General features: G+C 72.3%; 47 protein-coding genes and 1 tRNA gene (1 of these 48 running past the window's edge). 18 read left to right on the top strand and 30 right to left on the bottom strand.

Annotated features, from left to right (window positions below; translation table 11 throughout):
- Positions 1 to 545 carry the 5' portion of a metalloregulator ArsR/SmtB family transcription factor gene (locus tag K7G61_RS21130; RefSeq protein ID WP_225848486.1) on the bottom strand. Its footprint begins 343 nt before the window's first position, so only the first 545 of its 888 coding nucleotides appear in the window; it begins with the start codon at positions 543 to 545; its stop codon lies beyond the left edge, outside the window.
- 206 nt (positions 546 to 751) lie between these two features.
- On the opposite strand from K7G61_RS21130, the gene K7G61_RS21125 reads away from it, so the two are divergent.
- The 3 genes from K7G61_RS21125 to K7G61_RS21115 all read left to right on the top strand — a co-directional run bounded on the left by K7G61_RS21125 (position 752) and on the right by K7G61_RS21115 (position 3736).
- Positions 752 to 1687, top strand: coding sequence for an ABC transporter ATP-binding protein (locus K7G61_RS21125; protein WP_225848485.1), 936 nt, complete (start codon positions 752 to 754; stop codon positions 1685 to 1687).
- A complete protein-coding gene (locus K7G61_RS21120) occupies positions 1684 to 2511 on the top strand; it encodes an ABC transporter permease (protein WP_374204195.1) in 828 nt (275 codons plus the stop codon). The genes K7G61_RS21125 and K7G61_RS21120 overlap by 4 nt, the downstream gene beginning before the upstream one ends.
- A 112-nt stretch (positions 2512 to 2623) precedes the next feature.
- Entirely contained in the window at positions 2624 to 3736 is a 1113-nt protein-coding gene (locus tag K7G61_RS21115) for a heme A synthase (protein WP_225848484.1), read from the top strand.
- Between the two features lie 137 nt (positions 3737 to 3873).
- Here the strand turns inward: K7G61_RS21115 and K7G61_RS21110 are convergent, their stop codons facing one another.
- Both K7G61_RS21110 and K7G61_RS21105 read right to left on the bottom strand, forming a co-directional pair.
- The gene (locus K7G61_RS21110) at positions 3874 to 4221 is read right to left on the bottom strand and encodes a hypothetical protein (protein ID WP_225848483.1); all 348 of its coding nucleotides are present in this window, start codon (positions 4219 to 4221) and stop codon (positions 3874 to 3876) included.
- A 146-nt stretch (positions 4222 to 4367) separates the two neighbouring features.
- Positions 4368 to 5345, bottom strand: a complete 978-nt coding sequence (locus K7G61_RS21105) for a heme o synthase (RefSeq protein WP_374204194.1) — start codon at positions 5343 to 5345, stop codon at positions 4368 to 4370.
- A gap of 453 nt (positions 5346 to 5798) precedes the next feature.
- On the opposite strand from K7G61_RS21105, the gene tkt reads away from it, so the two are divergent.
- From tkt to pgl, 5 genes are read left to right on the top strand one after another with little or no spacing between them, the layout of a single operon-like run.
- Positions 5799 to 7886 carry a transketolase gene (tkt, locus tag K7G61_RS21100; RefSeq protein WP_225848482.1) on the top strand — a complete coding sequence of 696 codons (2088 nt, stop codon included), beginning with the start codon at positions 5799 to 5801 and terminating at the stop codon, positions 7884 to 7886.
- 31 nt (positions 7887 to 7917) lie between these two features.
- Positions 7918 to 9036 (top strand): transaldolase, encoded by a 1119-nt coding sequence (gene tal, locus K7G61_RS21095; RefSeq protein WP_225848481.1) that lies wholly within the window; start codon positions 7918 to 7920, stop codon positions 9034 to 9036.
- A 1-nt stretch (position 9037) separates the two neighbouring features.
- Positions 9038 to 10597: a glucose-6-phosphate dehydrogenase gene (zwf, locus tag K7G61_RS21090; protein WP_225848480.1), complete on the top strand. Its 1560-nt coding sequence runs from the start codon at positions 9038 to 9040 to the stop codon at positions 10595 to 10597.
- Positions 10594 to 11727, top strand: coding sequence for a glucose-6-phosphate dehydrogenase assembly protein OpcA (opcA, locus tag K7G61_RS21085; protein WP_225848479.1), 1134 nt, complete (start codon positions 10594 to 10596; stop codon positions 11725 to 11727). Before zwf ends, opcA begins: the two co-directional genes overlap by 4 nt.
- Positions 11724 to 12506 (top strand): 6-phosphogluconolactonase, encoded by a 783-nt coding sequence (pgl, locus tag K7G61_RS21080; protein ID WP_225848478.1) that lies wholly within the window; start codon positions 11724 to 11726, stop codon positions 12504 to 12506. Before opcA ends, pgl begins: the two co-directional genes overlap by 4 nt.
- 177 nt (positions 12507 to 12683) lie before the next feature.
- On the opposite strand, the gene pgi is transcribed toward pgl, so the two are convergent.
- The 3 genes from pgi to K7G61_RS21065 all read right to left on the bottom strand — a co-directional run bounded on the left by pgi (position 12684) and on the right by K7G61_RS21065 (position 16380).
- Complete coding sequence (gene pgi, locus K7G61_RS21075; protein WP_225848477.1) at positions 12684 to 14342, bottom strand: glucose-6-phosphate isomerase; 1659 nt, start codon at positions 14340 to 14342, stop codon at positions 12684 to 12686.
- 109 nt (positions 14343 to 14451) lie between these two features.
- Positions 14452 to 15219 carry a sugar isomerase domain-containing protein gene (locus K7G61_RS21070; protein WP_225848476.1) on the bottom strand — a complete coding sequence of 256 codons (768 nt, stop codon included), beginning with the start codon at positions 15217 to 15219 and terminating at the stop codon, positions 14452 to 14454.
- A gap of 168 nt (positions 15220 to 15387) precedes the next feature.
- Positions 15388 to 16380 carry an N-acetylglucosamine kinase gene (locus K7G61_RS21065; RefSeq protein WP_225848475.1) on the bottom strand — a complete coding sequence of 331 codons (993 nt, stop codon included), beginning with the start codon at positions 16378 to 16380 and terminating at the stop codon, positions 15388 to 15390.
- Between the two features lie 110 nt (positions 16381 to 16490).
- On the opposite strand from K7G61_RS21065, the gene K7G61_RS21060 reads away from it, so the two are divergent.
- Entirely contained in the window at positions 16491 to 17357 is an 867-nt protein-coding gene (locus tag K7G61_RS21060) for a MurR/RpiR family transcriptional regulator (protein WP_225848474.1), read from the top strand.
- A gap of 209 nt (positions 17358 to 17566) precedes the next feature.
- Here the strand turns inward: K7G61_RS21060 and K7G61_RS21055 are convergent, their stop codons facing one another.
- The 11 genes from K7G61_RS21055 to uvrA form a co-directional block, all read right to left on the bottom strand.
- Complete coding sequence (locus K7G61_RS21055; RefSeq protein ID WP_033172319.1) at positions 17567 to 17854, bottom strand: RNA polymerase-binding protein RbpA; 288 nt, start codon at positions 17852 to 17854, stop codon at positions 17567 to 17569.
- Positions 17855 to 18042: 188 nt separating this feature from the next.
- Positions 18043 to 18273 (bottom strand): preprotein translocase subunit SecG, encoded by a 231-nt coding sequence (gene secG / locus K7G61_RS21050; RefSeq protein ID WP_225848561.1) that lies wholly within the window; start codon positions 18271 to 18273, stop codon positions 18043 to 18045.
- 157 nt (positions 18274 to 18430) lie between these two features.
- Positions 18431 to 19216: a triose-phosphate isomerase gene (gene tpiA / locus K7G61_RS21045; RefSeq protein ID WP_374204192.1), complete on the bottom strand. Its 786-nt coding sequence runs from the start codon at positions 19214 to 19216 to the stop codon at positions 18431 to 18433.
- Positions 19217 to 19221: 5 nt separating this feature from the next.
- Entirely contained in the window at positions 19222 to 20436 is a 1215-nt protein-coding gene (gene pgk / locus K7G61_RS21040; protein ID WP_225848473.1) for a phosphoglycerate kinase, read from the bottom strand.
- Positions 20437 to 20584: 148 nt separating this feature from the next.
- Positions 20585 to 21589, bottom strand: a complete 1005-nt coding sequence (gap, locus tag K7G61_RS21035; protein ID WP_225848472.1) for a type I glyceraldehyde-3-phosphate dehydrogenase — start codon at positions 21587 to 21589, stop codon at positions 20585 to 20587.
- Positions 21590 to 21759: 170 nt separating this feature from the next.
- The gene (gene whiA, locus K7G61_RS21030; RefSeq protein ID WP_225848471.1) at positions 21760 to 22737 is read right to left on the bottom strand and encodes a DNA-binding protein WhiA; all 978 of its coding nucleotides are present in this window, start codon (positions 22735 to 22737) and stop codon (positions 21760 to 21762) included.
- The gene (gene yvcK / locus K7G61_RS21025) at positions 22728 to 23741 is read right to left on the bottom strand and encodes a uridine diphosphate-N-acetylglucosamine-binding protein YvcK (protein ID WP_225848470.1); all 1014 of its coding nucleotides are present in this window, start codon (positions 23739 to 23741) and stop codon (positions 22728 to 22730) included. Before yvcK ends, whiA begins: the two co-directional genes overlap by 10 nt.
- On the bottom strand, positions 23738 to 24631 hold the full coding sequence (gene rapZ / locus K7G61_RS21020; RefSeq protein ID WP_225848559.1) for an RNase adapter RapZ: 894 nt from the start codon (positions 24629 to 24631) through the stop codon (positions 23738 to 23740). Before rapZ ends, yvcK begins: the two co-directional genes overlap by 4 nt.
- Before the next feature lie 32 nt (positions 24632 to 24663).
- On the bottom strand, positions 24664 to 26835 hold the full coding sequence (uvrC, locus tag K7G61_RS21015; RefSeq protein ID WP_225848469.1) for an excinuclease ABC subunit UvrC: 2172 nt from the start codon (positions 26833 to 26835) through the stop codon (positions 24664 to 24666).
- A gap of 148 nt (positions 26836 to 26983) precedes the next feature.
- Positions 26984 to 27427, bottom strand: a complete 444-nt coding sequence (locus K7G61_RS21010) for a Rieske (2Fe-2S) protein (RefSeq protein ID WP_225848468.1) — start codon at positions 27425 to 27427, stop codon at positions 26984 to 26986.
- A gap of 131 nt (positions 27428 to 27558) precedes the next feature.
- A complete protein-coding gene (uvrA, locus tag K7G61_RS21005) occupies positions 27559 to 30471 on the bottom strand; it encodes an excinuclease ABC subunit UvrA (RefSeq protein ID WP_225848467.1) in 2913 nt (970 codons plus the stop codon).
- Between the two features lie 262 nt (positions 30472 to 30733).
- On the opposite strand from uvrA, the gene K7G61_RS21000 reads away from it, so the two are divergent.
- A complete protein-coding gene (locus tag K7G61_RS21000) occupies positions 30734 to 31465 on the top strand; it encodes a maleylpyruvate isomerase family mycothiol-dependent enzyme (protein ID WP_225848466.1) in 732 nt (243 codons plus the stop codon).
- A gap of 4 nt (positions 31466 to 31469) precedes the next feature.
- Positions 31470 to 32123, top strand: a complete 654-nt coding sequence (locus tag K7G61_RS20995) for an MBL fold metallo-hydrolase (protein WP_225848465.1) — start codon at positions 31470 to 31472, stop codon at positions 32121 to 32123.
- Positions 32124 to 32135: 12 nt separating this feature from the next.
- Here the strand turns inward: K7G61_RS20995 and K7G61_RS20990 are convergent, their stop codons facing one another.
- The 5 genes from K7G61_RS20990 to uvrB all read right to left on the bottom strand — a co-directional run bounded on the left by K7G61_RS20990 (position 32136) and on the right by uvrB (position 39511).
- Positions 32136 to 33197 (bottom strand): cytochrome c oxidase assembly protein, encoded by a 1062-nt coding sequence (locus K7G61_RS20990; protein WP_225848464.1) that lies wholly within the window; start codon positions 33195 to 33197, stop codon positions 32136 to 32138.
- Between the two features lie 139 nt (positions 33198 to 33336).
- Positions 33337 to 34398, bottom strand: a complete 1062-nt coding sequence (locus K7G61_RS20985; protein WP_225848463.1) for a TerC family protein — start codon at positions 34396 to 34398, stop codon at positions 33337 to 33339.
- 148 nt (positions 34399 to 34546) lie between these two features.
- A complete protein-coding gene (locus K7G61_RS20980) occupies positions 34547 to 36583 on the bottom strand; it encodes a TerD family protein (protein WP_225848462.1) in 2037 nt (678 codons plus the stop codon).
- 54 nt (positions 36584 to 36637) lie between these two features.
- The gene (locus K7G61_RS20975) at positions 36638 to 37216 is read right to left on the bottom strand and encodes a TerD family protein (protein ID WP_225848461.1); all 579 of its coding nucleotides are present in this window, start codon (positions 37214 to 37216) and stop codon (positions 36638 to 36640) included.
- Between the two features lie 198 nt (positions 37217 to 37414).
- Positions 37415 to 39511: an excinuclease ABC subunit UvrB gene (gene uvrB / locus K7G61_RS20970; protein ID WP_225848460.1), complete on the bottom strand. Its 2097-nt coding sequence runs from the start codon at positions 39509 to 39511 to the stop codon at positions 37415 to 37417.
- A gap of 132 nt (positions 39512 to 39643) precedes the next feature.
- Here uvrB and K7G61_RS20965 point away from each other — a divergent pair, with 132 nt between their 5' ends.
- Positions 39644 to 40171: a methylated-DNA--[protein]-cysteine S-methyltransferase gene (locus tag K7G61_RS20965; RefSeq protein ID WP_225848459.1), complete on the top strand. Its 528-nt coding sequence runs from the start codon at positions 39644 to 39646 to the stop codon at positions 40169 to 40171.
- 171 nt (positions 40172 to 40342) lie between these two features.
- Here K7G61_RS20965 and K7G61_RS20960 read toward each other — a convergent pair whose 3' ends face one another.
- Both K7G61_RS20960 and K7G61_RS20955 read right to left on the bottom strand, forming a co-directional pair.
- Positions 40343 to 41296 carry a slipin family protein gene (locus tag K7G61_RS20960; RefSeq protein ID WP_225848458.1) on the bottom strand — a complete coding sequence of 318 codons (954 nt, stop codon included), beginning with the start codon at positions 41294 to 41296 and terminating at the stop codon, positions 40343 to 40345.
- A 371-nt stretch (positions 41297 to 41667) separates the two neighbouring features.
- Positions 41668 to 42030, bottom strand: coding sequence for a tetratricopeptide repeat protein (locus K7G61_RS20955; RefSeq protein WP_225848457.1), 363 nt, complete (start codon positions 42028 to 42030; stop codon positions 41668 to 41670).
- Between the two features lie 172 nt (positions 42031 to 42202).
- On the opposite strand from K7G61_RS20955, the gene coaE reads away from it, so the two are divergent.
- On the top strand, positions 42203 to 42805 hold the full coding sequence (gene coaE, locus K7G61_RS20950; RefSeq protein WP_225848456.1) for a dephospho-CoA kinase: 603 nt from the start codon (positions 42203 to 42205) through the stop codon (positions 42803 to 42805).
- Between the two features lie 117 nt (positions 42806 to 42922).
- On the opposite strand, the gene K7G61_RS20945 is transcribed toward coaE, so the two are convergent.
- A complete protein-coding gene (locus K7G61_RS20945) occupies positions 42923 to 43858 on the bottom strand; it encodes a PAC2 family protein (protein ID WP_225848455.1) in 936 nt (311 codons plus the stop codon).
- Between the two features lie 374 nt (positions 43859 to 44232).
- Entirely contained in the window at positions 44233 to 45723 is a 1491-nt protein-coding gene (gene rpsA, locus K7G61_RS20940; protein WP_225848454.1) for a 30S ribosomal protein S1, read from the bottom strand.
- A 296-nt stretch (positions 45724 to 46019) separates the two neighbouring features.
- Here rpsA and K7G61_RS20935 point away from each other — a divergent pair, with 296 nt between their 5' ends.
- Complete coding sequence (locus K7G61_RS20935; protein ID WP_225848453.1) at positions 46020 to 46847, top strand: class I SAM-dependent methyltransferase; 828 nt, start codon at positions 46020 to 46022, stop codon at positions 46845 to 46847.
- Between the two features lie 61 nt (positions 46848 to 46908).
- Here K7G61_RS20935 and K7G61_RS20930 read toward each other — a convergent pair whose 3' ends face one another.
- Both K7G61_RS20930 and polA read right to left on the bottom strand, forming a co-directional pair.
- Positions 46909 to 48243, bottom strand: a complete 1335-nt coding sequence (locus tag K7G61_RS20930) for a lytic transglycosylase domain-containing protein (protein WP_263984646.1) — start codon at positions 48241 to 48243, stop codon at positions 46909 to 46911.
- 323 nt (positions 48244 to 48566) lie between these two features.
- Positions 48567 to 51227: a DNA polymerase I gene (gene polA / locus K7G61_RS20925; RefSeq protein ID WP_225848451.1), complete on the bottom strand. Its 2661-nt coding sequence runs from the start codon at positions 51225 to 51227 to the stop codon at positions 48567 to 48569.
- Between the two features lie 220 nt (positions 51228 to 51447).
- Here polA and K7G61_RS20920 point away from each other — a divergent pair, with 220 nt between their 5' ends.
- Complete coding sequence (locus K7G61_RS20920; protein WP_225848450.1) at positions 51448 to 53730, top strand: FdhF/YdeP family oxidoreductase; 2283 nt, start codon at positions 51448 to 51450, stop codon at positions 53728 to 53730.
- A 152-nt stretch (positions 53731 to 53882) separates the two neighbouring features.
- Entirely contained in the window at positions 53883 to 54377 is a 495-nt protein-coding gene (locus K7G61_RS20915; RefSeq protein ID WP_225848449.1) for a PaaI family thioesterase, read from the top strand.
- Between the two features lie 6 nt (positions 54378 to 54383).
- Here the strand turns inward: K7G61_RS20915 and K7G61_RS20910 are convergent, their stop codons facing one another.
- Positions 54384 to 55136, bottom strand: coding sequence for a transcriptional regulator (locus tag K7G61_RS20910; protein WP_225848448.1), 753 nt, complete (start codon positions 55134 to 55136; stop codon positions 54384 to 54386).
- 109 nt (positions 55137 to 55245) lie between these two features.
- Positions 55246 to 55320: transfer RNA gene (locus K7G61_RS20905), tRNA-Leu, on the bottom strand.
- A 118-nt stretch (positions 55321 to 55438) separates the two neighbouring features.
- Between K7G61_RS20905 and K7G61_RS20900 the strand changes: the two genes are divergently transcribed.
- On the top strand, positions 55439 to 56068 hold the full coding sequence (locus K7G61_RS20900) for an ANTAR domain-containing response regulator (protein WP_225848447.1): 630 nt from the start codon (positions 55439 to 55441) through the stop codon (positions 56066 to 56068).
- A 1199-nt stretch (positions 56069 to 57267) separates the two neighbouring features.
- Positions 57268 to 57671, top strand: a 404-nt coding sequence (locus K7G61_RS20895) for a nuclear transport factor 2 family protein (protein ID WP_263984645.1), incomplete at its 3' end; no start/stop codon positions are given.

The raw sequence follows: 57671 nt of genomic DNA, 5'->3' as shown, positions 1-57671 counted from the left end.
CCCGGGGCTCCTCCCGCGCGAAGCTGCGGGGGGGCTGCGCTGGCGGTGGCAGCGTACCCGTCCGCGGACAGTGCCCGGGCGAGTGCCCTGGTGCGGTCCTCGGGGGCCGCCGCGTCGACGATCGCGCGGTACCGCTCGGCCTGGGCGGCGACCCGGGCGCGGGCGAACGCGGAGACCGCTGCCTGGCCGTCCGCGCCGCCGCCCGCGGACTGCGCGATCCAGCGCAGGGCGTCGGCGGCGAGCTGGTCGTAGGCCTGGTCGAACGCGTCCCGGCCGCAGTCGGTGAGGGCGAAGACCTTGGCCGGGCGGCCGCGGCCGCGGCTGCCGTACACCCGCTGCTCGCGGGGCTCCACCATGTTCTCGGCGACGAGCGCGTCCAGGTGGCGGCGGACGGCGGCCTGGGTCAGACCGAGCCGTTCGGCCAGGGCGGCGGCCGTCGAGGGTCCGTGGTTCAGGATGGACCGGGCGACCCGGGTGCGGGTGCGCCGCTCCCCGGTCGTCTGCTCCTGAGCCGCCCCCCGAGCGGCACCACCGACCTTTTTCACAACCTCATTGTTGCGTAATTCTCGAAGGCCGGGCAAGCCGCCCCGCCCGGGCCCGTCGTGTACTTCGTCACTTAGGGTCACCTCACCGGCGGGCACGGCCCCTGTCCTGGGCCGTTGCCGCCCGCGCCCGGCGTGCGCCGGCCCGCCCGCGGGCGCGTTCCGCCCTGCCGCCAAAAGCGTGACCGCGGCTCCTTAGACTCGTCCACATGCATGACGAACCGGCGGCGCCCGCGGTCCAGGTGACCGGTCTGGTCAAGAGGTACGGGGCCAAGACCGCGGTGCACGGCCTGGACCTGGCCGTGGCCAGGGGCGGGGTCACCGCGGTGCTCGGCCCCAACGGCGCCGGCAAGACCACCACCATCGAGGTGTGCGAGGGCTACCGCAGGCCCGACGAGGGTTCGGTGCGGGTCCTGGGCCTGGACCCGGTGACGCAGGGCGCGGCGCTGCGCCCGCGGATCGGGGTGATGCTGCAGTCCGGCGGCGTCTACCCGGGAGCGCGCGCCGAGGAGATGCTCCGGCACACCGCGGCCCTGCACGCGCACCCGGTGAGCCCGGACCTGCTCATCGAGCGGCTCGGCCTGGAGTCCTGCGGCCGCACCCCTTACCGCCGGCTGTCCGGCGGCCAGCAGCAGCGCCTCGCGCTCGCCATGGCCGTGGTCGGCCGCCCCGAGCTGGTCTTCCTCGACGAGCCCACCGCGGGCCTCGACCCGCAGGCCCGCCACGCGACCTGGGACCTGGTGCGCGAGCTGCGCGCCGACGGCATGACGGTCGTGCTGACCACGCACTTCATGGACGAGGCCGAGCAGCTCGCCGACCAGGTGGTGATCATCGACGGCGGCCGCACGATCGCGGCGGGCACCCCGGACGAGCTGTGCCGCGGCGGCGCCGAGAACACCCTGCGCTTCTCCGGCCGCCCGGGCCTCGACCTGGCCTCGCTGCTCAACGCGCTGCCCGCCGACAGCCTCGCCGCCGAGCTGACCCCCGGCATGTACCGCATCGAGGGGAAGATCAACCCGCAGCTGCTGGCCACTGTCACCTCCTGGTGCGCCCAGCACGGCGTGATGCCCGACCACCTGGCGGTGGAGCGGCGCACCCTGGAGGACGTCTTCTTGGAGCTGACCGGTAAGGAGCTGCGGGCATGACCACGGGCACGAGTACGGGCGCGGACGCCGCCATGGGCTCCGGCACGCGGGACCCCTACGCCGCCGGCTCCTTCGCCCCCGACCCCGGAGCCGCCCCGCTGCCCCGGATGATCCGCGCGCAGGCCCTGCTGGAGACCAGGATGCTGCTGCGCAACGGCGAGCAGCTCCTGCTCACGGTCGTGATCCCGGCCCTGCTGCTGGTGCTGTTCGGCACGGTGGACATCGTGGACACCGGCAAGGGCTCGTCGGTGGACTTCCTGGCCCCGGGCGTCCTGGCCCTGGCGGTGCTGTCCACCGCGTTCACCGGCCAGGCCATCGCGACCGGCTTCGAGCGGCGCTACGGCGTGCTCAAGCGGCTGGGCGCCTCCCCGCTGCCGCGCTGGGCGCTGATGACCGCCAAGACCTGCTCGGTGCTGGTCACCGAGGCGCTGCAGGTGGCGCTCCTCACGGTGATCGCCTTCGCGCTGGGCTGGTCGCCGCACGGAAACCCGGCGGCCGTGGTGCTGCTGCTCCTGCTGGGTACGGCGGCCTTCTCCGGGCTGGGGCTGCTGATGGCCGGCACGCTGAAGGCCGAGGCGACGCTGGCCGCGGCGAACCTGGTGTTCCTGCTGCTGCTGGTCGGCGGCGGGGTCCTCGTACCGCTCGACAAGTTCTCCGGCGGGGTGCAGGCGGCGCTGAAGCTGCTGCCGATCACGGCGCTGTCCGGCGGGCTGCGGGACGTGCTGCAGCACGGCGCGGGCGTGCCGTGGGGCGACCTCGGGATCCTGGCGGTGTGGGCGGTGGCCGGGCTGGCCGCGGCGGCGCGGTTCTTCCGCTGGGAGTGAGCGCGGGCGGTGAGCGGGGAACGAGCGGGCGGTACGCGGGCCGCGCGCGGCGGCGGGAGCGGCCCCGTACCCCTCGTGAAGGCGTGCACAAGGCGGCGCCTACCATGTGTGCGTGTCCAAGCTGCCCGAAATCGCGCGAAACCCGTTCGCTTTCCTCGCCGCCCGGTGGACGCCGGACGCGGTGACGGTGCGCCGGGCGGCCCTGTCGTCCGTCGTCATGTCGGTGGTCCTCATCGTGACCGGCGGCGCGGTGCGGCTGACCGGGTCGGGGCTCGGCTGCCCGACCTGGCCCACCTGTCAGGGCGACAGCATCATCGGCACCAACGCGTGGGGCGCCCACCACGCGATCGAGCTCGGCAACCGCATGCTGACCTACGTGCTGTGCGCCGCGGTCGGCTGGACGATCCTGGCGGTGCGTGCCCACCGGCCGCTGCGCCGCGGGGTCTACCGGCTGGCGTGGGCGCAGTTCTGGGTCGTGGTCGCCAACGCCGTGTGGGGCGGCGTCACGGTCCTCACCCACCTCAACCCGTACGTGGTCGCCGTCCACTTCCTGCTGTCCGCCGCGCAGATCACGGTGGCGGTGCTCACCTGGCACCGCGCGGGCGAGAGCGACGCGGCCCCGCGCCCGCTGGTCGGCAAGCCGGTGCGCCAGCTCGGGCAGGCGCTGACCGCTGCGAGCGGCGCGCTGCTCGCGGTCGGCACGCTGGTCACCGGCGCCGGGCCGCACCCGGGCGACTCGCGGGACGTGCATCGCATCGGCCTGGACTGGCGGACCGTCGCCCAGTTGCACGCCGACCTGGCGTGGATCGTGATCGCCCTGACCGGCGCCCTGTGGTTCGTCCTGCGCGCGGTGGACGCGCCCGCCGGGCCGCGCGCCCGCACCCGCGACCTGTTCCTGGTGCTGATGTCCCAGGGCGTGATCGGCTACGTCCAGTACGCCACGAAGCTGCCCGTCGGACTGGTCGAGCTGCACATGCTCGGGGCCGCCCTGATCTGGGTGGCCGTGCTGCGTCTCGTGCTGTCCTTCCGGGACCGGTCCGCGGATCCCCGCGAGCCCGCCGGCGGCACCGAGGGGCACGAACAGCTCGACGGCCGGGCCGTGAGCACCGCCGTGAGCACCGCCGTGAGCGCCCAGGGGCGCGGGGAATCGCGCGGCGGACCGCGCGAGCGACCGCAGCGGGCCGGCGGTCCGGACACGACAGCGGCTGCCCCTTCGAGCCGCTGACGACCCGCGCGCCGGGACAGGGGCCGATCTCGCCGGGGGAACCCCCGGGCGGAGCTCCGGGCGTCTCCCCGGGTACTCCCGGGCAGGCCTGCGGACGGTTGCCGCGCCCTTGGGTACTCCCGGCGGGAGACCGCTGCTCAGCGGTTGGCCGGCCCGCCGACCTGGATGCCCGCCATGCGGGACCACTCGTAGGGGCCGGTGCGCACCTTCGCCGCGAGGTCGCCGCCGAAGCCGTCGTGGACGGTGAGGCCCGCCCGCTCGACGGCGCGGCGGGCCGTCGGGTACGCGGGGGCGACCAGGTCTCCCCAGGCGCCGTCCTCGGCGACGAGGACGATGCGCGCGCCGCGCTGCCCGAGGTACTCCACGCTCGCCTCGACGGCGCCGTGCTTCTTCCCGAAGGCACCGATCTGCCGGGCGAGCCGCGCCGTGCGGCGCTCCTCGCGTGCCGCGGCCCTGGGGTTGTCTTCGCGGGTGCTCTCAGCCATACGCCGATACTACTCGCGGGTAATCGGCGAGGGCGGGCCCCCTGCCGGGAAGCAGCCGCCCGCGGGGCAGTGCGGGAACGCGGGACCCAGTGCGGAAACGCGGGGCTCAATGCAGGGACGCGGGGATCGGTGCGGGAACGCGGGCCTCAGTGCAGGAACGGGTCCACCGCGATCGCCACGAACAGCAGCGTCGCGTAGGTGATCGACCAGTGGAAGAGCCGCATCTCCTTCAGCTTCGCCCCGGTGATCCCGGCCCTGGCGCGGGAGTGCAGCGCGTGCGCCTCCTTGAGCCAGAACCCGCCGATGGCGGCGGCGACCACGGGGTAGAACCAGGAGGTCTCGCCCAGCGGCCACCACAGGGTGAGCGAGGTCAGCACCATCACCCAGCTGTAGAGGACGATCTGCCGGGCCACCACCTGGTTGCCGGCGACGACCGGGAGCATCGGCACGCCCACCCGCTCGTAGTCGTCCTTGACCTTCATCGACAGCGGCCAGTAGTGCGGCGGCGTCCAGAAGAACAGGACGAGGAAGAGGACGAAGGGCGCCCACGCGAGCTCGTCGCGGACCGCCGACCAGCCGATGAAGACCTGCAGGCAGCCGGCCACCCCGCCCCACACGATGTTCTGCGCGGTGCGGCGCTTGAGCCACAGCGTGTAGACGAAGACGTAGTAGAGGATGGCGGTCAGCGACAGCGCCGCCGACAGCGGGTTGACCAGCAGCGCGAACCACACGGTGGAGACCACCGAGAGGCTGATGCCGAAGACCAGGCCCTCGCGGGGCGAGACCATGCCGGTGACCAGCGGGCGCTGCTCGGTGCGGTGCATCAGCGCGTCGATGTCGCGGTCGATGTACATGTTCAGCGCGTTCGCGCCGCCCGCCGACAGGTAGCCGCCGACGACGGTGGCAAGGACCAGCCACAGGTCGGGCACGCCGCCCTGGGCCAGGAACATCACCGGGACCGTCGTGATGAGCAGCAGCTCGATGATGCGTGGCTTGGTCAGTTCGACGAACGCCTTGAGCCGGGCGGGCAGCGGCCGCCGGCCGGAGCGGCCGGAGCCGCCCTGCAGCGAGTCCGGCCCGATGGCCCCGGTGACCCCAGCGGGTCGGGATTCGACGGCCGTCACGAACACCCCACGAGAGATGAAGTCCAGCAAGCACCGGCCACCAGCTGTTCCGCGGGGCGCTGCGGCTTGCGCGTACCACGCCACTCTAGAGGCAGCCAAGACCCGGCTTTCGTCCGGGGGTGTCCGCACGCCCTCGCGTGTCCGTCCGCGGGCCGGCGCGCGTCCGTCCCCGCGCCCGCGCGTGATCGTCCCCGTACTCGCGCATGATCGTTCTTGTAAGCGCGCGCGATCACCCAGCGTCCATTAGGTTTAGGAGGATTCCACTTCCTGTCACATCTGTGACCAGCGCCTTTCGGGTGAGCGAACGGCAGACCACCAGGTGAGCACCAGGAAACAGCGGGCAGGGGCGGCGGTAGGCTCGACAGCGTCGGGTAGGCACGACGTCAACCGGCGTTGTGGGCATGTGAAAGACCCGGACATGTGAAAAAACCCGGAGAGGAGCCCTGACCCAGGGTGAGCAAGCAGCCGACCACCTCAGATCTCGAGTGGACCGATCTCGACAAGCGGGCCGTCGACACCGCCCGAGTCCTGGCCATGGACGCAGTGCAGAAGGTCGGCAACGGCCATCCCGGCACCGCCATGAGCCTGGCACCCGCCGCCTACCTTCTGTTCCAGAAGGTCATGCGGCACGACCCCGCGGACCCGGACTGGACCGGCCGGGACCGCTTCGTGCTCTCCGCGGGGCACACCAGTCTCACCCTTTACACCCAGCTCTACTTCTCCGGCTACGGCCTGGAGCTGAGCGACCTGGAGTCCTTCCGCACCTGGGGTTCCAAGACCCCGGGCCACCCGGAGTACGGACACACCGCCGGCGTGGAGACCACCACGGGTCCGCTCGGCCAGGGTGTCGCCAACGCGGTGGGCATGGCGATGGCCGCCCGTTACGAGCGCGGCCTGTTCGACCCGGACGCGGCCCCCGGCACCTCGCCGTTCGACCACACCATCTGGGTCGTCGCCGGTGACGGCTGCCTGCAGGAGGGCATCTCCGCCGAGGCGTCCTCGCTGGCCGGGCACCAGAAGCTGGGCAACCTGGTGCTGCTGTGGGACGACAACCACATCTCCATCGAGGGCGACACCGCGACCGCCGTCTCCGAGGACACCATAAAGCGGTACGAGGCCTACGGCTGGCACGTGCAGCGGGTCGCGCCCCTGGAGAACGGCGACCTGGACCCGCACGCGCTGTACGAGGCGCTGCGGGCGGCGCAGGCCGTCACCGACCGGCCGTCGTTCATCGCCGCCCGCTCGATCATCGCCTGGCCGGCCCCGAACGCGCAGAACACCGAGGCCGCGCACGGCTCGGCGCTCGGAGCGGACGAGGTCGCGGCCACCAAGCGGGTGCTGGGCTTCGACCCCGACAAGCACTTCGACGTCGCCGACGAGGTGATCGCCCACACCCGGGCGGTCGGCGACCGCGGCCGCGACGCGCGGGCCGAGTGGGAGAAGGGTTTCGCCGCGTGGCGCACCGCGAACCCCGAGCGGGCCGCGCTGTTCGACCGGATCGCCGCCGCCGAGCTGCCCGCCGGCTGGGAGGACCACCTGCCGGTCTTCGAGACCGGCAAGTCCGTTGCCACCAGGGCCGCGTCCGGCAAGGTGCTGGAGGCGCTCGGCACGGTGCTCCCCGAACTGTGGGGCGGCTCCGCGGACCTGGCCGGCTCCAACAACACCACCTTCGACAAGACCTCCTCGTTCCTGCCCGAGGGCAACCCGCTGCCGGGCGCGCATCCGTACGGCCGCACCGTTCACTTCGGCATCCGCGAGCACTCCATGGCCGCCGAGCTCAACGGCATCACCCTGCACGGCAACACCCGTGCGTACGGCGGCACCTTCCTGGTCTTCTCCGACTACATGCGCAACGCGGTGCGGCTGTCCGCGCTGATGCACCTGCCGGTGACGTACGTGTGGACGCACGACTCGATCGGCCTGGGCGAGGACGGTCCGACCCACCAGCCGGTGGAGCACCTGGCGAGCCTGCGCGCGATCCCGGGCCTGAACGTGGTCCGCCCGGCGGACGCCAACGAGACCGTCATCGCCTGGCGGGAGATCCAGCGCCGCTGGACGAAGGAGTTCGGCAAGGGCGCCCCGCACGGCCTGGCGCTGACCCGGCAGGGCGTGCCGACGTACGAGCGCAACGAGGACGCGGCGCGCGGCGGTTACGTGCTGTTCGAGGCCGAGGGCGGCCCGGCGCAGGTGATCCTCATCGCCACCGGCTCCGAGGTGCAGGTCGCGGTCGGCGCGCGCGAGCGGCTGCAGGCCGAGGGCGTCCCCACCCGGGTGGTGTCGATGCCGTCGGTGGAGTGGTTCGACGAGCAGGACCCGGAGTACCGCGAGAGCGTGCTGCCCTCGTCGGTGAAGGCGCGGGTCGCGATCGAGGCGGGCATCGGGCTGACCTGGCACCGCTTCGTCGGAGACGCCGGACGCATCGTCAGCCTGGAGCACTTCGGTGCCTCGGCCGACGCCAAGGTGCTGTTCCGCGAGTTCGGATTCACCCCGGAAGCGGTCGCGGCGGCCGCCCGGGAATCTCTTGACGCCGTTGGTCGCTGACGCAGGTAACGACAAGTAGGAGATGCATCCCATGACAGACGCACTCAAGCGCCTCTCCGACGAAGGCGTCGCGATCTGGCTGGACGACCTGTCGCGCAAGCGCATCACGTCCGGCAACCTGGCCGAACTCATCGACCAGCAGCACGTGGTGGGAGTCACCACCAACCCCTCGATCTTCCAGAAGGCCATCTCCCAGGGCAGCGGCTACGACGGCCAGTTGCAGGACCTGGCCGCCCGCCGGCTGACGGTCGACGAGGCCGTGCGGATGATCACCACCGCCGACGTCCGTGACGCCGCCGACATCATGCGCCCGGTCTACGACGCCAGCGGCCACCAGGACGGCCGGGTCTCCATCGAGGTGGACCCGCGCCTGGCGCACGACACCAAGGCCACGATCGCCGAGGCCAAGCAGCTCGCCTGGCTGGTGGACCGGCCCAACACCCTGATCAAGATCCCGGCCACCCTGGCGGGCCTGCCCGCGATCGCCGACGTCACCAGCCGCGGCATCAGCGTCAACGTCACGCTGATCTTCTCGCTGGAGCGGTACCGGGCGGTGATGGACGCCTACCTGACCGGTCTGGAGAAGGCCAAGGCGGCGGGCCTGGACCTGTCCGAGATTCACTCGGTGGCGTCGTTCTTCGTGTCCCGGGTGGACACCGAGGTCGACAAGCGCCTGGCGAAGATCGGCACCGACGAGGCGAAGGCGCTGCGCGGCAAGGCGGCGGTCGCCAACGCCCGTCTGGCCTACCAGGCGTACGAGGAGGTGTTCTCCTCCGACCGGTGGGCGGCCCTGGAGAAGGCCGGCGCGAACAAGCAGCGCCCGCTGTGGGCTTCGACCGGCGTGAAGGACCCGGCCTACCCCGACACGCTGTACGTGACCGAGCTGGTCGCGCCGAACACGGTGAACACGATGCCGGAGGCCACGCTGGACGCGGTCGCCGACCACGGGCAGATCACCGGCGACGCCGTGCGCGGCACGTACGAGCAGGCCCGGGCCGACCTGGACGCCCTGGAGGCGCTCGGCATCTCGTACGACGACGTCGTGCAGGTGCTGGAGGACGAGGGCGTGGAGAAGTTCGAGACCTCCTGGAAGGAGCTCTTGGACTCCACCAAGGCGGAGCTCGAACGGCTCGCCCCCTCGGAGGCATGAGGTGAGCACGGATATCCCCACCCCCGCAGAGGCGGCCGCGCGGTCGGCCAATCCGCTGCGCGACCCGCTGGACCGCCGGCTGCCGCGCATCGCCGGCCCGTCCGGTCTGGTCATCTTCGGCGTGACGGGCGACCTGTCCCGCAAGAAGCTGATGCCGGCGGTGTACGACCTGGCCAACCGCGGCCTGCTGCCGCCGGGCTTCGCGCTGGTCGGTTTCGCCCGCCGGGACTGGGCCGACGAGGACTTCGCCCAGGTCGTGCACGACTCCGTCAAGGAGCACGCGCGCACCCCCTTCCGCGAGGAGGTGTGGCAGCAGCTCGCCGAGGGGATGCGCTTCGTGCCGGGCGAGTTCGACGACGACAAGGCGTTCGAGACGCTGAAGTCGACCATCGAGAGCCTGGACAAGGCGCGCGGGACGGGCGGAAACTTCGCCTTCTACCTGTCGGTGCCGCCGAAGTTCTTCCCCGACGTGGTGCAGCAGCTCAAGAAGCACGGCCTGTCGCAGCCGACCGGGGACTCGTGGCGGCGTGCCGTCATCGAGAAGCCGTTCGGCCACGACCTGGCCAGCGCCCAGCAGTTGAACCGGATCGTGCACGAGGTGTTCCCGCCCGAGCAGGTCTTCCGGATCGACCACTACCTGGGCAAGGAGACCGTCCAGAACATCCTGGCGCTGCGGTTCGCCAACACCATGTACGAGCCGATCTGGAACCGGTCGTACGTCGACCACGTCCAGATCACCATGGCCGAGGACATCGGCATCGGCGGCCGCGCCGGGTACTACGACGGGATCGGCGCCGCCCGCGACGTCATCCAGAACCACCTGCTGCAGCTCCTCGCGCTGACCGCCATGGAGGAGCCCGGCTCCTTCCACCCCAAGGCGCTCACCGCCGAGAAGCTGAAGGTGCTCGGCGCGGTCGTGCTGCCGGAGGACCTGGGCAAGCACACCGTGCGCGGGCAGTACGCGCACGCCTGGCAGGGCGGCGAGGAGGTGCCCGGCTACCTGGAGGAGGAGGGGATCGACCCCAAGTCCAGGACCGACACCTACGCGGCGGTGAAGCTGGAGATCAACAACCGGCGCTGGGCCGGTGTCCCGTTCTACCTGCGCACCGGCAAGCGGCTGGGCCGCCGGGTCACCGAGATCGCGGTGGTCTTCAAGCCGGCCCCGTACCTGCCGTTCGAGTCCGGCGCCACGGAGGAGCTGGGGCAGAACGCGCTGGTCATCCGGGTGCAGCCGGACGAGGGCGTCACCGTGCGGTTCGGCTCCAAGGTCCCGGGCACCTCCACGGAGGTGCGGGACGTGACGATGGACTTCGCGTACGGCGAGTCCTTCACCGAGTCCAGCCCGGAGGCGTACGAGCGGCTCATCCTGGACGTGCTGCTCGGCGACGCCAACCTCTTCCCGCGCCACCAGGAGGTCGAGCTGTCCTGGAACATCCTCGACCCCATCGAGGAGTACTGGGACAAGCACGGCAAGCCCGCGCAGTACGCGGCCGGCACCTGGGGTCCGGCCGAGGCGGACGAGATGCTCGCACGAGACGGCAGGAGCTGGCGCCGGCCATGAAGATCGACCTGACGGACACCACGTCCTCGAAGATCAACACCGGGCTGATCCAGGCCCGGCGGGCGATCGGCACGCCGGCCGTCGGCATGGTGCTGACCCTGGTCATCGTCACCGACGAGGGCAGTGCGTACGACGCGCTCAAGGCGGCGACCGAGGCGTCCAAGGAGCACCCGTCGCGGATCCTGGTCGTCATCAAGCGGCCCGGCCGCTCGCCGCGCGACCGGGCACTGGCCCGGCTCGACGCGGAGGTGCTGGTCGGATCCGAGGCGGGCACCGGCGAGACGGTGGTGCTGCGGCTGCACGGCGAGCTGGCGAACCACGCCGAGTCCGTGGTGCTGCCGCTGCTGCTGCCGGACGCCCCCGTGGTCGTCTGGTGGCCGGAGGACGGCCCGGAGAACCCGGCGGCCGACCCGCTGGGCCGGCTCGGCCAGCGACGGATCACCGACGCGGCCGCGGCCGAGGACCCGGTGGCGACGCTCGGCCAGCGGGCCGAGACGTACAGTCCCGGCGACACGGATCTGGCCTGGACCCGGATCACCGGCTGGCGTTCGATGCTGGCGGCGGCCCTGGACCAGAAGCACAGCGCCATCTCCGCGGCCGTCGTGGAGGGCGAGGCCTACAACCCGAGTACGGAGCTGCTGGCGCTGTGGCTGGCGGACCGGCTCGGGGTGCCGGTGGAGCGGAAGGTCTCCACCGGGCCCGGCATCACGGCGGCGCGGCTGGTCACCGAGGACGGCGTGATCTGCCTGGACCGGCCGGACGGGTCGCTCGCGGAGCTCGCGATGCCCGGTCAGCCGGACCGGCACGTGGCGCTGAAGCGGCGGGAGACCTCCGAGCTGATCGCGGAGGAGCTGCGGCGGCTGGACCCGGACGACGTCTACCGGTCGACCGTGCGGTTCGGGATCAGCCACCTGGTCGGCCACTCGGGGGCGGACGAGTCGGTGGAGCCGGCGCGGGCCGCCAAGAAGGCGACGCCGTCGGGCGGCCCGGATTCGGCCGGCACGTCCTCCTCGGACGGGGCGGCCGCTGACGGGGCCGCGTCGGAGGGGTCAGCGGCGGACGGCTCGGCGCCGGCGAAGAAGGCGGCCGGGGCCAGGAAGGCGGCCCCCGGGAAGGCGACGTCCCGGTGAGCACGCCCCAGGTGGTCGTCCACCGGGACAAGGAGCTGATGGCGCGCGCCGCGGCGGCCAGGCTGATCACGAAGGTCGTGGACGCCCAGGCCGCCCGGGGCGCCGCCTCGGTCGTCCTCACCGGCGGGCGCAACGGCAACGCGCTGCTGGCCGCGCTCGCCGAGTCCCCCGCGCGCGACGCGGTGGACTGGGCGCGGCTGGACCTGTGGTGGGGCGACGAGAGGTTCCTGCCCGAGGGCGATCCGGAGCGCAACGTCACGCAGGCCCGCGCGGCCCTGCTCGACGCCGTTCCCGTCGACCCCGCCCGTGTCCACGCCATGCCGCCCGCCGCGGGCGCGTACGGCGCGGACGCGGACGCGGCGGCCGCCGGCTACGCCGCCGAGCTGGCCGCGGCGGCGGGCCCGGAGGACCACGGCGGCGTGCCGTCCTTCGACGTCCTCCTCCTGGGCGTCGGCCCGGACACGCACGTCGCCTCGCTCTTCCCCGAGCACCCGGGGGTCCGGGAGACCGCCCGTACGGTCGTCGGCGTCCACGGCGCCCCGAAGCCGCCGCCGACGCGTGTCTCGCTGACCCTCCCGGCCATCCGCGCCGCCCGCGAGGTGTGGCTGCTCGCGGCCGGGGAGGACAAGGCGGCAGCGGTCGCGCTCGCCCTCAGCGCGCCCGGTGAGATCCAGGCGCCCGCCTCGGGCGCCTACGGGCGGGCCCGCACCCTGTGGCTGCTGGACCGGGCCGCGGCGGCGAAACTGCCGCCCCAGCTCTACCCGCCCGCGTCGTCGTAGCGGCGGCCGGCAGCTCGCCCGGAATACCCGGGGGCGCGGGGAACCGCGCGCTCGGCCACGAACCGGCCGGTGGTCCGGGCACGTCGGCACCACCCCTTCGGGACGGTGCCGACGTGCTGCCGGGCGGCGGGCCGGCCGCGCGGTTCCCCGCGCCCCTTCCGCCGGCCCTCCCCGTGCTCAGCGCCCGCGCAGCTCTCGGTACTTGGCGACCAGCGCCCGCGTCGACGCGTCGAGGCCGGGCACGTCGGCGCCCTCGGTCAGGGCCGGCTCGACCCGCTTGGCCAGGACCTTGCCGAGTTCGACGCCCCACTGGTCGAAGGAGTCGATGTTCCACACCGCGCCCTGGACGAACACCTTGTGCTCGTACAGGGCGATGAGCTGGCCGAGGACGGACGGGGTCAGCTCGGTGGCGAGGATCGTGGTGGTGGGGTGGTTGCCGCGGAAGGTCTTGTGCGGCACGAGTTCCTCGGGCACGCCCTCCGCGCGGACCTCCTCGGGCGTCTTGCCGAAGGCCAGCGCCTGGGTCTGGGCGAAGAAGTTGGCCATGAGCAGGTCGTGCTGCCCGGCGAACGGCCCGAGCTCGGCGACCGGGCGGGCGAAGCCGATGAAGTCCGCGGGGATCAGCTTGGTGCCCTGGTGGATGAGCTGGTAGTAGGCGTGCTGCCCGTTCGTCCCCGGCGTGCCCCAGACGACCGGCCCGGTCTGCCAGGCCACGGGCCGCCCCTGACGGTCCACGGACTTGCCGTTGGACTCCATGTCGAGCTGCTGCAGGTAGGCGGTGAACCTGCTGAGGTAGTGGCTGTACGGGAGCACCGCGTGCGACTGCGCGTCGTGGAAGTTGCCGTACCAGATCCCGAGCAGGCCCATCAGCAGCGGCGCGTTCCGCTCCGGCGGCGCGGTCCTGAAGTGCTCGTCGACCAGGTGGAAGCCGGCGAGCATCTCCCGGAACCGGTCCGGCCCGATCGCCAGCATCAGCGACAGCCCGATCGCCGAGTCGTACGAGTAGCGCCCGCCGACCCAGTCCCAGAACTCGAACATGTTCTGGGTGTCGATGCCGAACTCGGCGACCTTCTCGGCGTTGGTGGACAGCGCCACGAAGTGCTTGGCCACCGCGTCCTCGCCGGCGCCGAGCCCGCCGAGCAGCCACTGCCGGGCCGAGGTGGCGTTGGTGATGGTCTCGATGGTGGTGAAGGTCTTGGAGGCGATGACGAACAGCGTCTCGGCCGGGTCCAGGTCGCGTACCGCCTCGTGCAGGTCCGCGCCGTCCACGTTGGACACGAAACGCACCGTCAGACCGCGGTCGCCGTACGCGCGCAGCACCTCGTACGCCATGGCCGGGCCCAGGTCGGAGCCGCCGATGCCGACGTTGACGATGTTCCTGATCCGCTTGCCGGTGTGGCCGGTCCACTCGCCGCCGCGGACCCGGTCGGCGAACTGGGTCATCTTGTACAGCACCGAGTGCACGGCAGGTACGACGTTCTGCCCGTCGACCTCGACCGTGGACGACTGCGGGGCGCGCAGCGCCGTGTGCAGCACCGCGCGGTTCTCGGTGACGTTGATCCGCTCACCGCGGAACATCGCGTCACGCAGTTCGAACACTCCGGTGGCGGCGGCCAGTTCGCGCAGCAGCCCCAGTGTTTCGTCGGTCACGAGATGCTTGGACCAGTCCAGGTGGAGGTCGCCGACCTGGAGGGTGTAGCGGTTCGCCCGCTCGGGATCGCGGTCGAACAGGTCCCGCAGGTGGGTGTCGGCCAGCTCCTGGCGGTGCTTGGCCAGCGCCTGCCATTCGGGACGCCGGTCGAGCCTGACGGGGGCCTGCGCATTGGTTTCGGACATCTGTCCACTTCTCCTCGTCCTCGCTGCGACACCAAACTAATTGATGAGGCACCGGTTCGAGATCCGCGACCCCCCGCGGATGCCGCGGGTCGGACGCCGGACGCCGCGGTCAGAAGCCGCCGCGGTGGATCCGGCCGGCGTACCGCTCCTCCAGCACGACGTTGCGCTCGTGGCCGCCGGGCAGGTTCGCGGAGACGTAGACGGGCGCCTGCGCGCCCTCGGCGGTCAGCAGGCCGACGGCCTCGGCCACCACCATCTGGACCAGCAGGGCGGAGGTGATGGTGGACACCCCGCACAGGGCGCCCCCGCCGGGCAGCGGGAGCAGCGCGTCGCCGGCCGGGGCGCAGTTGTCCAGGACGGCGTCGGCGATGTCGGCCAGCCGCTTGCCGCTGGCGTGCAGCGGGGGCACGGCCCGGGTGTGGGTGAGCGAGGTGAGCGCGACCAGCTTGTGCCCTGCCTCCTTGACGTGCAGGGCCATGTCCACGACGGAGTTGTTGACCCCGGAGTTGGAGACGATGACGAACAGGTCCTGCGGGTGCGGTCCGGCCAGGTCGTACAGCCGCCGGGCCAGGCTCGGGGAGCGTTCGAGGAGCGGGTCGCGGAGCACCGCGGTGTCCTCGCCGCCGCGCAGCACCAGATCGGACAGCCCGATCCGGTTGGTGGGGATCAGCCCGCCCGCCCGCCCGACGATCTCCAGGACCGTCGCCTGCGAGTGGCCGGTGCCGAAGCCCTGGATCACGCCGTCCGCGGCCACGCAGTCGGCGAACAGGCGGCCGGCCGCCGCGACGGAGTCCTTGTTCGCCGCGACGGCCCGCTCGATCGCCGCCCGGCCCTCCTCGGCGAACCTCGCGGCGTTGATCTGTCCCTCTGCGGCCATGGCCGAGCCCCTTCGCGGAAGTGCGATTCCCGGTTTCCTGGTTGAACCAACCGGATGTGCGACGGCTCGATGAAACAATGAACCAGGCATGGCGTCAAGGGCGGTCACGGCGGGGCGGACCGGCCCCGGCGGGGGGACGGCCGGCAGCGGCGGCGCGCGGCGGACCGGTCAGAGAAGGGTGCGGGCCAGCGCCACCGCGCCCGCGGTGCCGTCGGCAACCGGGAACACCCGCAGTCCGAGGCCGTCCAGGCGGGCGGTCACCCGGGACAGCAGCGGCCCGTCGGGGCCGAGCAGTCCCCCGGCCATGGCGAGCGGCTCCCCCGCCCGCGGACGCAGCGCCCGTACCGTCCCGGCCAGCAGGTCGGCCGCCCGGTCCAGCAGCCGCAGGGCCACCGCGTCGCCCTCGTCGGCCGCCTCGACGGCGGCCCGGCTGAGCAGGGCCAGCCGGGGCGCGGGCCGCCCGTAGGCGCGGGCCACGATCGCCTCGCCGAGCGCGTCACGGGCCTCGAACGGTGCAGAGGGGCCGGGAAGCGGGTACGGGGGGCGCCCGGCGGCGGGCGGGAAGTAGTGCGCGGCCACCTTCGCCACCAGCAGGGTCCAGGGGCCGCGGCCGTCGAGCGCTTCGAGGGCGGCGCGCACGGCGTGGGCGCCCAGCCAGTAGCCGCTGCCCTCGTCGCCGAGCAGCCAGCCGTGGCCGTCCACGACGGCGGTGCGGCGGCGGTCGGTGAGCCGCGAGGCGATGGCGCCGGTGCCCGCGATCAGGACCAGCCCGTCGGCGGGCGCGCCCGTCGCCGAGGCCAGGGCGACGTCGGTGTCGCCGCCGACGTCCACCGCGGCCCCGGTGACGCCGTTGGCGGCCAGCGCGTCCTTCAGGCAGGCCAGGGCGAGGCCGCGGCCGCGCTCGGTCCCGAGGCCGTCGGCCGCCCCGGCGAACCCGCCGAACACCGCCCGCACCCTGTGGCGCTCGGCGGCCGGCACGGCCTCGGCGATGGCGGCCGCCAGGTGCCGGGTCAGGTCGGCGCGGGCGACGCTGAGCGCGTTGCCGGGGCCGCCGGTGCCGCGCCCCAGCACTGTGCCGTCCGGGGCGGCCAGGCAGGCCCGGCTGCGGGTGCCGCCCGCGTCGACCCCGACGACCAGGGGCCGGTTGTGGATTTCATTCATCGACAGGCATGGTGATTGATAGATTCACCCGGCACAAGCCCGGGTCCGCGCCGGCCGCCGGCCGCGACCGCCCGGCGCCGGCCGCGGCGCCCGCCCTGGAGGGAGTTCCCATGATCACCGCCCTGATCCGCTCCCGGCTGCCGGGGATGTCCGGCTCGCTGCGGAAGGTGGGCGAACTCGTGCTGGCCGACCCCGCGGCGGCCACCCACGGCTCCGCGGCCGAGCTGGGCCGCCGCACCGGCACCTCGCAGGCCACCGTGACCCGGTTCTGCCGGGCGCTGGGCCTGGAGTCGTACCAGCAGCTGCTGATCGAGCTGGCCCAGGAGCAGGGCCGGGCCGGGGCGGACGGGCGGCGCACCGCGCTGGGGCCGCGCATCGGGCCGGACGACGACCTGGAGCGGGTCATCGCGGTGGTCGCGGACGCCGATCTGCGGGCCCTGCGGCACACCGCCGACCACCTGGACCGGGACGCTCTGGAACGGGCCGCTCGGGCCCTCGCCGCGGCCCGCAGGATCGACGTGTACGGCGTCGGCGGCTCCGGCATCGTCGCCCAGGAGATCCAGGCCCGGCTGTTCGGCATCGGCGCGGCCGCGCACGCCTGGACCGAGGTGCACGCGGCGGAGACCTCCGCGGCCCTGCTGACGCCGTCCGACGCGGTGGTGGCCGTCTCCCACTCGGGCGCCACCCGCGAGGTGCTGGATCCGCTGCGGCTGGCCGCCGAGCGAGGCGCCGCCACGATCGCGCTCACCGGCGAGCCCCGCTCCCCCCTCGCGCGGGCGGCCGCGATCACCCTCACCTCGTTCTCCGGCGAGACGAGCTTCCGGCGCGGCAACTTCGGCACCCGCCACTCCGTACTGCTGCTGGTGGACTGCCTCTACGCCCGCGTCGCCCAGCTCACCTACGAACGGGCCACCGCCTCCATCGCCTTGACGTCCCACATCGCGGACGCCCACGCGGTGCGCTCCCGCGGGCGCTGAACAGCGCCCGCACGGCCACCCCGGGCCTCTCCCGCGGCCAGGCGCCCCGGGGCGGCGGGCCGGCGGGCGGTGACGGCCCCGGGAAACGCGAGACCCCGCCCACGCCGGAAACCGGCGCGGGCGGGGTCTCGGAACACGTCGGGACCGCTCCGGCCCCGTCCGGGTCCGCCTGGACCTGTCCGGATCCGCCTGGACCCGTCCGGGTCCGCCTAGATCTCGCCCCGGAGCTTGGCGAGCGCCTCCGCGAGGATCGCCTCGCCGTCGGCCGCCGAGCGCCGCTCCCGTACGTACGCCAGGTGCGTCTTGTAGGGCTCGGTCCGCGGCGGCGCCGGCGGATTCTCCTCGTCCTGCCCGGCCGGGAAACCGCAGCGGGGGCAGTCCCAGGTCTCCGGGATCTGCGCGTCGCTGGCGAAGCTCGGCTGTGTCTCGTGCCCGTTGGAGCACCAGAACGAGATGCGCAGGCGCGGCGCGGACTCGCCGCGCTCGGCCTCGCCCATCGGCCCCGCTCCGACCCGGCTGCCACGGATCGCGTTACCACTTGCCACGTTGAAACTCCCTGCCTGATGGTGCTGCGAGGTCGCCCACGGTTCTCCCCCGCGCCAGCGGGAAAGGGCACGGTACCTCAAGACGCCTTCCCATGGTAAGCCGCATACGCGACGAGGCGTCAGTTCTCACCGCAGATACGTCAGTTGTTGAACTTCATCACCAGGCCGAGCACCACGATGCAGGCGAACCAGAGCACGCCGACCACGACGGTGATCCGGTCCAGGTTGCGCTCCGCCACCGAGGAGCCGCCCACCGAGGACTGCATGCCGCCGCCGAACATGTCCGACAGGCCGCCGCCCTTCCCCTTGTGCATGAGCACGAGCAGCAGGAGCAGCAGGCTGAAGATGATGAGGGCGATGGAGAACCCGATTTCCACGGCTGGACCAACTCTCTCGACTACAGGACGGCACTACATGACTACGCGGATGGTGTTCCCCCCGCCGGGGGCGGGAGCAACGCGCCGGGGCCGGGAACCGCGCGGCAGCACGGTTCCGGCCCCGTCAGGGTACTTCACCGCTCCCTGAAGTTCACTGGTCGCGGAAGCGCACGATCTTCACGAACTCCTCGGCGTCGAGCGAGGCGCCGCCCACCAGGGCTCCGTCGATGTCGGGCTGGGCCATGATCTCGGCCACGTTGCCGGCCTTCACCGAGCCGCCGTACTGGATCCGGACCGCGTCCGCCACCTCCTGCGAGTACAGCTCGGCGATCTTGGCGCGGATGGCCGCGCAGACCTCCTGGGCGTCGCTCGCGCCGCATACCTTGCCGGTACCGATGGCCCAGACCGGCTCGTACGCGATCACGACCGTGGACGCCTGCTCGGCCGGCAGGCCCTTCAGACCGCCCTCGACCTGGGACAGGGTGTGGGAGACGTGGTTGCCCGCCTCACGGACGTCCAGTTCCTCGCCGACGCACAGGATCGGGGTCAGACCGTGCCGGTAGGCGGCCTTGACCTTGGCGTTCACCTGCTCGTCGGTCTCTTTGTGGTACTGGCGGCGCTCGGAGTGGCCGACCACCACGTACGTGCACTTCAGCTTGGCCAGCATCGGACCGGAGATCTCACCGGTGTAGGCGCCGGAGTCCTGCGCGGACACGTCCTGGGCGCCGTACCTGATCCGCAGCTTGTCCCCGTCGACCAGGGTCTGTACGGAGCGCAGGTCGGTGAAGGGGGGCAGGACCGCGACCTCGACCGCGTCGTGGTCCTTGTCGTTCAGGCCGAAGGCGACCTTCTGGACGTGGGCGATGGCCTCAAGATGGTTGAGGTTCATCTTCCAGTTGCCCGCCATCAGCGGGGTGCGGGTGCTCTGCTGCGTCATGTCGGTCAGTTCTCCAGTGCGGCGAGGCCGGGCAGGGTCTTGCCTTCGAGGTATTCCAGGCTGGCGCCGCCGCCGGTGGAAATGTGGCCGAAAGCGTCTTCGTCGAAGCCCAGGATGCGCACGGCCGCGGCGGAGTCGCCGCCGCCGACCACGCTGAAGGCCGGGGCGTCCACCAGGGCCTGGGCGACCGCGCGGGTGCCGTCGGCGAAGTCGGGGTGCTCGAAGACACCCATGGGGCCGTTCCAGAAGACGGTGGCGGCGTCCGCGATCTTGGCGGCGAACAGTTTGCGGGACTCCGGGCCGATGTCGAGGCCGAGGACGTCGGCGGGGATGGCGTCGACGGGGGCGACGACCGGGTTGGCCGGGGTCTTGCCCTTGACGTCGGGGAACTCCAGGTCGCCGACCACGTCGACGGGCAGCACGAACTCCACGCCCTTGGCCTCGGCCCGCTGCAGGTACTCGGTGACCACCGGGATCTGGTCCTCCTGCAGCAGGCTCTTGCCGACCTCGTGGCCTTGGGCCTTGAGGAAGGTGAACACCATGCCGCCGCCGACCAGGATCCGGTCGGCCTTCTCCAGCAGGTGGTCGATGACGCCGAGCTTGTCGGACACCTTGGAGCCGCCGAGCACCACCACGTAGGGGCGGGCGACGTCCTCGGTCAGTTTCTTGAGCACGCCGACCTCGGTGGCGATCAGTCCGCCCGCGGCGTGCGGCAGCCGGCCCGGCAGGTCGTACACGGAGGCGTGCTTGCGGTGCACGGCGCCGAAGCCGTCGCCGACGTACGTGTCGGCCAGCGCGGCAAGCCGGTCGGCGAAGGCGCCGCGCTCGGCGTCGTCCTTGGCGGTCTCGCCGGCGTTGAAGCGCAGGTTCTCCAGCAGCGCCACCTGGCCGCCGGCCAGGCCCTCGACGGTGGCCCGCGCGCTGTCCCCGACGGTGTCGGCGGCGAAGGCGACGTCGGTGCCGAGCAGCTCACCAAGGCGTGCGGCCACCGGCGCGAGCGAGAACTGCGGGTCGGGCGCGCCCTTGGGGCGGCCGAGGTGCGAGGCCACGATCACCTTGGCGCCGGCGTCGGCGAGGCGCTTGATCGTGGGGACGGCCGCGCGGATCCGGCCGTCGTCGGTGATCGTCTCGCCGGACAGCGGGACGTTGAGGTCGGCGCGGACGAACACCCGCTTGCCCTCGACCTGCCCCGCGGCGAGGAGGTCGTCAATCGTCTTCATCTGGGGTCTCCTGTGGGCTTCGAACTGGTGCGAGCCGGGCGGACTGCCCGAAGCAGCGGAACAGGGCCCGGCAGGCGCGTCCTCGCGCCCTCCGGGCCCTGTCCTTCACATCGCTGTGCGCGGTCGGTGCGTGATCGTCAGGCGGTGCTCAGAGCTGTCCGCCGACGAAGACCGTGAGGTCCACGAGGCGGTTGGAGTAGCCCCACTCGTTGTCGTACCAGCCGATGACCTTGACGGTCTTGCCCTGGACCATGGTCAGGGACGAGTCGAAGGTGCAGGAGGCGGGGGTGTTGACGATGTCCGAGGACACGATCGGGTCGCTGGTGTACTCCAGCAGGCCCTTGAGCTGGCCCTCGGCCGCCTTCTGGAAGGCCGCGTTGACCTCGTCCTTGGTGACCTCGCGCTCCAGGTCGACCACCAGGTCGGTGACCGAGCCGGTGGGCACCGGCACGCGCATGGCCAGGCCGTCCAGCTTGCCCTGCAGCTCCGGGATGACCAGCGCGGTGGCCTTCGCGGCACCCGTGGTGGTCGGGATGATGTTCTCCGCGGCGGCCCGGGCGCGGCGCAGGTCCTTGTGCGGGAAGTCGAGGATCCGCTGGTCGTTGGTGTACGCGTGGACCGTCGTCATCAGGCCCTTGACGATGCCGAAGTTCTCCAGCAGCACCTTCGCCATGGGCGCCACGCAGTTGGTGGTGCAGGACGCGTTGGAGATGATGTGGTGGCTCGCGGGGTCGTACTTGTCCTGGTTGACGCCCATGACGACGGTGATGTCCTCGTCCTTGGCGGGCGCCGAGATGATCACCTTCTTGGCGCCGCCGGCGATGTGCTTGCCGGCGTCGGCGGCCTTGGTGAAGATGCCGGTCGACTCGATCACGATGTCGACGCCCAGCTCGCCCCACTTGATGGCGGCGGGGTCGCGCTCGGCGAGCACCTTGATGGTGTGGCCGTCCACGGTGATGGTGTCGGCGGTGTGGGTCACCTCGGCCTTGAGGCGGCCCAGGATGGTGTCGTACTTCAGCAGATGCGCCGTGGTCGCGGTGTCACCCAGGTCGTTGACAGCCACGATCTCGATGTCCGCACCCTGCTCCAGGATGGCGCGGAAGAAGTTACGACCGATGCGGCCGAAGCCGTTGATGCCTACCCGGATCGTCACGAACCGATCTCCTCGCTCAGTCGCCGGAGTCCGTTTCTCCGGCTGCGAATTTTGGGATGTCCCCGACCGTCTCCGAGCCTACCGGTCCCGGGGGGCCGCCGCCGACCAGGGGCGCGCTGATCCCGCCGGGCACGGCGGGAAGGAGCCAGGGGCGCGGGCAGCGGCGCGGCTCAGCCCACCATCTCGTCCGTGAGGTTGGCCTCCGTGCCGGGCAGGCCCAGGTCGGCGGCGCGCTTGTCCGCCATGGCCAGGAGGCGGCGGATGCGTCCGGCCACCGCGTCCTTGGTCAGCGGCGGCTCGGCGAGCGAGCCGAGTTCCTCCAGGGACGCCTGCTTGTGGTCCATGCGCAGCCGGCCCGCCGCGGCGAGGTGCTCGGGCACGTCGTCGCCGAGGATCTCCAGGGCGCGCTGGACCCGGGCGCCGGCCGCGACCGCGGCCCTGGCGCTGCGCCGCAGGTTCGCGTCGTCGAAGTTGGCGAGCCGGTTGGCGGTGGCCCGCACCTCGCGCCGCATCCGGCGCTCCTCCCAGGCCAGTACGGAGTCGTGCGCGCCGAGTCGGGTGAGCAGCGCGCCGATCGCGTCGCCGTCGCGCACCACGACCCGGTCCACGTTGCGCACCTCGCGGGCCTTGGCCGGGATCTGCAGCCTGCGGGCCGCGCCGACCAGGGCGAGGGCGGCCTCGGGTCCCGGGCAGGTGACCTCCAGGGAGGACGAGCGGCCGGGCTCGGTGAGCGAGCCGTGGGCGAGGAACGCCCCGCGCCAGGCGGCCTCGGCGTCGCAGGTGGCGCCGGAGACGACCTGCGGGGGCAGGCCGCGGATGGGCCTGCCGCGGCCGTCGACCAGGCCGGTCTGCCGGGCGAGCTGGTCGCCGCCGGCGACGACCCGGACGACGTACCGGCTGCCGCGGCGCAGCCCGCCGGGCGCCATGACCACCAGGTCGGAGGAGTGGCCGAAAATCTCCAGGACGTCCTTGCGCAGCCGCCGGGCGGCGATCCCGGTGTCCAGCTCCGCCTCGATCACGATCCGGCCGCTCACCAGGTGCAGTCCGCCGGCGAACCGGAGGATCGACGACACCTCCGCCTTGCGGCAGCAGGTCCGGGTGACGGGAAGCCGGGAGATCTCGTCCTTCACCGCTGCCGTCATCGCCATGGGCCGATCCTTCCACGCATTCGGAATACACGGTCGTACGCGGCGGCCAACAGCTCCGGGTCGTGCCGCGGACCGTCGGGGGCGGCGACACGGGCCAGCTCGACCGTGCCCCCCAACCGCTCGGCCGCCTCGGCGAGGCTTTCACGGTCGGGTACGGCGGCCTCGTCGGCGAGAACCACGTCGATGGTGAGTTTAGGGGCGTGTCGCCCCAAAACCTCCAAGTGACGCTGCGGAGAAAATCCGTCCGTCTCCCCCGGCTGGGGCGCGAGGTTGAGGGTGAGCACGCGGCGGGCCCTGGTGCTCATCAGGGCCTCTGCGAGTTCCGGCACCAGCAGGTGCGGGATCACCGAGGAGAACCAGGAACCGGGCCCGAGCACCACCCAGTCGGCGTCCAGCACGGCCTGCACGGCCTCGGGAACGGCCGGCGGGTCGGCGGGCAGGACGCGCACCTCCAGCACCTCGCCCGGGGTGAGCGCCACGTTGGCCTGGCCGCGGACCGTGGAGACCGCCTCGGGCCGCTCGGGGTCGTGGCCGCGGACGACCGCGTGCAGGTCGAGCGGGACGGCGGACATGGGCAGCACCCTGCCGTGCGCGCCCAGCAGCCGGCCGACCCACTCCAGCGCGGCCACCTCGTCGTTGAGCTGTTCCCACAGGGCGACGATCAGCAGGTTGCCGACCGCGTGGCCGTGCAGTTCGCCCTCGCTGACGAAGCGGTGCTGGACCACTTTCGCCCACGTGCGGCCCCAGTCGTCGTCCCCGCACAGCGCGGCCAGCGCCTTGCGCAGGTCGCCCGGCGGCAGCACGCCCATCTCGGCGCGCAACCGCCCGCTGGAACCGCCGTCGTCGGCGACCGTGACCACCGCGGTCAGGTCGCCGGTGATGCGGCGCAGTGCCGCGAGGGACGCGGACAGCCCGTGCCCCCCGCCCAGCGCGACCACCTTCGGCTGCCCCCCGGCGCGGCGGGCCGTGCCCTCACGGCGCCGCCGCAGACCCGTTCTGATCACTCGCGCCCCATGTCCCTGTGCACCGTCACCGTCTCCACTCCGTCCGCCGCCAGCCGGGCCGCCAGCCGTTCCGACATCGCGACGCTGCGGTGCTTGCCGCCGGTGCAGCCCACCGCGATCGTCACGTACCGCTTGCCCTCCCGGCGGTAGCCGGCGGCGACGATGTGCAGCAGCTCGGCGTACCGGTCCAGGAACTCCTTGGCGCCCGGCTGGTTGAACACGTACGTGGCCACCTCGTCGTTGAGCCCGGTGAAGGGCCGCAGTTCCGGCACCCAGTGCGGGTTGGGCAGGAAGCGGCAGTCCACCACCAGGTCGGCGTCGACGGGCAGCCCGTACTTGTATCCGAACGACATGACGGTGGCCCGGAGTTCCTGCTCCTCCTCGCCGGCGAACTGCGCGTCGAGCTTGGCCCGCAGTTCGTGCACGTTGAGGCTGGAGGTGTCGATGACCAGGTCGGCGTCGCCGCGCAGTTCGCGCAGCAGGTCGCGCTCGGCGGCGATGCCGTCCACGATGCGTCCGGCGCCCTGCAGCGGGTGCGGGCGGCGCACCGATTCGAAGCGGCGGACCAGGGCGTCGTCGGACGCCTCCAGGAAGATCACCCGGCGCTTGACGTCCTTGGCGGCGAGGTCGGCGAGCGACTCGCGCAGGTTGTCGAAGAACTGGCGGCCGCGCACGTCCACCACGACCGCGATCCGCGCCACGTTCCCCTGCGAGCGGGCGCCGAGGTCGACCATGGTGGGGATGAGGGCCGGGGGGAGGTTGTCGACCACGAACCAGCCGAGGTCCTCCAGACACTTGGCCGCGGTGCTGCGGCCGGCCCCGGACATGCCGGAGATGATCACCAGTTCGGGGATGACCTCGATGGGTTCGCCCGCTCCGACGCCGGTCATACGCTTGCCGTCCTGTCCGTCCTGCTGCTCGCTCATGTGCTCTTCCCCCGATGGTCCGGCCTGACCGCCCCGGGCGGAATCCGGGGCTCCTCTTCTATGATCTCCCCGGTCGCGGTGTTCACCGCCGGCGCGGCCGGTGCGGCGGCGGCGAGCGCCGCGGCGACCGTCTCCGCGGTGCGGCGGCCGATGCCGGGGACCTCGCAGATCTGGTCGACGGTCGCCCCGCGCAGCCGCTTGAGCGAGCCGAAGTGCTTGAGCAGTGCCTGCCTGCGGGTCTCGCCGAGGCCGGGCACGGCGTCCAGCGCGCCCGCCTTCATCGACTTGGACCGCTTGCCGCGCTGGTAGGTGATCGCGAACCGGTGCGCCTCGTCGCGCACCCGCTGCAGCAGGTAGAGGCCCTCGCTGGTGCGGGGCAGGATCACCGGGTCGTCCTGGCCGGGCAGCCACACCTCCTCCAGCCGCTTGGCCAGGCCGCACACGGCGACGTCGTCTATGCCCAGGTCCGCCAGCGCGCGGCAGGCGGCGGCGACCTGGGGCCGGCCGCCGTCCACCACGACGAGCTGCGGCGGGTAGGCGAACTTGCGGGGACGGCCGGTGTCGGGGTCGATCGGCCCGCCGACCGCCTCGTTGTCCGGCCCGCCGACCTCGCCGTCAGGCTCCGCCGCCAGGTCCGGCCCCGCCGTCGCCCCGATCGCCTCCGCTTCGTCCGGCGCGCCGGATCGGCCGGAGGCACCGGAAGGGCCGGAGGAGCCGTCCGGCGCCTCCCATTCGCTCGTGCGCTGCTTTTCCTGCAGGTAGCGGCGGAAGCGGCGGGAGACGACCTCGTGCATGGCGCGGACGTCGTCCTGCCCGGCGAACGACTTGATCTGGAAGCGGCGGTACTCGCTCTTGCGGGCCAGGCCGTCCTCGAAGACGACCATGGACGCCACGACGTCGTCGCCCTGGAGGTGGCTGATGTCGTAGCACTCGATGCGCAGCGGGGCGGTGTCGAGGTCGAGGGCGGTCGCGATCTCCTCCAGGGCGCGCGAACGGGTCGTCAGGTCCGAGGCCCGCTTGGTCTTGTGCAGCGCGAGGGCCTGCTGGGCGTTGCGCTGCACGGTGGCCATCAGGTCCTTCTTGTCGCCGCGCTGCGGCACCCGCAGGCTGACCGCCGAGCCGCGCCGCTCGCCGAGCCACTGGACCAGCGGGGCGGCGGGTTCGGGCAGGGCCGGTACCAGGACCTCCTTGGGCACGCCGCCGCTGCCGCCGGACTGCTCGGCGTCGCCGCTCTCCTCCCCGTACAGCTGCTGGAGGGCGTGCTCGACCAGGCCCGCGGTGTCCACGGCCTCGACCTTGTCGGTGACCCAGCCGCGCTGGCCGCGCACCCGGCCGCCGCGGACGTGGAAGATCTGCACGGCCGCTTCGAGTTCGTCCTCGGCGACGGCGATCAGGTCGGCGTCGGTGGCGTCGGCGAGCACCACCGCGTTCTTCTCCATGGCGCGGCGCAGCGCCTCGATGTCGTCGCGCAGCCGGGCCGCCTGCTCGTACTCCATGGCGGCGGCCGCGTCCTTCATCCGCTGTTCCAGGCGGCGCAGGTAGGTGCCGGTGTGGCCGGCCATGAAGTCGCTGAACTCCTCGGCGAGTTCGCGGTGGTCCTCGGCGCTGATCCGGCCCACGCAGGGCGCCGAGCACTTGCCGATGTAGCCGAGCAGGCAGGGCCGGCCGATCTGGGCGGAGCGCTTGAACACACCGGCGGAGCAGGTCCGCACGGGAAACACCCGCAGCAGCAGGTCGACGGTCTCGCGGATCGCCCACGCGTGGGCGTAGGGACCGAAGTAGCGCACGCCCTTGCGCTTGGGGCCGCGCATCACCTGGACGCGCGGGAACTCCTCGTTCATGGTGACCGCCAGCGACGGATAGCTCTTGTCGTCGCGGTACTTGACATTGAACCGCGGGTCGAACTCCTTGATCCACGAGTATTCGAGCTGCAGCGCCTCGACCTCGGTCGACACCACGGTCCACTCCACCGAGGCGGCCGTGGTGACCATGGTGGCGGTGCGCTGGTGCAGGTTCGCGATGTCCTGGAAGTACGAGGACAGGCGCTGGCGCAGGCTCTTCGCCTTGCCGACGTAGATCACCCGGCCGTGCTCGTCCCGGAACTTGTAGACCCCGGGGGAGTCGGGGATCTGGCCCGGCTTCGGTCGGTAGGTGCTGGGGTCCGCCATGGCTCCCACCCTACTGGCGGGATGTGACAAACCGGGTTCAGGCCCGGTGCGGCGCGGGGACCGTTCGGCGGCCGGCCGGGTGCGGCGCCGCCCGGACCCGTCAGGCGCCCGGTCCGTCAGGCGCCCGGTCCGTCAGGCGCCCGGTCCGTCAGGCGCCCGGTCCGGCGGTGAGTTTGCCGCCGGAGGCGGTGACGGAGACGGCGGGCAGCGGCTGCGTGGCCGGGCCCTGGACGACGGCGCCGGTGGTGGCGTCGAACTGGCTGCCGTGGCACGGGCAGGACGCCGTGGTGCCGTCCACCGCGTCCAGGACGCAGCCCTGGTGGGTGCACACCGCGCTGAACGCCTTGAAGGTGCCCTGCTTCGGCTGCGAGACCAGCACCTTGTCCTCGCGGTACAGCTTGGCGCCGCCCACCGGGACCGCCGACGACGCGCCGAGGTCCACAGCCGTGGCCGGTCCGCCCGACGAGCCGCCGGACGAGCCGCCCGAGGAGTTGCCGCAGGCGGTCAGCCCGGTCAGGCCGGCCCCAGCGCCCGCGGCCAGTGCCGTCCCGCGCAGGACGGTGCGGCGGCGGGCGATCGGTTCGGTGGACATGCGTACTCCAGGGGTACGGACGGGGTGGCCGGCCCGGCCACGGGGGTCGTGCGGGCTGGGCCGGAGCCGCGGCCCGCCCTGCCGACCCTACGGCCCGACCCTGTACGGACCCTCTGAACCACGCCTCGCGCTCACGCCTTCGCCGCCCGCTTCCTGGCCGCCGCCTTCTTGCGCGGGGCCGGCACCGCCGCGTCACTGACCGCGTCCGGGCCGAGGATGTCGCGCAGGAACTTGCCGGTGTGGCTGGCCGGGATGCCCGCGATCTGCTCCGGGGTGCCCTCGGCGACGACCAGGCCACCGCCGCTCCCGCCCTCGGGACCCATGTCGATCACCCAGTCGGCGGTCTTGATCACATCGAGGTTGTGCTCGATGACGATCACCGTGTTGCCCTTCTCGACCAGCCCGGCCAGCACCTTGATCAGCTTGCTGATGTCCTCGAAGTGCAGACCGGTGGTCGGCTCGTCCAGGACGTAGACCGTGCGGCCGGTGGAGCGCTTCTGCAGCTCGGAGGCGAGCTTGACCCGCTGTGCCTCGCCGCCGGACAGGGTGGGCGCGGACTGCCCGAGCCGCACGTACCCCAGGCCGACCTCGTTCAGGGTGCGCAGGTGGCGGGCGATGGTGGGCACCGCCTCGAAGAAGTCCAGCGCCTCCTCGATCGGCATGTCCAGCACCTCGGCGATGGACTTGCCCTTGTAGTGCACCTCCAGCGTCTCCCGGTTGTACCGGGCGCCGTGGCAGACCTCGCACGGCACGTACACGTCCGGCAGGAAGTTCATCTCGATCTTGATGGTGCCGTCGCCCGCGCAGTTCTCGCAGCGGCCGCCCTTGACGTTGAAGGAGAACCGGCCGGGCAGGTAGCCGCGGACCTTGGCCTCCATGGTCTCGGCGAACAGCTTGCGGATGTTGTCGAAGACGCCGGTGTACGTGGCCGGGTTCGACCGCGGGGTGCGGCCGATCGGCGACTGGTCGACGTGCACGACCTTGTCCACCAGGTCGTCGCCGTCGACGCGGGTGTGGCGGCCGGGCACGCTGCGCGCGCCGTTCAGCTCCCGGGCGAGGTGGGTGTACAGGATGTCGTTGACCAGGGTCGACTTGCCGGAGCCCGAGACGCCGGTGACGGCGGTGAGCACGCCCAGCGGGAAGGACACGTCGATGTCCCGCAGGTTGTTCTCCCGGGCGCCGTGGACGGTCAGCCGCCGCTTGGGGTCGGCGGGCCGGCGGGCCGGCGGGGTGGGGATGGACCGCTTGCCCGCCAGGTACTGGCCGGTCAGCGACTCCTCGTTGGCCAGCAGCTCCTTCAGCGAGCCGGAGTGGACCACCTTGCCGCCGTGCTCGCCCGCGCCGGGGCCGATGTCGACCACCCAGTCGGCGGTCTTGATGGTGTCCTCGTCGTGCTCCACCACGATCAGGGTGTTGCCCAGGTCGCGCAGCCGCACCAGGGTCTCGATCAGCCGGTGGTTGTCCCGCTGGTGCAGGCCGATGGAGGGCTCGTCCAGCACGTACAGCACGCCGACCAGGCCGGAGCCGATCTGGGTGGCCAGCCGGATGCGCTGGGCCTCGCCGCCGGACAGGGTGCCGGCCGCGCGGTTGAGCGAGAGGTAGTCGAGGCCGACGTCGACCAGGAACCTCAGCCGCTCGTTGACCTCCTTGAGCACCCGCTCGGCGATCTTCTTGTCGCGGGCGTCCAGCTTCATGCCGCCCAGGAACTCCGCGCAGTCGCTGATCGACATCGCGGAGACCTCGGCGATGGACCTGTCCTGCACGGTGACCGCCAGGACCACCGGCTTGAGCCGGGCGCCGCGGCACGTCGGGCAGGGCACCTCGCGCATGTAGCCCTCGAAGCGCTCCCGGCTGGAGTCGCTCTCGGAGTCCTGGTGGCGGCGCCTGACGAACGGGATGGCGCCCTCGAACTGCGCGTTGTAGACCCGCTCGCGGCCGTACCGGTTCTTGTACGCGACGCGGACCTCGGACTTGTGCCCGTACAGCAGCGCCTTCCTGGCCCGGGCGGGCAGGCCCGCGAACGGGATGTCGGTGCGGAAGCCCAGCTCGGCGGCCAGGCCCTCGACCAGCCGGTCGAAGTAGCCCTTGGACATCCCGCCGTTCCAGGGCGCGATGGCCCCTTCGGCCAGCGACTTCTGCTCGTCGGGGACGATCAGCTCGGGGTCGACCTCCATGCGCGAGCCGATGCCGGTGCAGTCCGGGCAGGCGCCGAAGGGCGAGTTGAACGAGAAGGAGCGCGGCTCCAGCTCCTCGAAGGACAGGTCGTCGTACGGGCAGTACAGGTGCTCGGAGAACATCCGCTCGCGCTGCGGGTCGTCCTCGGGGAGGTCCACGAAGTCGAGGATGACCATGCCGCCGGACAGCCCGAGCGCGGTCTCCACCGAGTCGGTGAGCCGGCGCTTGGCGGAGTCCTTGACGGTGAGGCGGTCGACGACCACCTCGATGGTGTGCTTCTCCTGCTTCTTCAGCTTGGGCGGGCTGGTGAGCTGGATCGTGGCGCCGTCCACCCGGGCCCGGCTGTAGCCCTTGGTCTGCAGGTCGGCGAACAGGTCCACGAACTCGCCCTTGCGCTCGCGCACCAGCGGCGACAGCACCTGGAAGCGGCTGCCCTCCTCCAGCTCCAGCACCCGGTCCACGATGGCCTGCGGGGACTGCCGGGAGATGGGCCGGCCGCACTGCGGGCAGTGCGGCTTGCCGATGCGCGCGAACAGCAGCCGCAGGTAGTCGTAGACCTCCGTGATGGTGCCCACGGTGGAGCGCGGGTTGCGGGAGGTGGACTTCTGGTCGATGGACACGGCGGGCGACAGGCCCTCGATGAAGTCCACGTCGGGCTTGTCCATCTGTCCCAGGAACTGCCGGGCGTAGGAGGACAGTGACTCCACGTAGCGGCGCTGGCCCTCGGCGAAGATGGTGTCGAAGGCGAGGGAGGACTTGCCGGAGCCGGACAGCCCGGTGAACACGATGAGCGAGTCACGAGGCAGGTCCAGCGAGACGTTCTTGAGATTGTGCTCGCGAGCGCCACGGACGGTGAGTCGGTCGGCCACGCCAGTGCGCACCTTTCTTGGAAAGCGGGGAGGGGTTCGGCACCCGAGGGTCTGCACCCCCCAGTCAGCGTAAACGGGGTGCCCTCGGCTTTTCTTCCACTCGCCGGCTCGTACGGGTCTGGAGTACGGGTCCGCGTGCTGCCGCGGTACTCGACCGACCCTATAGCACGCGCTTTCGATTTACGGCGCCGTGTCGCAAGGTTCACCCGATCGGGTAAGCCCACTAGCGTCGGACCCGACCACGTACCCCTCTGGAGGCACAGTGACCGTCGAACGACCCGATCCGGAACGTGACGCCGCCGCCGTACGGGAGGCGACCGCGCGGCTGGCCGAGGCCGCCGCCGCGCTGTCCGCCGAGGACCTGGCCGAGCCGTCCCGGCTGCCCGGCTGGACCCGCGGCCACGTCCTGGCCCATGTCGCGCGCAACGCGGACGCGCTGACCAACCTGCTGACCTGGGCGCGTACCGGCGAGGAGACGCCCATGTACGCGTCGGCCGAGGCACGCGACGCCGACATCGAGGCGGGCGCGGGCCGTCCGCCGGCCGAGCAGCTGGCGGACCTGCGGGCCTCCGCCGACCGGTTCGCCGCCGCCTGGGACGCGCTGCCGCCGTCCGCGTGGGCCGCGCAGGTCACCATGCGGTCCGGCCGCGTCGTCGCGGCGGCCGAGATCCCCTGGAAGCGGCTGGTCGAGGTCAGCCTGCACCACGTCGACCTGGACGCGGGCCTGGACTGCGCGGACCTGCCCGGCGACTTCGCCGCCCGCGAGCTCGCGTACCTGCTGGACGGCCTCACCGGCCACGAGGGCGTCGCGGCGGTGGAGCTGCACGACACCGGCAGCGGGCGCACGTGGACCATCGGCGCGGCCACCGAGCCCGAGGTGACGGTCGCCGGCTCCTGCCACGACCTGCTGGCCTGGGTCAGCGGGCGCGGTAGCGGCAAGGGCCTCACGGTCACTCCCGACGCGGCGCCGCCGGTGCTGCCGCCGCTACTCTGAAGCCATGGCCTACACCGGAGACGTGGTGGTCGGGGGCACGCCCGACGTGCACGAACTGCAGGACCTGATCATCACCAAGGCCGCGGTCGGGCCGATGGACAACAACGCGTATGTGCTGCGCTGCCGCGCCACCGACGAGCAGCTGCTGATCGACGCGGCCGCCGAGCCGCACACACTGCTGGAGGTGATCGGCGCCGACGGGCTCGGCACGGTCGTCACCACCCACCGGCACGGCGACCACTGGCAGGCGCTGGCCGAGGTGGTGGCCGCCACCGGCGCCCGCACCTGCGCGGGCCGCGAGGACGCGCCCGGCATCCCCGTCGCCACCGACGTCCCGCTGGACGACGGCGACGTCCTCACCCTCGGGCGCGTCCGCCTCACCGCGCGGCACCTGGTCGGGCACACTCCGGGCGGCATCGTCCTGGTCTACGACGACCCGCACGGCCACCCGCACGTCTTCACCGGCGACTGCCTCTTCCCCGGGGGGCCGGGGAGGACGACGAATCCGGCCGACTTCACGTCCCTGATGGACGGCCTGGAGGAGAAGGTGTTCGGCGTGCTGCCGGACGAGACCTGGATCTATCCGGGCCACGGCAAGGACACCACCCTGGGCGCCGAGCGCCCGCACCTGGGGCAGTGGCGTGCGCGGGGCTGGTGAGCCGGCGCGCGGTCAGCGCCAGCGGCGCATGCGCGTGCCGACCTCGCCCTGATCGGTCTCCCACCAGGGGCGGGTCATTTCGGGGACGGCCGGGGGCGGGACGGGGCCGCCGCCGGCCGGGTCCCCGGAAGCCGCGGGGCCGGAAGGCGCGGGGCCACCGTCCGCGGTCGGTCCGCCGTCCGCGGGGGCGGCGGCCGCGGGGGCGGCGGCCGCCTCCGCCAGGGCCTCGCGGTCCAGGCGGGCGTCGAGGGCCGCGGTCTTCTCGCGTTCCGCGCGCCACCACTCCAGGAAGACCAGCAGCAGGAAGGGGAGCGCGACGAGTTCGGCGAGGGTGAGCATGAGGCCGCCGCCGAGCATCTGGTCGTGGCGTACCGACGGGCCCCAGGCGCGGGGGTGGGCGGTGTACCAGTGGCCCGCCACCAGGGTGCCGCTGGTCATGACGACCAGGCCGGGCACGGAGTCGAAGAGGCCGTCGAAGAAGACGAGCGCGGCGCGCACCGGGTGGCTGCACCAGGCGGGCAACAACTCCTGGCGGCTGAGCATGGGCAGCACGAACAGGCAGCCGGTCAGCAGCAGCTGCAGGTGCATGAGCTGGCGGACCACCGGGTTGCCGAGCGCGGTGGCGAAGTACGGCGTGAAGTAGATGGTCAGCTCGGAGCCGAGCACCAGCAGCGAGCTGACCAGGGGATACGTCAGAGCGCGGACCGGCCGGGAGGCGAAGGCCCGGCGGGTGCGGCCCTGCGGCGGCATCAGGCCGAGCGGGTCGCCGAGGGCGAGGCCGAGCGGCGCGAACAGGTCGAGCAGGATGTTCTGGACGGCGGCCGGCCAGAAGAGCACCTTGTCGTACACCGCGAGCGACGACATGGTCGCGACCACGAGGGTGCCCAGGCCCGCGACGAAGAAGGCGGCGGTGCGCCACAGCGGCCACCGCTCCCCCGCCCGCGCCTTGGCCCGCACCCCGTACGCGTATGCCGCGCCCGCCGCCGCGATGACGACGAGCGCGGGCACGTCGAGCTGCCAGGCGTCGAAGAACCGGGCTCCGGTCAGCTCGGGCAGCGCCCAGGTGCTCGCCACGTCCGTGCCTTTCCTCGTCGACCGTCCCTCAGCACGGTCGGTACCGCCAGTACCGGGGCCACGGTAGACCCCGGTACGGCGGGTCGGGCGGGCGGGGGTGCGGCGCGTCGGGGGGAATCACCGGGCCCGGGGTCACCCCTCAGCGGCGGTGTGCCTCCATCGGCTCGGACTCGGCGGCATCGGACCCGGCGGCATCGGACTCGACGGCATCGGACCCGGCGGCGTCGGCCGCCGGCCGCCCGCCCTTCCCGTCCCCGGCGCCCCTGGAGGCGGCCAGGCTGGTCGCGGTGGTGACGGCGAGGACCCCGACGATCACCGCGAGGGAGACCGGGGTGGAGATCTCCGGCACGTGGACGCCCGACTCGTGCAGCGCGTGCAGCACCAGCTTGACGCCGATGAAGCCGAGGATCACCGACAGGCCGTACGACAGGTGCACCAGCTTCTTCAGCAGGCCGCCGATGAGGAAGTAGAGCTGCCGCAGGCCCATCAGGGCGAAGGCGTTGGCGGTGAAGACGATGTACGGGTCCTGGGTGAGGCCGAAGATCGCCGGGATCGAGTCGAGGGCGAAGAGCACGTCGGTGGTGCCGATCGCGAGCATGACCACGAGCATCGGGGTCATCAGCCGCTTGCCGCGCTCGGTGACCAGCAGCCGGGTGCCGTGGTAGCGGGTGGTGGTCGGCACCCGCCGTTCGATCGCCTTGAGCAGCCGGTTCTCCTCGAACTCGGCGTCCTCCGGCTCGCCGCCGCCGCGCGCCTCCCTGACCAGCTTCCACGCGGTCCACACCAGGAAGGCGCCGAAGATGTAGAACACCCAGGAGAAGCTGGCGATAACAGTGGCGCCCGCGGCGATGAACACCGCGCGCAGCACGAGAGCGATCAGCACCCCGACCAGCAGGACCCGCTGCTGGTACACGGCGGGCACCGCGAACTTCGCCATGATCAGGACGAAGACGAAGAGGTTGTCGACGCTCAGCGACTTCTCGGTGAGGTAGCCGGCGGAGAACTGCCCGGCGGCCTGACCGCCGGAGAAGAACAGCAGGCCCAGGCAGAACAGCGCGGCGAACGCGACCCAGACCCCGGTCCAGATCCCGGCCTCGCGGACCGAGACCTCGTGCGGGGTGCGGCCGACGACGAAGTCGACGGCGATGAGGGCGCACAGCCCCGCGATGGTCAGCGCCCATACGGAGAGCGAGACGTCCATTGCTCCTCGGCAGGTGTCTTTACGGCAACTGTCAGCGCAACTGTTCGGCGTCGTCGCTGCCGGAGCCGGTCGCCCCGGTCTCAACTACGGTACAGGAATACCCATCTATTAGTAAAGAGAATGCCAAGTGGATGCCAAGCGGGTGGGTTCAGGGGCCGTACGCCGGGCGGGCGGCGGCCAGTTCGCGCAGGACATGCGCGAGCACCTGGCTGCCGGGAGGAACGAGCGCCGGTTCGTACGTCCACGCGTGGCCGACCCACGGGTCGGCCAGGTGGTCGCCGGGCAGGGGCGTCAGGCGGAGCAACGACCGGAACAGGGGGTCGAGGACGGGGCCGTACGCCGCCGCCTCCTCGCGGTCGGCGACCAGCAGCAGGTGCACGCCGGCCGAGGGGCCCTCGTCGGCGAGGTAGCGGAGCTGGTTGACCGTCCGGTCGTCGAACCCGTACGGGAACTCGTTGACGATCAGGAGCTGCTGGGCGGTGTCGAAGCCGGGCGGCAGGGCGTCGGCGGCGCCGGACCGCAGCGCCATCTGGATCAGGTCCACCCGCTCGGTGAGCCGGGTGAGCAGATCACCGACCCCGGCCGCGCCGGCCGCCGGCGGCGGCAGGACCAGGGCGCCGCCGGTGTGCAGCGGGGCCAGCGCGGCGGCGCCGGAGCCCGCCGGGTCCAGGGCGTGCACGGCGAAGGCGCCCACCGGGTGGGAGGCCAGCAGCCGGGCGGCCAGCGCCACCGCGGTCTCCATGGCCTGCCGCCGGTCCTCCTCGGCGTCCACCCACAGCCCGCGCTCCAGCGGGAGCCGGGTCAGCAGCGGTATGCGCAGGTCGGGCGCCTCGGGCAGGTAGAGGGTGCCGAGGCGGACGGCGAGCGGCGGCTCGGTGGGCACCCGGTAGGCGTGCCACGCCGGGCTCTCCCAGCCGGCGTACGCGGGCGGCAGCGCGGGCTCCACCACCTCGGCCTCGGCGGTGAGCTGGGCGAGGTCGCGGTCGAGCACCGCCCTGGCCTGGTCGACCAGTGCGATCTGCCTGACCTCCGCCTGATCACGGGCGGCCTCGGCGGCGGGGCCGCCACGGGTGCGGGGGTCGGCGAGCAGCCGGTCGAGTTCCCGGTCGTACCGCGACTGCGCGAAGTCCTCGGCGCTGCGGTACGCCGCCACGCTGCGGGCCAGGTCCTCGAACATGCCCCACACCTGGTTGTAGAGCCGCTCCTCCATCGTCCATCCCGAGGCGTCCCCGGCGACCGGCACGCGCGGCTGCTCGCCCGGTCCCGTGGCCGGCTCGCCGGACGACCCGCCGGAGGCGCTCGCCCCGGCGGTTGGGGCGGGGGCCGCGGGCTGCGCGTCAGGTACGGGCGGGGCGGGGTCCGGCGGGGGCGCGGTACGGCGCCTGGGGTGCCGGTAGTCGATGCCCTTGGCCGCGGGCGCGTCACCGGTGCCGCGGGGCCGCTCGGGCGCGGCGGCGGGCTCCGCCCCGGGCCGCGCGGGGCTCGCGGGCCGGGGCGGGGGCGCGGTCACCGACCGGGACAGCTCCTGCTCGACCGCCCGGTGGACCTGGGCGGCGACGTCGGCCGGGCCGGGGACGCCCTGGTCGAGCAGCAGCGCGGGCAGCCCGCCCGCATAGCCCTGGCCGACCGCGCGGACCTTCCACGCGCCCTGCCGCCGGTACACCTCGACGGCCAGCAGGGCGGTCTCGGGGCCGAGGCCGGGGATGGTGAAGGCGGCGATGCCGGTGCCGTCGACGGTGGTGACGCTGACGCGGGGCGGCGGCGCGGCACCGAAGGTCTCGGGTGCGTCCGGGTACGCCGCGCCGGGCCGCGTACCGCCGGAGTACGGGCTGCCGGGGGCGGTGGCGCCCGAGGGCGCCGCGCCGGACGACCGGTCGCCGTCGACGGACCCCTGCGGGCGTACGCCGCCCGGCAGGGCCAGCAGCACGTGCACCCGGTGCACCCCCTCGGGCAGCGCGCCGGGGTCGATGGCCAGGCGGTGGTCGGCGGCGGCCTGGCGCGGGACCTCGATGCCAGGCAGGTGCGGGTCGCCGGGGTGGGCGAGCCACTTGTCCGCGGCCGTGACCCGTCCCCGCTCGTCGCCGAGGGTGACCGCGGCCACCACGGGGGTGCCTGCCGACACCCGGATCTCCAGCCGGTCGCCGGGCAGCGGATGGTTCTGCCCGCGGACCAGTTCGGCTGTCATGTCGGCAGTCCCCGTTCCGTTGTCCTGTTGTCCGGTGGTGTCGGGCTCGTGCTCTCAGAGCGCGGGCAGAATGGACGGCATGAGGTCCTGGAAGGTGCGGCCGTTGGCGGGCGTGCCGATGGCCGTCATCGACCAGCCGCTCGCGCCGCGCTGCACCTTGGCCATGATCTGCGCGGTGTACGGGCCGCCGCCGGTGAGCGTGTAGCGGGCGAGCTCCTGCCCGTTGGTCTCGTCCACCAGGCGGCAGAACGCGTTCTGCACCTCGGCGAAGGTCTGGCCGGTGAAGGAGTTGACCGTGAAGACGATCTGGTCGATGTGCACGGGAACCCGCTGCAGGTCGACCAGGATCGACTCGTCGTCACCACCCTGGCCCGCGCCGCCGACCAGGTTGTCGCCGGTGTGCCGGACCGAACCGTCATCGCTGGTGAGGTGACGGAAGAACACCACGTCGACGGGCTGCTTGTCGGCGAAGAGCACGGCGGAGGCGTCGAGGTCGATCTCGCGGGTGCGGCTGCCGAACAGGCCCCGGCGCGGGGCGGCCTGCCATCCCAGCCCCATCCTGACCGCGGTCAGCGTGCCCCCGTCGGCCTTGCTCAGGCTGATCTTCTGGCCCTTGGTCATGTTGACCGTCACGCGCTGTCCCCTCTCACCGTGCACTGCTGCGTGCCGTATATCCGCGTACCGTCCGGTACGCGTACTGTCGTGCGGTTGCCCCGCACACTAACAAGACGCGGCCGGACGGTGCCCTGGTTCGCCGGCCGGAGATTTCCGCGGCCCGCGCGATTCCGATCAGGCCATGCCGGTCAGGCCATGCCGGTCGGGCGATTGCGGTCAGGCGATGCCGGCCTCCCGCATCTGCCGCAACTCCTTCTTCAGCTCGTGCAGTTCGTCCCTCATCCTGGCGGCGACCTCGAACTTCAGCTCGGCGGCGGCCGCTTGCATCTGCTCGGTGAGCTGGCCGATCAGGGCGGTGAGCTCCTCGGCCGGCAGTGACGCGGCCTCCCGCTTCTCGCCGGCCCGGCCGGACAGGCCGGGCACGGGGGCCTTGCCGCGGGAGCGCTGCCGGCCGGAACCCAGCAGCTCCTCGGTGTCGGCCTCCTCGCGAACGATGTAGTCGATGATGCCGGCGATCTTCTTGCGCAGCGGCTGCGGGTCGATGCCGTTGGCGGTGTTGTAGGCGATCTGCTTGGCGCGGCGGCGGTTGGTCTCGTCGATGGCCTTGGCCATGGCGGGGGTGATCCGGTCGGCGTACATGTGGACCTGGCCGGACACGTTGCGGGCGGCGCGGCCGATGGTCTGGATCAGCGACGTGCCCGACCGCAGGAAGCCCTCCTTGTCGGCGTCGAGGATCGCGACCAGCGACACCTCGGGCAGGTCGAGGCCCTCGCGCAGCAGGTTGATGCCGACCAGGACGTCGAACTCGCCCGCGCGCAGCTCCTGCAGCAGCTCGACCCGGCGCAGGGTGTCGATGTCGCTGTGCAGGTACCGCACCTGGATGCCGAGTTCCAGCAGGTAGTCGGTCAGGTCCTCGGCCATCTTCTTGGTGAGGGTGGTGACCAGGACGCGTTCGTCCTTCTCGGTGCGCAGCCGGATCTCGTGCACCAGGTCGTCGATCTGGCCCTCGGTGGGTTTGACCACGACCTCGGGGTCGACCAGCCCGGTGGGGCGGATGATCTGCTCGACGACACCGTCGCCGCGCGACAGCTCGTACGCCCCCGGGGTCGCGGACAGGTAGACGGTCTGGCCGACCCGCTCCAGGAACTCCTCCCACTTCAGCGGGCGGTTGTCCAGCGCGGACGGCAGCCGGAAGCCGTGGTCGACCAGGGTGCGCTTGCGGGACGCGTCCCCCTCGTACATCGCGCCGATCTGCGGCACGGTGACGTGCGACTCGTCGATGACCAGCAGGAAGTCCTCGGGGAAGTAGTCGATGAGGGTGTCGGGGGCGGAGCCGGGGCCGCGGCCGTCGATGTGCCGCGAGTAGTTCTCGATGCCGGAGCAGGTGCCGATCTGCCGCATCATCTCGATGTCGTACGTGGTGCGCATCCGCAGCCGCTGGGCCTCCAGCAGCTTGCCCTGCTTCTCCAGCAGCGCGAGCTGCTCCTCCAGCTCCTTCTCGATGCCGGTGATGGCCCGCTCCATCCGCTCGGGTCCCGCCACGTAGTGGCTCGCGGGGAAGACGTAGATCTGCCGGTCCTCGGTGATCACCTCGCCGGTGAGCGGGTGGAGGGTGTAGAGGGCCTCGATCTCGTCGCCGAACATCTCGATGCGGACGGCCAGCTCCTCGTACACCGGGAAGATCTCCACGGTGTCGCCGCGGACCCGGAAGGTGCCGCGGGTGAAGGCCAGGTCGTTGCGCGTGTACTGGATGTCGACGAACTTGCGCAGGAGCTGGTCGCGGTCGATCACGTCGCCCACGTTGAGCCGCACCATGCGGTCGATGTACTCCTGGGGGGTGCCCAGGCCGTAGATGCACGAGACGGAGGCGACCACGACCACGTCACGCCGGGTGAGCAGCGAGTTGGTCGCGGAGTGGCGCAGCCGCTCCACCTCCTCGTTGATCGAGGAGTCCTTCTCGATGTAGGTGTCCGTCTGCGGGACGTACGCCTCCGGCTGGTAGTAGTCGTAGTACGACACGAAGTACTCGACCGCGTTGTTCGGCAGCAGCTCGCGGAACTCGTTGGCCAGCTGGGCGGCGAGTGTCTTGTTCGGCGCCATGACGAGCGTCGGGCGCTGGAGCCGCTCGATCATCCACGCGGTGGTGGCCGACTTGCCCGTGCCCGTCGCACCGAGCAGCACCACGTCCCGCTCACCGGCGCGGACGCGCTTCTCCAGGTCGTCGATGGCCGTCGGCTGGTCGCCGCTGGGCCGGTAGGGGCTGACGACCTCGAAGGGCGCCACGGTGCGTTCGATGTCTGATACGGGCCGCATGACACCCACCGTACGACCACCCACTGACAACCGCGCCGCGCCGCTGCCGCGGCGGGGGCGCGGGCGGGCCGGGGGGCGGGTGCGAGGGGCGGGCCCGGGCCCGTTGTCGGTGGCCGGCGCTAGCGTGGGAACGTGACGAACGCTGTGTGGACGGTGCGGGACACCCCGATCGGGCCGCTGCTGGTGGCCGGGACCGACGAGGGGCTCGTCCTGGTGTGTTTCCGTGCCGATCCGGCGACCGCGGCCCGGGCCGTGGAGTCGATGGGGCGGCGGCTGGGCCGCGTGCCGGTCGAGGACGGCGCGCGCCTCGATCCGGTGACCCGGCAGCTCGACGCCTACTTCGACGGGGAGCTGCGTACCTTCGACCTGCCGCTCGACTGGTCGCTGGTCACCGGCTTCAACCGGCGGGTGCTGCGCGAGCTGGCGGACGGCGTCCCGTACGGGAGCGTGGTGGGCTACCAGGACCTCGCCGACCGGGTGGGCGAGCCGGGCGCGGCGCGGGCGGTCGGTGTCGCGATGGCGTCCAACCCGCTGCCCGTGGTCGTGCCCTGCCACCGTGTGATCGAGTCCGGCGGCGGGATAGGCGGCTTCGGCGGCGGCTTGGAGATCAAGCGGCAGCTGCTCGCGCTGGAGGGGGTGCTCCCGGCTCCGCTCTTCTGAGCCCGCTCGCGCGGGCCCGGCCGAGGCGGCGGCCGGGCCCGGGCAGTGCCCGTGGCCGGTTCCGGGCCGGGGTCGCGGGCCGGGCCGAGGCGTCCGGGGCCGGGCCAATGCCGGGGGCCGGGCCGACGCCCGGAGCTGGGCCGATGCGGGGGGCCGGGAGCGCCCCGCGGCTCATTCCTCCGAGGTGCGCGGGTCGGGGATCTGCGGGGGCGCGGCCTTGGGAAGCTCGGCCCGTCCGGCGTCCTCGATGCCGGGGGTCTCCTCGGCGGCGGGCACCTCGGGGGCGGCCGGCGGGCGTTCCACCTCCTGGGCCGCGGGCGCGGCCGAGCCCGGTGTTCCGGCCGGTGAGCCGACCTGCCCGGGCGCGCCACCGCTCGCGCGGTCGAAGAAGCGCAGCAGTTCCACCGGGAAGGGCAGTACGAGGGTGGAGTTCTTCTCGGCGGCGACCTCCACGACCGTCTGCAGCATGCGCAGTTGCAGGGCGGCGGGGTTCTGCGCCATCGTGTCGGCCGCCTCGGACAGCTTCTGCGAGGCCTGCAGTTCGCCGTCCGCGGTGATGATCCGGGCCCGCCGTTCACGGTCGGCCTCCGCCTGCCGGGCCATCGACCGCTTCATGGACTCCGGCAGCGCCACGTCCTTGATCTCGACCCGGTCGATGTGGATGCCCCAGCCGGTCGCCGGGGTGGACAGCATCAGCTCAAGCCCCTCGTGCAGCTTCTCCCGCCCGGACAGCAGATCGTCCAGGTCGCTCTTGCCGATGATGGACCGCAGCGAGGTCTGGGCGACCTGGAGCATGGCGAACTGGTAGTTCTGCACGTCGACGGTGGCGCGGATGGGGTCGACGACCCGGAAGTAGAGCACGGCGTCGACCCGCACCGAGACGTTGTCCCGGGTGATGCCCTCCTGGGACGGCACCGGCATGGTGACGACCTGCATGTTCACCTTGGTCATCTTGTCGACGAACGGGACCAGCAGGCGCGCTCCGGGTTCCTTGGGCAGCGCGTTGACCCGGCCGAACCGGTAGATCACGCCCCGCTCGTACTGCTTGACGACCTTGACACCGGACGCCAGCCCTATCAGCCCGAGCACCGCGGCGACGATCAGCAGCACCACGACGACTTCCATTGCCCCCACCCCTTCACGACAAGAGAGTGAACGATACGGCCGCGGCGGATCCGGGCGCACCCGTCGCGGCGCGTTTTGACGGGAGTTTGACGAACCGTCCGGGCCTCGTGAGGGCGGTGGGCGCGTGGTCGAGGGCGATCGCCCGGTGCACCCGGCGCGCGGACCGGGTGGTGCGGGCCGGGTTCTCGTGCGTCACCGCCGGGGGCGCCCGGTGCGGTACGGGCCGGGCGGCGGGGCCGCCCACCGCCGGCCCGGCGGTCCCGGGCCGAAGCACAGCGGGCTGTGCCGTACCCGGGGGCCGGAACGCGGCCGGGGCCGCCCACCTGAGCGGGCGCTCCCGGCGGATCGCGTCCGGGCGCCGGTCAGTCGTCTCAGTCGTCGAAACGGGCCGCGGCCACGTAGTCCGGGCGCGGGTCGAGCGCGGCGGCCAGCCGGAAGTGGCGCTGGGCCTCGGCGGGGCGGTTGGACCGCTCCAGGGTGCGGGCGAGGGCGAAGTGCGCGAAGGCATTGTCCGGCTCGCGTTCCAGCACGATCTGGAACTCCAGCTCGGCGGGGCGCAGTTGGGCGGCGGCGAAGAAGGCGCGGGCGCGCAGCAGGCGGGCCGCGGTGTTCTCCGGGTGGGCCGCTATCACGGGGTCGAGGAGCTTGACCGCGCCACGCGGGTCGCGCGCGGCGAGCAGCTGCTCGGCGGCGCGGTAGTCGATGACGTGTGTCTCCGGGGTCCGCTCGGTCAAGGCCGCCTCCTTGCTTCGGCCGGGGATGACGAGTGATCGTCTGGTCAGACATACCCAACGCGGCGCCCGGCAACCCCATTCCCGCGGGGCGGGGACACGGGCCGGGGCCGCCCGGGCCGGCGCGGGGCGGGGGCGGCGGGCGGCGCCCGCGGCGCGCTCCTAGGCTGTGGCCATGCTGACAGTGGGCCTGACCGGCGGCATCGGGGCCGGCAAGAGCGAGGTGGCGCGGCTGCTCGCGTCGTACGGGGCGGTGCTGGTCGACGCCGACCGGATCGCCCGCGAGGTGGTGGAGCCGGGCACGCCGGGGCTGGCCGCGGTGGTCGCCGAGTTCGGTCCCGGGATCCTGGCCGGGGACGGCAGCCTGGACCGGCCCGCGCTCGGGGCGATCGTCTTCGCCGACGAGGAGCGGCGGGCGGCCCTCAACGCGATCGTGCATCCGCTGGTGGGCCGGCGGTCGGCCGAGCTGCAGCAGGCCGCGGGCCCGGACGCGATCGTGGTCCACGATGTGCCGCTGCTGGCGGAGAACGGCCTGGCCTCGCTGTACGACCTGGTGGTCGTGGTGGACGCGGCTCCCGCGACGCAGCTCGACCGCCTGGTACGGCTGCGTGGCATGACCGAGCACGAGGCCAGGTCGCGGATGGCCGCTCAGGCCACGCGGGAGGAGCGGCTGGCCGTCGCCGACCTGGTCGTCCGCAACGACGGCCCGCTGACCGAGCTGGAGCCGCAGGTCCAGGCCGTCTGGCGGACCCTGACCGAACGCGCGCAGGCCGGCTGAGGCCTCGTACCACCCCGGCGGCGAAGACGCGCCGAAGCGCGCCCGGGCCCGGCCGCGCCGGAACCGTCCGCGCGGCCCGGAGGGCGCCGGCCGCGGCCCTGCCCCTGCCGGGCGGGGCTACCGGCCGTCGTCCTCGCGGTCGGCCAGGAAACGCTCGAACTCCGCGGCGAGGTCGTCGGCCGAGGGCAGGTCGACGGGCTCGGCCACGAGGCTTTCCCGGGACTGGAGGCCGGCCACCGCGTCGTACTGGCTCTCCAGGCCGCGCACCACGGAGACCAGCTCGCCGTCGCCCTCGGCGACCTGGCGGTCGATCTCGACGCGCACGGTGTGCGCCTCGTTGCGCAGCGCGTGGGCCACGTCGGGCAGCACCAGGCCGGTGGCGGCGGTGATGGTCTCCAGGACGGCCAGAGCGGCGTCGGGGTACGGGGAGCGGGCCAGGTAGTGGGGCACGTGGGCGGCGACGCCCAGGACGTCACGCCCGGCCTTCGAGAGGCGGTACTCGATGAGGGCGGCGCAGCTCGCCGGGACCTGGGCCTCGTCGAACCAGGCGCGGTGGCCGGGCACCAGGTCCACCCGGTTGCCGTGCGGTGTCAGGCCCACGGGGCGGGTGTGCGGGACGCCCATGGGAATGCCGTGGAAGTTGATCGCCATGCGCACCCCCAGGCGCTCCACGACCTGGAGGACGGCGGCGCTGAACCGCTCCCACTCCACGTCGGGCTCCTGCCCGCTCAGCACCAGGAAGGGGGTGCCGGTGGTGTCCCGGACGAGGTGGAGCTCGATGGCGGGGGCCTCGTACGTCGTCCAGTGGTCGCGCACGAACGTCATCAGCGGGCGCCGGGCCCGGTAGTCGACCAGGCGGTCGGCGTCGAAGCGCGCCACCAGGCGGCTGTCGAGCCGGTCCAGCAGCTGGCGCACGACCTGCTCGCCGGTCTCCCCCGCGTCCATGTAGCCCTCGAAGTGGTACAGCAGCACGGGCCCGGCGTCACCGACCGCCTCGTCGACGGCCTCGGCCCCGCCCGGCACGTACTCGTACAGTCCCTGCGGATCCAGCACGGTGATCGTCCTCCTCGCTCTCTGTGACCCTCAACGAACAGAAACGGCCCGCCATTCCCCGCCGGGTCACTCGAACGCGTATCCGGTGCCTTTTGACGGGCTGTCGACAAGACTTTACGGTCGCGGCGCTCGTCGCGTCGTTCACAGGATCGGCTGGACATCACGAACATGAACGAGGGGGCGGGGCGGCGGGCGAGGAGCGCGGACGCGCCGCCACGCGCTCCCCGCGCGCGCCCCCACTCCCGGGAAACGCGCCGGCCCTGTTCCCGGACACGCGCCGGGCCCGCCTCCTGTGACAGGAGGCGGGCCCGGGTGGTGCCTACTGGCTGCTGCCGGCGGCCTGCGCGACCGCTCGGCTCAGTCCGGCCGTCGGCTCAGCTCTGGCCGCCCGCGAGCTTCTCGCGGAGAGCGGCGAGGGCCTCGTCCGAGGCGAGCGCCCCGGAGTTGTCCTCGGACTCGGAGGAGTAGTTGCCGCCGCCCGAGGGGGCGGGAGCGGCCTGGCCGGCTTCGGCGGCAGCCTGCTCGTCGGCCTCGCGGGACTTGATGACCTGCGCCTGGTGCTGCTCGAAGCGGGACTGGGCGGTCGCGTACTGCTGCTCCCACTCCTCGCGCTGCTTCTCGTAGCCGGGCAGCCAGTCGTTGGTCTCGGGGTCGAAGCCCTCGGGGTAGATGTAGTTGCCCTGGTCGTCGTACGAGGCGGCCATGCCGTACAGCGTCGGGTCGAACTCGACGGAGGCCGGGTCGGCGCCGAAGGACTCGTTGGCCTGCTTCAGGGACAGCGAGATGCGGCGGCGCTCCAGGTCGATGTCGATGACCTTGACGAAGATCTCGTCGTTGACCTGGACGACCTGCTCGGGGATCTCCACGTGGCGCTCGGCCAGCTCGGAGATGTGCACCAGGCCCTCGATGCCCTCGTCCACCCGGACGAACGCGCCGAACGGCACCAGCTTGGTGACCTTGCCGGGGACGACCTGCCCGATCTGGTGGGTGCGGGCGAACTGCTGCCACGGGTCTTCCTGGGTCGCCTTCAGCGACAGGGAGACGCGCTCGCGGTCCATGTCCACGTCCAGGACCTCGACCGTGACCTCCTGGCCGACCTCGACGACCTCGGAGGGGTGGTCGATGTGCTTCCAGGACAGCTCCGAGACGTGCACCAGACCGTCGACACCGCCGAGGTCGACGAACGCGCCGAAGTTGACGATGGAGGAGACGACGCCGGAGCGCACCTGGCCCTTCTGCAGGGTGGTGAGGAAGGTCTGGCGGACCTCGCTCTGGGTCTGCTCCAGCCAGGCGCGGCGGGACAGGACCACGTTGTTGCGGTTCTTGTCCAGCTCGATGATCTTGGCCTCGAGCTCCTTGCCCACGTAGGGCTGCAGGTCGCGGACGCGGCGCATCTCGACCAGGGAAGCCGGCAGGAAGCCGCGCAGGCCGATGTCCAGGATGAGGCCGCCCTTGACGACCTCGATGACGGTACCGGTGACGATGCCGTCCTCTTCCTTGATCTTCTCGATGGTGCCCCACGCGCGCTCGTACTGCGCGCGCTTCTTCGAGAGGATCAGGCGGCCTTCCTTGTCCTCCTTCTGGAGGACGAGCGCCTCGATCTCATCGCCCACGGCGACGACCTCGTTGGGGTCGACGTCGTGCTTGATCGAGAGCTCGCGGGAGGGGATGACGCCTTCGGTCTTGTAACCGATGTCGAGCAGGACCTCGTCCCGGTCGACCTTCACGATGACGCCGTCGACGATGTCGCCGTCGTTGAAGTACTTGATCGTCTCGTCGATCGCCGCGAGGAAGGCTTCCTCGTTGCCGATGTCGTTGACCGCCACCTGCGGGGTGGTACGAGGGGCCTCGGTGCTGCTCGTCATTAGGGAAAGGACTCCGGTACGGACAGTAAGTCGTAGGTACTGCTACGCCGGAGCCTTTTTCGTTCCTGCCGCCCCTTGAGTCGGACCAGCGGGCCGGAAGCCATCGGTCAAGGGAACTGCAACAGATTCGAGCGTGGCCTGCTCCGTCCGAGGCGCGCAGGCTCACAGCGCAACTTGTAGCATACGGGGGCAGCCGAGCACGGTCAATGCACGAAGAGCGCACCAGGCGCGTATCGGACGAACCGGCACGACTCGCCCACCCGTACGTCCTTTCAGAGAGTACGACGACTGCCGCGATGATCCAAGGACCAGAACCCGAAGCTACCCGTCGTATTGCCGGTGCCACGGAAAGCAGCCGGGCCAATCGGCGCTGGTGGGACCGCAACGCCGACGACTACCAGCTCGAACACGGCGGCTTCCTGGGCGACGCCCGCTTCGTGTGGGGCCCGGAGGGCCTGGACGAGGCGCAGGCGCGGCTGCTGGGCCCGGCGTCCGGCCTGAAGGACCGGGCGGTCCTGGAGATCGGCGCGGGCGCCGCCCAGTGCTCGCGGTGGCTGGCCGCCCGGGGCGCCCGGCCGGTCGCGCTCGACCTTTCCGCCCGGCAGCTGCGGCACGCCCGCAGGATCGACCTGGAGGCCGCCGGGACCGGCGCTGCGGCGCCGGCCCTGGTGCAGGCCGACGCGGGCGCCCTGCCCTTCGCCGACGCCTCCTTCGACCTGGCCTGCTCCGCCTACGGGGCGCTGCCCTTCGTCGCCGACACCGCCGGGGTGCAGCGCGAGGTGCGCCGCGTCCTGCGCCCCGGCGGCCGCTGGGTCTTCTCCGTGACCCACCCCGTGCGCTGGGCGTTCCCCGACGAGCCGGGCCCCGACGGGCTGACCGCGTCCTCCTCCTACTTCGACCGCACGCCGTACGTCGAGCAGGACGACCGCGGCACGGCCGTCTACGTGGAGCACCACCGCACCCTGGGCGACCGGGTCCGCGAGATCACCGCGGCAGGACTGGTCCTGGTCGACCTCGTCGAGCCGGAATGGCCCGCCTGGAACACCCAGGAGTGGGGCGGCTGGTCGCCGCTGCGCGGCCGCCTCCTGCCGGGCACGGCGATCTTCGTCTGCGAGGCCCCGTAGCCGGGCGCGCTCAAGCGCGGGCCCGGCTCGGACGCGGGTCCGGCTCGGGCGCGGGCCTCGCTCAGGCGCCGGCCGACACCGCGGCGCCCGTGGCCGTGGCGCCCGTCGCCTCCGGCGCGGGGGTCGTGGACGACGGGTCCGGAGTCGGCGTGGCCGTGGCGCACGGGTCGGGCGTCGGCGACGGGGTCGGCGTGGCCGTGCCCGTGGGCGTCGGGGTCGGAGTCGGGGTGGGCGAGGGGCTCGCGCCGCCCGACGGGCTCGGGCTCGGGCTGTCCGTGGGGCAGCTCGGGGTGGGCGTCGGCGTGGCAGTGGGCGTCGGCGTCCCCGTGGCCGTCGGGGTCGGGGTGGGCGTCGTCGGGGGCAGCGTCGCCACGATGGTCGGCGTGGGAAGCGGCGAGTGGCCGGGCGAGACCTTGGGCGGCGTGCCCAGCGAGCCACGGGCGTGGACGTTGCCCGGTGCGCCCAGGGCACCCGGCGACGCGGTGGAGCCGCCGCCCCCCGTGGTGGGCTGCGGCTGCGGACCGGCGGGAGCCGGGCTCGGCGCGATCCCGGGCGCGGGCGCGCCCGGGCGGTCGGGCACGCCGACCGCGTCCCCGCCCCGTACGAAGTGCTCGTACCACGCCCTGACCAGCGACAGGTACTCCTGCGAGTGGTTGTAGCCGAGGATCGCCCGGTCCATGTCGGCCGGCACCGCCAGGTCCCGGCCGTCGGCGCACAGGTAGTGCGCGGCGGCGAGCGCCGCGTCGTACACGTTGTTCGGGTCCGCCACACCGTCGCCGTTGCCGTCGGCGCCCCACGTCTGCCACGTGGAAGGGATGAACTGCATCGGCCCGACCGCCCGGTCGTGCACCGTGTCCCCGTCGTACCGGCCGTGGTCGGTGTCGGTGATGTTCGCGAAGCCGTTGCCGTCGAGGACGGGGCCGAGGATCGGGCTGGTCGTGGTCCCGTTCGCGTCGACCGCGCCGCCGCGGGCCTGCCCGGACTCCACCTGGCCGATGGCGGCCAGCAGTTGCCACGGCAGATGGCAGCCGGGGTCGCCGCGGCCGACGGACGCCTGCGCCCGCAGATACGCGTTCAGCACGGTGGTCGGCAGGCTCGCGCCGCCGCCGGGCACCGTCACCTGGCCGCCGGGAGCGCCGCCCGGGGCGGGCGCGAACGGTCCCGTCGGGCTCTTCAGTGGCGGCACTTGGGTGATGTACGGGGATCCGCCGTCGATCGGCCCGCCCGCCGGCGGGGCCGCCTCACCGCCGTGACCGGGCGACGCGGTGGCATGGGCGTGGGCGGAGGGAAGGAATCCCGGTGCCTGAGAGGCACTCAGCGCCGCCATCGCCGCGGCGGCCACCGCCGTACCCGCCGCACCCCTGCGTATCCTCCGGGCGTACCGCCGCGCTGCCATCGCGGACCCCTCCCACGTACGAGATGTTCACCGTCCGGCGTCACAACTCGACCGACCCTACGGCAACTTGGACCCCTTGGCCACCGGCCGGACATGCTCAAAAAGTGCGCAACCGGGCACATCCCACTTGTCACGCGCTTCGTTTCCCCGCAGGTCACCCGGGCTTGGGCGGACATTCCCACCGTCCGCCCGCGACCCGCGGGCCGGCCCCGGACAGCACGGCACCCGCGTGCCGCGCGCCTGCCCGCGGACCGGCCCGCGGGCGCGCGCGCCGCCGCACCCCGCGCGCACGCCCCCCGCGGCGGCACGCCCCCGACGCCCCCTCAGTGCGCGGCCGACTCCCAGTCCTTGCCGTGGCCCACCGAGACATCCAGCGGGGCCAGCAGCGGATACGCCCCCGCCATCTCGCGGCGCACCAGCTCCTCCACCGTCTCCCGCTCCCCCGGCGCCACCTCGACCACGATCTCGTCGTGCACCTGCAGCAGCAGCCGGGACGCCAGCCCCTCCCGGGTCAGCGCCTCGTCGACCCGCAGCATCGCGATCTTCACGATGTCCGCGGCCGACCCCTGGATCGGCGCGTTCAACGCCATCCGCTCGGCCATCTCCCGCCGCTGCCGGTTGTCGCTGTTCAGATCGGGCAGGTAACGGCGCCGGCCCAGCAGCGTCTCGGTGTAACCGGTGACCCTGGCCTCCTCCACCACCCGGTGCAGATAGTCCCGCACCCCGCCGAACCGCTCGAAGTACGTCTCCATCAGCGCCCGCGCCTCCGCGGCCTCGATGCCCAACTGCTGGGACAGGCCGAACGCCGACAACCCGTACGCCAAGCCGTACGACATCGCCTTGATCTTGCGGCGCATCTCCGCGTCCACCCGCTCCCGGGGCACCGAGAACACCTGCGAACCGACCGTGTCGTGCAGGTCCTCACCCGAGGTGAACGCCGCGATCAGGCCCTCGTCCCGCGACACGTGGGCCATCACCCGCAACTCGATCTGGCTGTAGTCCGCGGTCAGCAGGCACTCGTACCCCTCGCCCACGACGAAGCCCCGGCGGATCGCCCGGCCCTCGTCCGTACGCACCGGGACGTTCTGCAAGTTGGGATCCGTCGACGACAGGCGGCCCGTGGCCGCCACGATCTGGCTGAACGTGGTGTGGATCCGCCCGTCCGGCGCCACCGACTTCACCAGGCCCTCGACCGTCACCCGCAGCCTCGCCTGCTCACGGTGACGCAACATGATCACCGGCAGCTCGTGATCGGTCTGGGCCGCCAGCCACGCCAGCGCGTCCGCGTCCGTGGTGTAACCCGTCTTCGTCTTCTTCGTCCTCGGCAGACCCAGCTCGCCGAACAGCACCTCCTGCAACTGCTTCGGCGACCCCAGATTGAACTCGTGGCCCACCGAGGCGTGCGCCTCCCCCACCGCGTGCTGCACGGCCGCCGCGAACTGCTTCTCCAGACCCTCCAGATGAGCCCGGTCCGCCGCGATCCCGGCCCGCTCCATCCGCGCCAGCAGCGCCGAGACCGGCAGCTCCACCTCACGCAGCAGATGCTCCGCCCCCACCTCCGGCAGCCGCGCCGCGAACACCTCCGCCAGATCCAGCACCGCGCGCGCCTGCACCATCAACGCCTCCGCCGCGGCCGCCTCGCCGTCCTCCTCGCCGAACGCCAACTGCCCGCTCGCCTCCCGCGCCGGCGCCAGCTCCCGGCCCAGGTACTCCACCGACAGCACGTCCAGCGCGAACGACCTGCGCCCCGGCTTGATCAGGTACGCCGCCAGCGCCGTGTCCATCTCCACACCCGCCAGGCTCCAGCCGTGCTCGGCGAACACCCGGCCCGCGTTCTTCACGTTGTGCAGCACCTTCGGCCGCGCCGGATCCGCCAGCCACGACGCGAACGCCCGCTCGTCCGCCTCGTCCATCCCGGCCGGGTCGAACCACGCCGCGTCCTCCCCGGAGGCCAGCGCGACCGCCGTCACACCACCGCTGCCCAGCTCCCACGTGTCCACCGTCGCCAGCCCCAGCGCCACCCCCGGCCGGGCCTCCAGCCAGCCCGCCACCTCACCCGTGCCCAGCACCGCGCCGTCCACCGCCACACCCTCGGCGATCTCCGGCTCCGCCGCCGCCCCCGGATCCGCCGCGAACAGCCGCTCCCGGAAATTGGGATTACGGAACTCCAGCACGTCCAGCACCCCGGACACCGACTCCCGGTCGTACGGCCCCCGCTCCAGATCCGGCGGCGCCGCCGGCAACGGCACGTCCCGCACCATCTCCGTCAGCCGCCGGTTCAGCTTCACCGCGTCCAAATGCGCCCGCAGATTGTCCCCCGCCTTGCCCTTCACCTCGTCCGCCCGGGCACACAGCTCCGCGAACGACCCGAACTGCGTGATCCACTTCGCCGCCGTCTTCTCCCCCACCCCCGGGATACCCGGCAGGTTGTCCGACGGGTCACCGCGCAAAGCCGCGAAATCCGGGTATTGCGCCGGCGTCAGCCCGTACTTCTCCACCACCTTCTCCGGCGTGAACCGCGTCAGCTCCGACACACCCTTCGTCGGATACAGCACCGTCACATGATCACTGACGAGCTGGAACGCGTCCCGGTCACCCGTGACGATCAGCACCTCGTAACCCAGCGCCTCCGCCTGCCCCGCCAGCGTCGCGATCACATCGTCCGCCTCGAACCCGTCCACCGCGAACCGGCTCACCCGCATCGCGTCCAGCAGCTCACCGATCAGCTCCACCTGACTGCGGAACTCGTCCGGCGTCTTCGATCGCGTCGCCTTGTACTCCGGGTACTCATCGAACCGCCACGTCTTGCGGGACACGTCGAAAGCCACCGCCAGATGCGTCGGCCTCTCGTCACGCAACGTGTTCGACAGCATCGACGTGAAACCGTAGATCGCGTTCGTCGGCTGACCCGTGACCGTGCTGAAATTCTCCACCGGCAACGCGTAGAACGCCCGGTACGCCAGCGAATGCCCGTCCAGCAGCATCAGACGCGGCCGGTCACCCGACGGCTGCGCCGCACCACGCGCGGCCCCCGGCGCGGACACGGAAACGGATGCGGACCCCGATGCGGTTGCGGAAACCGATGCTTTCTCTGCCACGTCACCGATCCTCCCACGACCCACCGACAACGCCGCCCGGCCACCACCCGCCCACCGCCGCGACAGCACCCCCGACGAACCGCCCGCCCCGGCCTAAGATCGATCCATGGCCAAGAAGCCCCCCGCCACGGACCCCGTACAGGACGCACCCCAGGTCACCGCCCCCCAGCACAGCGCCGCCGGAGCGTCCGCCATCGGACACACCCTCAAAGCGGCGGGCGCCCAGATGGGCGCGCGACGGGCCACCCTCACCCTCCTCAAGGTCAACCAGAAGAACGGCTTCGACTGCCCCGGCTGCGCCTGGCCCGAAGGCGACCACCGCCACACCTTCGAATTCTGCGAGAACGGCGCCAAAGCCGTCGCCGAGGAAGCCACCCTCCGCCGCGTCACCCCCGACTTCTTCGCCGCCCACCCCGTCACCGAACTCGCCCGCCGCAGCGGCTACTGGCTCGGCCAGCAGGGCCGCATCACCCAGCCCATGTACCTCGCCGAAGGCACCGACACCTACCAGCCCGTCCCCTGGGAACGCGCCTTCGAGATCATCGCCACCGAGATCGCCGCCCTCGACCACCCCGACCAAGCCGTCTTCTACACCTCAGGACGCACCAGCAACGAAGCCGCCTTCCTCTACCAACTCTTCGCCCGCGAACTCGGCACCAACAACCTGCCCGACTGCTCCAACATGTGCCACGAGTCCTCCGGCTCCGCCCTCACCGAAACCCTCGGCGTCGGCAAAGGCAGCGTCCTGCTCGACGACCTCCACCGCGCCGACCTCATCATCGTCGCCGGCCAGAACCCCGGCACCAACCACCCCCGCATGCTCAGCGCCCTCGAACACGCCAAACAGCGCGGCGCCACCATCGTCAGCGTCAACCCCCTGCCCGAAGCCGGCCTCGAACGCTTCAAAAACCCCCAGACCGCGACCGGCCTCACCCGCGGCACCACCCTCACCGACCTCCACCTGCCCATCCGCCTCGGCGGCGACCAAGCCCTCTTCCGCGCCCTCGGCCGCCTCCTCATCGAAGCCGACGCCCTCGACCACGACTTCATCGCACAGCACACGCACGGCTTCGCCGACTACGAAGCCACCGCCCGCGCCACCGACTGGAACGACGTCCTCACCGCGACCGGCCTCACCCACGCCGAGATCCACCGCCTGCACACCCTCGTCCTCAACGCCAAAAGCGTCGTCGTGTGCTGGGCCATGGGCCTCACCCAGCACAAACACGCCGTCCCCACCATCCGCGAAGTCGTCAGCTTCCTCCTCCTGCGCGGCAACGTCGGCCGCCCCGGCGCCGGCGTCTGCCCCGTACGCGGCCACTCCAACGTCCAAGGCGACCGCACCATGGGCATCGTCGAACGGCCCACCACCGCCTTCCTCGACGCCCTCCGCGACGAATTCGGCTTCGAACCACCCCGCGACCACGGCCTCGACGTCGTCGACGCCATCCGCGCCCTGCGCGACGGCACCGCCAAGGTCTTCTTCGCCATGGGCGGCAACTTCGTCGCCGCCACCCCCGACACCGACGTCACCGAAGCAGCCATGCGGCGCGCCCGCCTCACGGTCCACGTATCGACCAAACTCAACAGATCCCACGTCATCACCGGCGCCCGCGCCCTCATCCTCCCCACCCTCGGCCGCACCGAACGCGACCACCAGGCCACCGGCGACCAGTTCGTCACCGTCGAGGACTCCATGGGCATGGTCCACGCCTCCCGCGGCACCCTCGCCCCCGCCTCCCCCCACCTCCTGTCCGAACCCGCCATCGTCACCCGCCTCGCCCGCGCCGTCCTCGGCCCGCACAGCACCATCCCCTGGGCCGACTTCGAAAACGACTACGACCTCATCCGCGACCGCATCGCCCGCGTCGTCCCCGGCTTCACCGACTTCAACACCCGCGTACGCCACCCCGGCGGCTTCACCCTCCCCCACGCCCCCCGCGACTCCCGCACCTTCCCCACCGCCACCGGCAAGGCCAACTTCACCACCGCCCCCCTCACCTACCCCCACGTCCCCGAAGGCCGCCTCCTCCTGCAGACCCTGCGCTCCCACGACCAGTACAACACCACCATCTACGGCCTCGACGACCGCTACCGCGGCATCAAGGGCGGCCGCCGCGTCGTCCTCCTCCACCCCGACGACGCCGCCGCCCACGGCCTCGCCGACGGCGACTACACCGACCTCGTCAGCGAATGGACCGACGGCACCCAACGCCGCGCCGAAGGATTCCGCGTCGTCCACTACCCCACCCCGCGAGGCTGCGCCGCCGCCTACTTCCCCGAGACCAACGTCCTCATCCCCCTCGACCACACCGCCGACACCAGCAACACCCCCGCCGCGAAATCCGTGGTCATCCGCCTGGAACAGCCCAACCCCGCACACGCCTGACCCCGGCGGGCGGTTAGGTTGGCCCACAGCACCACCGTGAGCACACACGCACCGCCCAGGCGCACGGACACCGGACGCGAGGACACCCCGACGCCCGGACCGCCCGGACGCGCACCCGCACCCGCACCCGAACACCCCTCGGAGCCCACCGCATGAGCGAGCAGACCACCCCCTACTTCCCACCGGAGATCCTGGAGCAGTACGCCGGGCTGGGCCTCGACCTGACCGCCCTCTTCTCCGCCGGGCACCTGGGCGAACGCATGGGCATCGGCATCCTCCACGCCACGCCCGAGAAAGTGGTCGGCACCATGCCCGTCGAAGGCAACACCCAGCCCTACGGCCTGCTCCACGGCGGCGCCTCCGCCGTCCTCGCCGAAACCCTCGGATCCGTCGGGGCCATGCTCCACGGCGGCCCCAGCAAGATCGCGGTCGGCGTCGACCTCAACGCCACCCACCACCGCAGCCTGCGCTCCGGCACCGTCACCGGCACCGCCACCCCCGTCCACCGCGGCCGCTCCTCGGCCACCTACGAGATCGTCATCACCGACGAATCCGACCGCCGCGTCTGCACCGCCCGCCTCACCTGCATGCTCCGCCCCGCCACCCCACCCGCCCCGGCCCAGAACGGCGCCAGCGGCACGAACTGACCCGCCTCAGTACTTGGCCCCCACGTACACGTCCATCAGCGCCACCGACTCCCTACGGGCCACCGACACGTTGTACGGCCGCCCACCGCGCCGCGTCACCTTCCACTCGACCCCCACCCGGTCGAGAGCGTCGCAGTACAGCCGCCGGATGTCGACGGACACGTTCGTGAAGAAGTACCGCGGGTACTCGCACCGCTTCCGGACGCCGCCCACCATCCGCGTCGTCCAGTTCGTCACCCGGCACCCGTCGGAATGGACGAGCCCCCGGATGAACTCCCAGGGGTGGGCATCCACGCTCTCCCGCTGCCAGGGTTCAAGGACGATGGGCCGCTCGTGCTTCTTGCCGGGGCCGTGCTGGGGGAAGACGGTCACCCATTGCTTGCTGTACGACGTCACCTGGACGCATCCCTGCTGGGGGTTGCGGCTGACCGAGCCGTGGGGGTGGACGGAGCGGATGGCGCTCTCACAGGCACGAGTCAAGCCGGGCCAGGCATCGGAACAAGCGATGCGCAGCGCGTAGACACCCCGCCGGTGAAGGCTCAGGCAACCGTCACCAAGGTAGAGGCCCAACAGATAGGGATACGCAGGGCCGCTCGTGCACAGCGGGGCGATGGGGGTCCGGCGCTGGGGTTCGACGCCGACGTCCCGCCACGTGCGCAGCGCGCTCCGGGATATGCCTGTCGCCAGACTTACGGAATTGAGGCTGCGGCCTGACGCGAGCAGAGCCACCGCCTCACGACGGGTGACGAGGTCGTACATGGGGCCAGGGTCACAGACCCGTGAGCCGCCGCCGGGTGAGTCGGCCGAAGGTTCACCCTGTGCAGTGACCTTTGGAAACGACCGTTGCACCTAAGAATCGAAGGTGAAGTGCCCCGGGTCGGACTCGAACCGACACTGTATGGGTTTTGAATCCATTGCCTGCTGCCAATTGGGCTACCGGGGCTCCTGCGAAACAGAGGATAGCGTACCGCCCGCGTGCCCCAACTCTAGCCGAGCTAGGTAGGCTCAGGTGTACGCATCCCGCACCGCACTCCGTCGCAGAGCAAAGAGCAAGGAGCACCGTGAGCGCCCCGGAAGAGTCCCCCACCCCTCAGGATGAGCAGTCGCATGTGCCTCCGGTCACGACGCGTGTGGTGATCGCCGAGGACGAGGCGCTGATCCGGCTGGATCTGAAGGAGATGCTGGAGGAGGAGGGGTATTCCGTGGTCGGGGAGGCCGGGGACGGCGAGACCGCGGTGAAGCTGGCGGGTGAGCAGCGGCCGGATCTGGTGATCCTGGATGTGAAGATGCCGGTGCTGGACGGTATCTCGGCGGCGGAGCGGATCGCGGCGGAGAAGCTGGCGCCGGTGTTGATGCTGACGGCGTTCTCGCAGCGCGAGCTGGTGGAGCGGGCGAGGGACGCGGGGGCGATGGCGTATCTGGTGAAGCCGTTCACGAAGAGTGATCTGGTGCCGGCGATCGAGATGGCGGTGAGTCGGTTCCAGGAGTTGCGGGCGCTGGAGGCGGAGGTCGCGGATCTGGCGGTGCGGTTGGAGACGCGGAAGCTGGTGGATCGCGCGAAGAGTGTGCTGCAGACGAAGTACGGGTTGTCCGAGCCGGCGGCGTTTCGGTGGATCCAGAAGACGTCGATGGATCGGCGTTTGTCGATGCAGGCGGTGGCGCAGGCCGTGATCGACGAGGTGGCCGGCTAGCGAGTGGGCTGGTGAAGATTGGGTTCTGGTCCTGCCGCCGCGTGGGGGGTGGGACCGGACTCGTTTGTGTGGTGATGGGGGAGCGGGTCGGGGTGGCGGTCGGGCCGGATGTGTGGGGGGTCGTGCCGGGTGTTGGTCCCGGTGGGGAGTGTGTTGGCGTTCCTGGCCGAGTGTCGTGATGTGGTGTTGGCGGTGGGGGGTGTTCGTGGAGATGTTTCCGTCGGCGAATGGGCGGCCGAGTGTGCCGCTGCAGTTCGGGACGGATGCTGAGCCCGTCTGGCTGTTGAGCCTGTGACTGGCTTGTGCATGGCTGTGGCTGGCTTGTGCATGGCTGTGGTTGTGCGGCTCGGTGCCGGAGTCGAGGACCACGAAGTCATTGTCGGCTTGGGCCTGCCGGTCGGCTGCTGCCGCCGGCGCAGCTGGTCCGCGTCGGCGTCCGTCGGTCGTACGTGCCGGCGCCTGGCCTGTCGAGCACGGTAGTGGGGGGTTTCGTTCCCGCGGTGCCACTGGCAGCAGCTTTTGGTTGCCCGCCCGCGCGGCCGCCGTCGATCTCCGCCGGCTGATCGACCGTTCTTTGATGGTGCTGTGCATGGACCGCAGTGGCGGCTGCGTCCTGTGGCTGCGGCGCCCGGCCCGTCGGTTCTCAGGGTGCAGGCGGCGGGCTGTGGCGACGGCGTCGTGCGGATCACGGCCCGGCTCGGTTCGCGCGCTACGGTCGGCGTCGCCGTCGGCGGCGCCTGACCGGCGGCTCGAACGGGAGCGTCTTCACTGGGCGGCGTCGTGTTGTACGTGAGGGCGGCGAGGACTTCCGCGGGCCGGTCCGGGTATTGGCAGGAGCGCGATTGTGTCGTCCGCGGCGCCGGCGCCGCTTGGCCGTCGTGGGCATCCGCTTGGCCGTCGTGGACATCCGCTCGCCCCTCGTGGACACCAGCCGTCGTGGACACCAGCCGTCGTGGACGTCAGCACCGCTGGCGGCGCCGCGGTTGCGGACGAGGCGTCCGGGGGGCGGCGGCGGCTTCGGGTGGCGACCGGGCGCGGAGGGCGTCGAGCGTCCGGTCGTGTGACCTACGTCATGCATTGTGGACTTGCTAGTCCATTCTTTGCGCCGCATGATGAATGGACTAGCAAGTCCAAAGATTGAGGGATCGGTCATGGAAACCCTAGAGCGTTTGCGTGTCACCGAGGATGTGCGGCGTCTGATGGCACGTTACGTCCGGTACGCGGATCTGCAGCGCTGGCAGGACCTGGCGGGGCTGTTCACAGCGGACGGCTCGTTCACACCGCACAAGCCCGACGGGTCGGTGTGGCTGCGCATGAACGGCCGGGAGGAGATCGCGGCGACCGTGGGCGCAAGCGGCGGCCCGGGAGTGACCCTGATCCACCACCTGTTCTCCGACGAGATCAACGTGGACTCGCCCACCAGTGCGCACGGGGTGTTCGCGATGGAGGACATCGTCACCCGCCCCGAGGGCGCCGAGATCTCGCAGACCATCCCGTTCCGGGTCATGCACGGCTTCGGCCACTACCACGGCCGGTTCGTCAAGGAGGACGGCCGGTGGCGGATCGCGGAGCTGAAACAGACCCGGGTCCGGCTCGACTTCTC

Source organism: Streptomyces sp. HPF1205 (assembly GCF_020400825.1).
Lineage (GTDB): Bacteria > Actinomycetota > Actinomycetes > Streptomycetales > Streptomycetaceae > Actinacidiphila.
Note: the sequence above shows the minus strand (reverse complement) of the source record. Positions and strands in the feature narration are given on the sequence as shown.

Excerpts from the sequence above, each read along its gene's own strand:
- K7G61_RS21010 (WP_225848468.1), bottom strand. The coding sequence starts at position 27,427 with ATGTCCACCGAACCGATCGCCCGCCGCCGCACCGTCCTGCGCGGGACG.
- uvrB (WP_225848460.1), bottom strand. The coding sequence starts at position 39,511 with ATGCGGCCCGTATCAGACATCGAACGCACCGTGGCGCCCTTCGAGGTC.
- K7G61_RS20960 (WP_225848458.1), bottom strand. The coding sequence starts at position 41,296 with ATGGAAGTCGTCGTGGTGCTGCTGATCGTCGCCGCGGTGCTCGGGCTG.
- K7G61_RS20985 (WP_225848463.1), bottom strand. The coding sequence starts at position 34,398 with ATGGACGTCTCGCTCTCCGTATGGGCGCTGACCATCGCGGGGCTGTGC.
- pgk (WP_225848473.1), bottom strand. The coding sequence starts at position 20,436 with ATGAAGACGATTGACGACCTCCTCGCCGCGGGGCAGGTCGAGGGCAAG.
- K7G61_RS20930 (WP_263984646.1), bottom strand. The coding sequence starts at position 48,243 with ATGGCAGCGCGGCGGTACGCCCGGAGGATACGCAGGGGTGCGGCGGGT.
- K7G61_RS21065 (WP_225848475.1), bottom strand. The coding sequence starts at position 16,380 with ATGAATGAAATCCACAACCGGCCCCTGGTCGTCGGGGTCGACGCGGGC.
- K7G61_RS21110 (WP_225848483.1), bottom strand. The coding sequence starts at position 4,221 with ATGGCTGAGAGCACCCGCGAAGACAACCCCAGGGCCGCGGCACGCGAG.
- K7G61_RS20935 (WP_225848453.1), top strand. The coding sequence starts at position 46,020 with ATGATCCAAGGACCAGAACCCGAAGCTACCCGTCGTATTGCCGGTGCC.
- uvrC (WP_225848469.1), bottom strand. The coding sequence starts at position 26,835 with ATGGCGGACCCCAGCACCTACCGACCGAAGCCGGGCCAGATCCCCGAC.
- K7G61_RS21120 (WP_374204195.1), top strand. The coding sequence starts at position 1,684 with ATGACCACGGGCACGAGTACGGGCGCGGACGCCGCCATGGGCTCCGGC.
- K7G61_RS20915 (WP_225848449.1), top strand. The coding sequence starts at position 53,883 with ATGAGCGAGCAGACCACCCCCTACTTCCCACCGGAGATCCTGGAGCAG.
- rapZ (WP_225848559.1), bottom strand. The coding sequence starts at position 24,631 with ATGACCGGCGTCGGAGCGGGCGAACCCATCGAGGTCATCCCCGAACTG.
- K7G61_RS20980 (WP_225848462.1), bottom strand. The coding sequence starts at position 36,583 with ATGACAGCCGAACTGGTCCGCGGGCAGAACCATCCGCTGCCCGGCGAC.
- K7G61_RS21055 (WP_033172319.1), bottom strand. The coding sequence starts at position 17,854 with ATGGGCGAGGCCGAGCGCGGCGAGTCCGCGCCGCGCCTGCGCATCTCG.
- polA (WP_225848451.1), bottom strand. The coding sequence starts at position 51,227 with ATGCTGCTGGACGGGCATTCGCTGGCGTACCGGGCGTTCTACGCGTTG.
- K7G61_RS21060 (WP_225848474.1), top strand. The coding sequence starts at position 16,491 with ATGATCACCGCCCTGATCCGCTCCCGGCTGCCGGGGATGTCCGGCTCG.
- K7G61_RS21125 (WP_225848485.1), top strand. The coding sequence starts at position 752 with ATGCATGACGAACCGGCGGCGCCCGCGGTCCAGGTGACCGGTCTGGTC.
- K7G61_RS21070 (WP_225848476.1), bottom strand. The coding sequence starts at position 15,219 with ATGGCCGCAGAGGGACAGATCAACGCCGCGAGGTTCGCCGAGGAGGGC.
- coaE (WP_225848456.1), top strand. The coding sequence starts at position 42,203 with ATGCTGACAGTGGGCCTGACCGGCGGCATCGGGGCCGGCAAGAGCGAG.
- pgi (WP_225848477.1), bottom strand. The coding sequence starts at position 14,342 with ATGTCCGAAACCAATGCGCAGGCCCCCGTCAGGCTCGACCGGCGTCCC.
- K7G61_RS20995 (WP_225848465.1), top strand. The coding sequence starts at position 31,470 with ATGGCCTACACCGGAGACGTGGTGGTCGGGGGCACGCCCGACGTGCAC.
- tpiA (WP_374204192.1), bottom strand. The coding sequence starts at position 19,216 with ATGACGCAGCAGAGCACCCGCACCCCGCTGATGGCGGGCAACTGGAAG.
- whiA (WP_225848471.1), bottom strand. The coding sequence starts at position 22,737 with ATGGCGATGACGGCAGCGGTGAAGGACGAGATCTCCCGGCTTCCCGTC.
- tal (WP_225848481.1), top strand. The coding sequence starts at position 7,918 with ATGACAGACGCACTCAAGCGCCTCTCCGACGAAGGCGTCGCGATCTGG.
- opcA (WP_225848479.1), top strand. The coding sequence starts at position 10,594 with ATGAAGATCGACCTGACGGACACCACGTCCTCGAAGATCAACACCGGG.
- rpsA (WP_225848454.1), bottom strand. The coding sequence starts at position 45,723 with ATGACGAGCAGCACCGAGGCCCCTCGTACCACCCCGCAGGTGGCGGTC.
- K7G61_RS20910 (WP_225848448.1), bottom strand. The coding sequence starts at position 55,136 with ATGTACGACCTCGTCACCCGTCGTGAGGCGGTGGCTCTGCTCGCGTCA.
- K7G61_RS20920 (WP_225848450.1), top strand. The coding sequence starts at position 51,448 with ATGGCCAAGAAGCCCCCCGCCACGGACCCCGTACAGGACGCACCCCAG.